This is a genomic window from Eubacterium sp. MSJ-33, assembly GCF_022174665.1.
Taxonomy (GTDB): domain Bacteria; phylum Bacillota; class Clostridia; order Lachnospirales; family Lachnospiraceae; genus Coprococcus_C.
Genome location: NZ_CP076562.1, coordinates 57,672 through 115,342 on the forward strand (window position 1 = coordinate 57,672; position 57,671 = coordinate 115,342).

52 protein-coding genes (2 of these 52 cut by a window edge) are annotated in these 57,671 nt (G+C 42.2%); 49 read left to right on the forward strand and 3 right to left on the reverse strand.

Annotation, left to right across the window (positions count from 1 at the left end):
• The 24 genes from KP625_RS00235 to KP625_RS00350 all read left to right on the forward strand — a co-directional run.
• Window positions 1–222: the end of a zinc ribbon domain-containing protein gene (locus KP625_RS00235; RefSeq protein WP_238298535.1), read on the forward strand. The gene continues 543 nt to the left of window position 1, outside the view; 222 of the gene's 765 nt are visible here — the last part of the coding sequence; the start codon falls outside the window, past its left edge; it ends in the stop codon at window positions 220–222.
• Window positions 223–427: 205 nt separating this feature from the next.
• The gene (locus KP625_RS00240) at window positions 428–1,669 is read left to right on the forward strand and encodes a BMP family ABC transporter substrate-binding protein (RefSeq protein ID WP_238298537.1); all 1,242 of its coding nucleotides are present in this window, start codon (window positions 428–430) and stop codon (window positions 1,667–1,669) included.
• 11 nt (window positions 1,670–1,680) lie between these two features.
• The gene (locus KP625_RS00245; protein WP_238298539.1) at window positions 1,681–3,396 is read left to right on the forward strand and encodes a methyl-accepting chemotaxis protein; all 1,716 of its coding nucleotides are present in this window, start codon (window positions 1,681–1,683) and stop codon (window positions 3,394–3,396) included.
• 334 nt (window positions 3,397–3,730) lie between these two features.
• Window positions 3,731–4,543, forward strand: a complete 813-nt coding sequence (locus tag KP625_RS00250) for a zinc dependent phospholipase C family protein (RefSeq protein WP_238298540.1) — start codon at window positions 3,731–3,733, stop codon at window positions 4,541–4,543.
• Between the two features lies 1 nt (window position 4,544).
• Window positions 4,545–5,828, forward strand: a complete 1,284-nt coding sequence (locus KP625_RS00255) for an MFS transporter (protein WP_370641378.1) — start codon at window positions 4,545–4,547, stop codon at window positions 5,826–5,828.
• Window positions 5,829–5,979: 151 nt separating this feature from the next.
• Window positions 5,980–6,261 carry a type II toxin-antitoxin system RelB/DinJ family antitoxin gene (locus tag KP625_RS00260; protein ID WP_238298545.1) on the forward strand — a complete coding sequence of 94 codons (282 nt, stop codon included), beginning with the start codon at window positions 5,980–5,982 and terminating at the stop codon, window positions 6,259–6,261.
• Window positions 6,251–6,565, forward strand: a complete 315-nt coding sequence (locus tag KP625_RS00265; protein ID WP_238298547.1) for a type II toxin-antitoxin system RelE/ParE family toxin — start codon at window positions 6,251–6,253, stop codon at window positions 6,563–6,565. Before KP625_RS00260 ends, KP625_RS00265 begins: the two co-directional genes overlap by 11 nt.
• A gap of 17 nt (window positions 6,566–6,582) precedes the next feature.
• Window positions 6,583–6,750, forward strand: coding sequence for a hypothetical protein (locus tag KP625_RS00270; protein ID WP_238298549.1), 168 nt, complete (start codon window positions 6,583–6,585; stop codon window positions 6,748–6,750).
• 10 nt (window positions 6,751–6,760) lie between these two features.
• Window positions 6,761–7,657, forward strand: a complete 897-nt coding sequence (locus KP625_RS00275) for a hypothetical protein (protein ID WP_238298550.1) — start codon at window positions 6,761–6,763, stop codon at window positions 7,655–7,657.
• 674 nt (window positions 7,658–8,331) lie between these two features.
• On the forward strand, window positions 8,332–8,826 hold the full coding sequence (gene cptIN, locus KP625_RS00280; protein ID WP_238298553.1) for a type III toxin-antitoxin system CptIN family toxin: 495 nt from the start codon (window positions 8,332–8,334) through the stop codon (window positions 8,824–8,826).
• Window positions 8,827–8,838: 12 nt separating this feature from the next.
• Window positions 8,839–9,009, forward strand: coding sequence for an integrase (locus tag KP625_RS00285; protein ID WP_238298555.1), 171 nt, complete (start codon window positions 8,839–8,841; stop codon window positions 9,007–9,009).
• Window positions 9,010–9,199: 190 nt separating this feature from the next.
• Window positions 9,200–10,120, forward strand: a complete 921-nt coding sequence (locus KP625_RS00290) for a DUF4268 domain-containing protein (RefSeq protein WP_238298557.1) — start codon at window positions 9,200–9,202, stop codon at window positions 10,118–10,120.
• Between the two features lie 13 nt (window positions 10,121–10,133).
• Entirely contained in the window at window positions 10,134–10,838 is a 705-nt protein-coding gene (locus KP625_RS00295) for a hypothetical protein (RefSeq protein WP_238298559.1), read from the forward strand.
• A 224-nt stretch (window positions 10,839–11,062) separates the two neighbouring features.
• Window positions 11,063–11,560 carry a low molecular weight protein-tyrosine-phosphatase gene (locus tag KP625_RS00300; RefSeq protein WP_238298561.1) on the forward strand — a complete coding sequence of 166 codons (498 nt, stop codon included), beginning with the start codon at window positions 11,063–11,065 and terminating at the stop codon, window positions 11,558–11,560.
• A 377-nt stretch (window positions 11,561–11,937) separates the two neighbouring features.
• Window positions 11,938–13,317: a PhoH family protein gene (locus KP625_RS00305; protein WP_238298563.1), complete on the forward strand. Its 1,380-nt coding sequence runs from the start codon at window positions 11,938–11,940 to the stop codon at window positions 13,315–13,317.
• Between the two features lie 18 nt (window positions 13,318–13,335).
• On the forward strand, window positions 13,336–14,001 hold the full coding sequence (locus KP625_RS00310) for an HD domain-containing protein (protein WP_238298566.1): 666 nt from the start codon (window positions 13,336–13,338) through the stop codon (window positions 13,999–14,001).
• A gap of 103 nt (window positions 14,002–14,104) precedes the next feature.
• The gene (locus tag KP625_RS00315; protein WP_238298567.1) at window positions 14,105–15,676 is read left to right on the forward strand and encodes a WYL domain-containing protein; all 1,572 of its coding nucleotides are present in this window, start codon (window positions 14,105–14,107) and stop codon (window positions 15,674–15,676) included.
• Window positions 15,677–15,760: 84 nt separating this feature from the next.
• A complete protein-coding gene (locus tag KP625_RS00320; protein ID WP_238298569.1) occupies window positions 15,761–16,600 on the forward strand; it encodes a hypothetical protein in 840 nt (279 codons plus the stop codon).
• 3 nt (window positions 16,601–16,603) lie between these two features.
• Complete coding sequence (locus tag KP625_RS00325) at window positions 16,604–17,281, forward strand: metallophosphoesterase family protein (protein ID WP_238298570.1); 678 nt, start codon at window positions 16,604–16,606, stop codon at window positions 17,279–17,281.
• Between the two features lie 206 nt (window positions 17,282–17,487).
• Window positions 17,488–17,985, forward strand: coding sequence for a hypothetical protein (locus tag KP625_RS00330; protein WP_238298572.1), 498 nt, complete (start codon window positions 17,488–17,490; stop codon window positions 17,983–17,985).
• Window positions 17,986–18,031: 46 nt separating this feature from the next.
• Window positions 18,032–18,925: a deoxyribonuclease IV gene (locus KP625_RS00335; RefSeq protein ID WP_238298574.1), complete on the forward strand. Its 894-nt coding sequence runs from the start codon at window positions 18,032–18,034 to the stop codon at window positions 18,923–18,925.
• Between the two features lie 56 nt (window positions 18,926–18,981).
• Entirely contained in the window at window positions 18,982–19,977 is a 996-nt protein-coding gene (locus KP625_RS00340) for a biotin--[acetyl-CoA-carboxylase] ligase (RefSeq protein ID WP_238298576.1), read from the forward strand.
• Window positions 19,978–20,300: 323 nt separating this feature from the next.
• On the forward strand, window positions 20,301–21,290 hold the full coding sequence (locus KP625_RS00345; protein ID WP_238298578.1) for a 2-hydroxyacid dehydrogenase: 990 nt from the start codon (window positions 20,301–20,303) through the stop codon (window positions 21,288–21,290).
• A 249-nt stretch (window positions 21,291–21,539) separates the two neighbouring features.
• On the forward strand, window positions 21,540–22,937 hold the full coding sequence (locus KP625_RS00350; protein ID WP_238298580.1) for a sodium-dependent transporter: 1,398 nt from the start codon (window positions 21,540–21,542) through the stop codon (window positions 22,935–22,937).
• 52 nt (window positions 22,938–22,989) lie between these two features.
• On the opposite strand, the gene KP625_RS00355 is transcribed toward KP625_RS00350, so the two are convergent.
• The 3 genes from KP625_RS00355 to KP625_RS00365 all read right to left on the reverse strand — a co-directional run bounded on the left by KP625_RS00355 (window position 22,990) and on the right by KP625_RS00365 (window position 25,674).
• Complete coding sequence (locus KP625_RS00355; protein ID WP_238298582.1) at window positions 22,990–23,826, reverse strand: PHP domain-containing protein; 837 nt, start codon at window positions 23,824–23,826, stop codon at window positions 22,990–22,992.
• A 101-nt stretch (window positions 23,827–23,927) separates the two neighbouring features.
• On the reverse strand, window positions 23,928–24,785 hold the full coding sequence (gene hslO / locus KP625_RS00360; RefSeq protein ID WP_238298583.1) for an Hsp33 family molecular chaperone HslO: 858 nt from the start codon (window positions 24,783–24,785) through the stop codon (window positions 23,928–23,930).
• A gap of 88 nt (window positions 24,786–24,873) precedes the next feature.
• Window positions 24,874–25,674, reverse strand: a complete 801-nt coding sequence (locus KP625_RS00365; protein WP_238298584.1) for a class I SAM-dependent DNA methyltransferase — start codon at window positions 25,672–25,674, stop codon at window positions 24,874–24,876.
• 243 nt (window positions 25,675–25,917) lie between these two features.
• Here KP625_RS00365 and KP625_RS00370 point away from each other — a divergent pair, with 243 nt between their 5' ends.
• The 25 genes from KP625_RS00370 to KP625_RS00490 form a co-directional block, all read left to right on the forward strand.
• A complete protein-coding gene (locus tag KP625_RS00370; protein ID WP_238298585.1) occupies window positions 25,918–28,035 on the forward strand; it encodes an LTA synthase family protein in 2,118 nt (705 codons plus the stop codon).
• A 424-nt stretch (window positions 28,036–28,459) separates the two neighbouring features.
• Window positions 28,460–29,443 carry a diaminopimelate dehydrogenase gene (locus KP625_RS00375; protein ID WP_238298586.1) on the forward strand — a complete coding sequence of 328 codons (984 nt, stop codon included), beginning with the start codon at window positions 28,460–28,462 and terminating at the stop codon, window positions 29,441–29,443.
• A gap of 77 nt (window positions 29,444–29,520) precedes the next feature.
• Window positions 29,521–31,098 (forward strand): Na+/H+ antiporter NhaC family protein, encoded by a 1,578-nt coding sequence (locus KP625_RS00380; RefSeq protein ID WP_238298587.1) that lies wholly within the window; start codon window positions 29,521–29,523, stop codon window positions 31,096–31,098.
• Window positions 31,099–31,108: 10 nt separating this feature from the next.
• Window positions 31,109–32,020, forward strand: coding sequence for a DMT family transporter (locus KP625_RS00385; protein WP_238298588.1), 912 nt, complete (start codon window positions 31,109–31,111; stop codon window positions 32,018–32,020).
• 924 nt (window positions 32,021–32,944) lie between these two features.
• Complete coding sequence (gene bsh, locus KP625_RS00390) at window positions 32,945–33,922, forward strand: choloylglycine hydrolase (RefSeq protein ID WP_238298589.1); 978 nt, start codon at window positions 32,945–32,947, stop codon at window positions 33,920–33,922.
• Between the two features lie 38 nt (window positions 33,923–33,960).
• Window positions 33,961–34,641 carry a GTP pyrophosphokinase gene (locus KP625_RS00395; protein ID WP_238298590.1) on the forward strand — a complete coding sequence of 227 codons (681 nt, stop codon included), beginning with the start codon at window positions 33,961–33,963 and terminating at the stop codon, window positions 34,639–34,641.
• A 35-nt stretch (window positions 34,642–34,676) separates the two neighbouring features.
• Window positions 34,677–36,236, forward strand: a complete 1,560-nt coding sequence (gene cls / locus KP625_RS00400; RefSeq protein WP_117781080.1) for a cardiolipin synthase — start codon at window positions 34,677–34,679, stop codon at window positions 36,234–36,236.
• Between the two features lie 196 nt (window positions 36,237–36,432).
• Complete coding sequence (locus KP625_RS00405; RefSeq protein ID WP_238298591.1) at window positions 36,433–37,866, forward strand: phospholipase D family protein; 1,434 nt, start codon at window positions 36,433–36,435, stop codon at window positions 37,864–37,866.
• Window positions 37,845–38,555: a response regulator transcription factor gene (locus tag KP625_RS00410; RefSeq protein ID WP_005421560.1), complete on the forward strand. Its 711-nt coding sequence runs from the start codon at window positions 37,845–37,847 to the stop codon at window positions 38,553–38,555. The genes KP625_RS00405 and KP625_RS00410 overlap by 22 nt, the downstream gene beginning before the upstream one ends.
• Window positions 38,555–39,598, forward strand: a complete 1,044-nt coding sequence (locus KP625_RS00415) for a HAMP domain-containing sensor histidine kinase (RefSeq protein ID WP_238298592.1) — start codon at window positions 38,555–38,557, stop codon at window positions 39,596–39,598. Before KP625_RS00410 ends, KP625_RS00415 begins: the two co-directional genes overlap by 1 nt.
• 33 nt (window positions 39,599–39,631) lie before the next feature.
• The gene (locus KP625_RS00420; protein ID WP_238298593.1) at window positions 39,632–40,696 is read left to right on the forward strand and encodes an FUSC family protein; all 1,065 of its coding nucleotides are present in this window, start codon (window positions 39,632–39,634) and stop codon (window positions 40,694–40,696) included.
• Window positions 40,686–41,258: a CDP-alcohol phosphatidyltransferase family protein gene (locus KP625_RS00425; RefSeq protein WP_238298594.1), complete on the forward strand. Its 573-nt coding sequence runs from the start codon at window positions 40,686–40,688 to the stop codon at window positions 41,256–41,258. Before KP625_RS00420 ends, KP625_RS00425 begins: the two co-directional genes overlap by 11 nt.
• A gap of 258 nt (window positions 41,259–41,516) precedes the next feature.
• A complete protein-coding gene (ychF, locus tag KP625_RS00430; RefSeq protein WP_238298595.1) occupies window positions 41,517–42,614 on the forward strand; it encodes a redox-regulated ATPase YchF in 1,098 nt (365 codons plus the stop codon).
• Window positions 42,615–42,676: 62 nt separating this feature from the next.
• Window positions 42,677–43,621 carry a prolipoprotein diacylglyceryl transferase gene (gene lgt, locus KP625_RS00435; protein ID WP_238298596.1) on the forward strand — a complete coding sequence of 315 codons (945 nt, stop codon included), beginning with the start codon at window positions 42,677–42,679 and terminating at the stop codon, window positions 43,619–43,621.
• A gap of 192 nt (window positions 43,622–43,813) precedes the next feature.
• On the forward strand, window positions 43,814–44,248 hold the full coding sequence (gene mraZ / locus KP625_RS00440; protein WP_177982953.1) for a division/cell wall cluster transcriptional repressor MraZ: 435 nt from the start codon (window positions 43,814–43,816) through the stop codon (window positions 44,246–44,248).
• A gap of 11 nt (window positions 44,249–44,259) precedes the next feature.
• A complete protein-coding gene (gene rsmH, locus KP625_RS00445) occupies window positions 44,260–45,198 on the forward strand; it encodes a 16S rRNA (cytosine(1402)-N(4))-methyltransferase RsmH (protein WP_177969307.1) in 939 nt (312 codons plus the stop codon).
• A 2-nt stretch (window positions 45,199–45,200) separates the two neighbouring features.
• The gene (locus KP625_RS00450; protein ID WP_238298598.1) at window positions 45,201–45,716 is read left to right on the forward strand and encodes a hypothetical protein; all 516 of its coding nucleotides are present in this window, start codon (window positions 45,201–45,203) and stop codon (window positions 45,714–45,716) included.
• Window positions 45,717–45,774: 58 nt separating this feature from the next.
• Complete coding sequence (locus KP625_RS00455; RefSeq protein ID WP_238298600.1) at window positions 45,775–47,865, forward strand: peptidoglycan D,D-transpeptidase FtsI family protein; 2,091 nt, start codon at window positions 45,775–45,777, stop codon at window positions 47,863–47,865.
• A gap of 87 nt (window positions 47,866–47,952) precedes the next feature.
• Window positions 47,953–49,722, forward strand: coding sequence for a peptidoglycan D,D-transpeptidase FtsI family protein (locus KP625_RS00460; RefSeq protein WP_238298601.1), 1,770 nt, complete (start codon window positions 47,953–47,955; stop codon window positions 49,720–49,722).
• A 41-nt stretch (window positions 49,723–49,763) separates the two neighbouring features.
• On the forward strand, window positions 49,764–50,714 hold the full coding sequence (mraY, locus tag KP625_RS00465) for a phospho-N-acetylmuramoyl-pentapeptide-transferase (protein ID WP_238298603.1): 951 nt from the start codon (window positions 49,764–49,766) through the stop codon (window positions 50,712–50,714).
• A 37-nt stretch (window positions 50,715–50,751) separates the two neighbouring features.
• Window positions 50,752–52,119: a UDP-N-acetylmuramoyl-L-alanine--D-glutamate ligase gene (gene murD, locus KP625_RS00470; RefSeq protein ID WP_238298605.1), complete on the forward strand. Its 1,368-nt coding sequence runs from the start codon at window positions 50,752–50,754 to the stop codon at window positions 52,117–52,119.
• 38 nt (window positions 52,120–52,157) lie between these two features.
• Complete coding sequence (locus KP625_RS00475; protein WP_177969301.1) at window positions 52,158–53,327, forward strand: FtsW/RodA/SpoVE family cell cycle protein; 1,170 nt, start codon at window positions 52,158–52,160, stop codon at window positions 53,325–53,327.
• 27 nt (window positions 53,328–53,354) lie between these two features.
• On the forward strand, window positions 53,355–54,056 hold the full coding sequence (locus KP625_RS00480; RefSeq protein WP_238298608.1) for a cell division protein FtsQ/DivIB: 702 nt from the start codon (window positions 53,355–53,357) through the stop codon (window positions 54,054–54,056).
• Between the two features lie 91 nt (window positions 54,057–54,147).
• A complete protein-coding gene (ftsZ, locus tag KP625_RS00485; RefSeq protein WP_238298610.1) occupies window positions 54,148–55,368 on the forward strand; it encodes a cell division protein FtsZ in 1,221 nt (406 codons plus the stop codon).
• Window positions 55,369–55,435: 67 nt separating this feature from the next.
• Window positions 55,436–57,671: the 5' portion of an FHA domain-containing protein gene (locus KP625_RS00490; protein ID WP_238298612.1), read on the forward strand. It continues 332 nt past the right edge of the window; only the first 2,236 of its 2,568 coding nucleotides appear in the window; its start codon is at window positions 55,436–55,438; its stop codon lies off the right edge, out of view.

Consider the following 57,671-nt stretch of genomic DNA (forward strand, 5'->3'; position numbering starts at 1 on the left):
AATGCACTCGTCGGTCAGTATGTGAATCTGGCATATCCACTACCGAGTGGGGAGACAGTAAAATTCTTAGATGACAAAAAAACCTATCTTGGCAATCAGTTGGAATGTGAGTTTGGTGGAGACCGGTATTTCGGTGTGCTTGCAGGCATGGATTTCATTTTGGTGAGTACCTATGATGCGAGTGGTGAGAATCCGGAACTGGTCGTATATAAGAAACGGTAATGATGAATAGAAGCGTTAGTGAAGAGCCGAGTGATCGGCTCTTTTTTGCATTTCGTCTGAAAAAGATAGAATTACGATTCAATCCGGTGTATAATTTAAAGATAAATAAAATGCAGGAATATGTATGAACATGATACGGGGTAAAAGGCAGATTTCATGCATCCGATATCAGAGAAGCGAATGAAGAATCAGGGAGGGATTACAGATGAAGAAGAAATTACTGACTGTAATGATGGCTGTGATGATGGCATTTTCGTTATCCGGCTGTGGCAATGACGTCATCGTGGATGTCGTGACGAACGATGTAGAAAACGGAAGCAATCAGGCAGATACTTCTAACGCAGGAACAGCGCAGGGAGAGCAGACAGCATCGGCACAAGTGGCAGAGACCAATCCGGCAGGGCTTAAGACGATTCCGTTAGAGGATGTCAAGATCGGTGTGTTGTATATCGGCAGTGCATCAGATACATCGGGATATACGTATGCACACGAGCTTGGAATTCAGGGTATGGTTTCAAATCTCGGACTTAAGGAAGATCAGGTTGTACGCAAGGAATCGATAGACGATGGCGATGATGTGGCAATCAAAAAAGCATTGGATGAATGTATGGATGAAGGCTGCAACATTGTATTTACAACGAGCTGGGGTTACATGGAGGAGACCGCGGCATATGCGGAGAAATATCCGGATGTTTATTTTGCACACGGAACCGGATATATGAGCAATGGAAGCAATTTTACAAACTATTTCGGAAGAATCTATCAGGCGAGATATCTGTCCGGTCTGGTAGCAGGCATGAAGACAAAAAGTAATTTGATCGGGTATGTATCTGCGATGGGCAGCGACAACAGTGAGTGTACCGGTGGTATTGATGCATTTGCGATGGGTGTTGAGGAAGTCAATCCGGATGCGAAGGTGCTGGTGGCAGTGACGAACTCCTGGTTTTCTCCGGAAGACGAGCAGGAGGCTTCCGATGCATTGATTGGCAAGGGCTGCGATGTGCTGGCACAGCATGTAGATACGACAGCTCCCCAGACTGCATCCGAGGAAAACGGAACATGGGCGATCGGATATAATTCTGATATGAGTAAAGAAACACCGGATGCGACGCTGACATCGGTTATCTGGAACTGGAGTGCGTATTACACTTCCTATGTAAACAGTATCGTCAATGCGACATATGACGGTTCGAATTATTATGGTGGTATGGACGAAAGTCTGGTCGGACTGACAGGATTATCTTCTCTGTGTGAGGATGGAACACAGGAGAAAGTAAATGAGATGCAACAGAAGATTTTGTCCGGCGAATTCGGCGTGTTTGACGGAGAAATCCTTACCAACGATGGAACTGTGATCGGAGAAGAGGGCAAGACATTGGACGATGCGACGATTACCGGTAAGATCAACTGGTATTATCACAATGTGGAAGTCGTAGACTGGAAATAGGGGGGATAGCCGTGAAAATATTTCGCAATTTGAAGCTGCAGTACAAGATGCTTATACTGGCTATCATTCCGGTACTCGTCATGGGTATTGTAGCGATTCTCATTAGTAATACCGTTGTTAAAAATAAATTGCTGGATGATGCGAAGCAGAAACTGAAAGCGACATCCAACGCGGTGCTTGCGGCGTATGATCAGAATGCCGGAGATTATTTTGTGAATGCGACCGGGGATGTGTGGAAGGGTGCTTACAACGTATCGCTGTCTACGCCTTTTATCGATGATATTGCTGCAAAAACCGGGATTGCGGTTACATTCTTTTACAACGACACGCGACTTGTGACATCGTTAAAGGATGCGGACGGGAAGCGGATCCTTGGTTCCAAGGCAGGCGATTTCCTGGTGGAAAATGTCCTGCAGGATGGCAATGAGGTGTTTACCAATCGTGTGCTGGTAGATGGTACTTTCTATTTTGGATATTATGTGCCGGTGCACCAGAATAACAGTGATGAGATCATCGGTATGGTTTTCGCCGGAATGCCGGTCAAGGAGATATATGCGAGCCTGAATTTGATTACCATGATTTTTACAGTTGCGATTGTTGTTATACTGGTAATCGCGGTCATCGGATGTCTGCTTGTTTCCAGGGGAATCGCAAAGAGTATCCGGAGCAGTATGGACGTGGTAAAACAGATTTCGGAAGGCAATCTGAATGTTGAGATCGAGCAGAGTATGTTGGATAGAAAAGATGAGGCGGGAGCTTTGTCATGTAATACGCAGACACTTATCGACAACTTATCTGCGATGATTGGCAAGATCAGCAACAATACCATGACCTTGAATGCATCTTCCGAGGAGATGAATGCGGCTGCCGGACAGGCAGGCAATGCGGTTGGAAATATCAACGATGATCTGCACAATATGCTGACCGGAGCTGTCGAGCAGACCGGCAACGCACAGAATATCAAGAACAGCATTCACAATATGAATATCCATCTGGAAAAGACGCTCGGGGAAGTGGATCACCTTTCCGATGAGACAAAAGCGATGCTTGACGCCAGAAATGATGTGGATAAATCGTTGAACCAGCTTGATGCTTCGAACCAGGATGTTATGACTGAAGTTGAGAACATCCAGAAGCAGACGCAGCAGAATAATGAATCTGTGGAAAAGATCATTGCTGCAGTCACTTATATTTCCGACATTGCGGCTCAGACAAATCTCTTATCCCTGAATGCGTCGATTGAAGCAGCCAGAGCAGGGGAAAGCGGCAGAGGTTTTGCTGTAGTAGCGGAAGAAATCGGTAAGCTTGCTAATCAGAGTAACGAAGCATCTACAGAAATATCCGGTCTGGTGAATCTGTTAAGTTATAATTCCAGTCAGACGATGGAGATTATGGACAGTGTACAGGATGCGATGAATGACCAGACGAAGAAATTAGTTGACACTGCCCAAATTTTCAAGCAGTTACAGGAGCATGTATCCCATGTTGCAGATGGTGTGGATATCATTCGTGATGCAACGGTACAGTTAGGCAAAGAGACGGACGAGATCGGAAAAGATATCAAGAACTTAAGTGATATCGCACAGAGAAATGAGGATACGGTTAAGGGAACGATTTCCTTTAGTGATGAGGTGCTTGGCACAGTAAACAGCGTGACCGAGATGTCGACGGAAGTCAGCTCATCCGCCAATGATATGGCAGGCGTGGTTTCACATTTCCGTATGTAGGATTTATATAATAGAAAAAATGAAGAAGCGTTGGTTCAAAATGATGAACCAGCGCTTTTTTGTGTGTTGAGCTGGAATGCAGAAATTGTGCTTGCACAGATTTGTATATGATGGCTGATATTCATTGAGATCATAAGTGAGATGCCGTAATGAGCTGGAAGAAATTTGACTTAGATTTTACATGGTTTCCACAGAAACATGATAGTAGGGTGTTGTATTCCAATTTTATAATAGAGCAGAAATTAGAGGGAGCATCAGGAACAATGTGAATGATCCCAAATGCGACCGACACTCTGCCACCGAGTGGCAATATATTCAAAGTGAGGGAAAGAATATGCCATCTACGTATGCACATTACCGTATGGGGCAGGAAGTGATGGAACAGGTTTCCAGCCCTGCCCGCAACATCATTATGAAACATAAACAGCTCTATGATATAGGTCTGCATGGACCAGATATTCTGTTTTACTATCATCCGTTAGTAACGAATCCAGTCAATGCAATCGGGTATGGGCTGCACGATCATTCTGGAAAATATTTCTTTGCCAAGGCGGCTGAGATCATAGAGATGGTATCGAATAAGGAAGCAGCACTTGCCTATATCTATGGATTCATCTGTCATTTTGCCTTGGATTCCACCTGTCATGGATACATCGACGAGAAGATTGCGCAGAGCGGTGTATCCCATACAGAGATTGAAGTGGAATTTGACCGGAGTCTGATGATTGAAGATGGGAAAGATCCGGTTCGTCAGGATCTGACAAAGCACATCATCCCATCCCTAGAAAATGCAGAAGTGATTGCTCCATTCTTTCAAGGAGCCAGTCCCAAACAGGTAAAGAAAGCGTTGAAAGGAATGATCTGGTACAATCATTTGCTGCTCGCACCTTCCAAATTAAAAAGATCGCTGATTTATACCATACTTCGGCTGTCTGGAAATTATAAAGAAATGCATGGATTGCTGGTGAATTTTAAAGCAAATCCGGCATGTGAGGACAGCACAGTGAAGCTGCATCAGTTGTACGCTGTGGCCAAGAGCCGGGCAGTTACGTTGATTGATGAGTACGTAAAGCATCTGTCGGAGAAAGAGGCGTTGAATGCACTCTATAATTATACATTCAGCGGCAAAGAGAAGGAGGCACAGTAACGTGAAGACGAAAATGTCAAAGGCTGAGAGAAACTGGGTGTTGTACGACGTGGGAAATTCTGCATTTGTATTGCTTGTGTCAACGATCATGCCAATCTATTTTAATTACCTGGCTGGAAATGCAGGACTCTCATCGGTCGATTATCTTGCGTATTGGGGATATGCGACATCGGCGGCAACGATCATTGTAGCATTGCTCGGACCGGTATTTGGAACATTAGCAGACACAAAAGGCTTGAAGAAACCAATCTTTACCGCAACGATGCTGATTGGTGGAATCGGATGTCTGGCACTTGGATTCGCAAGACAGTGGATGGTCTTTCTGCTCATCTATATTATTGCGAAGACTGGATTCTCCGGCAGCCTGATCTTCTATGATTCGATGCTTGGCGATATCACGACCGAAGACCGGATGGATAATGTATCTTCACAGGGCTATGCCTGGGGCTATATTGGAAGCTGTGTGCCGTTTGTCTTATGTCTGGGAATTGTGCTCGGTGCAGGGAAGATTGGAATCAGTATGGAGCTTGCGATGATGATTTCATTTGCAATCGTTGCGGTCTGGTGGATCGGCGCGACAATTCCGCTTCTTAAGATCTATAAGCAGAAACATTATGTGGAACGGCAGCCGAGGGCAATTCGGAACAGCTTCAAGCGCCTCGGTGTCACTCTGAAAAATGTAAGAAACGAGAAGAAAATATTTCTGTTCCTGCTGGCATTTTTCTTTTACATTGATGGTGTCTACACGATCATTGATATGGCAACCGCCTATGGAACTGCGCTCGGATTTGACAGTACGAAACTGCTTCTGGCACTGCTTGTCACACAGATCGTAGCATTTCCTTTTGCAATCATATTCGGCAGATTATCTACCCGCTATAAAACAGAACGACTCATTACGATCTGTATTGCCGCGTATCTAGGCATCGCTGTATTCGCAATCTTCCTGAAGGAGCAGTGGCAGTTTTGGATTCTGGCGATTCTGGTTGGCATGTTCCAGGGCGGAATTCAGGCGTTGTCCAGATCGTATTTCGCCAAGGTCATCCCACCAGAAAAATCGGGCGAATATTTCGGATTGATGGACATATGCGGAAAAGGCGCATCCTTCCTTGGAACAACCGTGATCAGCCTGATCTCACAGGTTACCGGCAAGGTAAATATCGGCGTAGGCGCGATTTCCGTGTTCTTTGTCCTTGGAATGATCGTGTTCCGAATGGCAACCGCGGAGGAGAAGGGAGAAGTAAGGAACGTGGAGATGAGATTGGGGGAAGATGGGGTGTCTTGAGGGGGGAGGGGAAGAGAATATTTTGTAGGGATGGTTACAGGGAGTCGAGAAATCTCACATTATCTAACTTTTTATAATCAATACAAACGTATTGAAACAGTAATGACATAGCATTATAATAAAGAAAATAAATGGAAGTGAGGTGCGGAATATGGCTAGTATAATTCAGGTTAGAGTAGAAGACGAGTTAAAAAGCAAATCAGATGCTTTGTTTAAAGATTTGGGTACAGATACTACAACAGCAATCAGAATGTTTTTAACACAGGCTGTTGCAACAAACGGATTTCCTTTTGAAATAAAAAGGCAAACAAATCCATATGCACCGATGACCGAGAAAGAGATGCTTGCAAAGTTGGAAAAGTCAAGAGAGCAGGGAATGTTCAGGGATGCAGATTGTGTGATTTCTGATATGAGGGCAAAGTATGGATTATAAGATAGTTTTGATGCGGGATGCAGAGGAAGATCTTGATAGATTCATCACATATCTTTTGTTTGAAAAGAAAAGTGAGCAGGCTGCAAGAAATTTATTAAATGACTTTGAAATAACAAAAACAAGTTTGTCCAAAGTTGCCGGGAGTCTGAAATTTTGTGATAATCCCAAATTAAGAGAATTAGGATACCGAAGAATCAATTTTTTAACTCATCGATATTTTATGATATATCGTATTGAAAACAATACAGTTTATGTGGATAATATTTTTCATGAATTGCAAGATTACGAAAATAAAATGAATTAATTAAATGAGTAGGTAGAATGAATAGATTATCAGCAGATAAGATGGTTCAGTATTTCTGGTTTGCTTTTGCTAAGGATAATGCAATTACATTTTCAAAGAAGATGAAAGCAGAAGGGCTGCCTAGATTTAAGGACGTGTTTGAGGAATTCAAAGATAGATTTAATAATGAGTGGTTAAGAAGATAAGGAGGAGGCTATGGAGATTAGTATTAAGGAATGGAATGTGAACTTTGGTTCTGATAAAGATGTAGAAATATGTGCATTTGCAAAGGAGTATATTAAAGGTACTGATATTATTGTTTTTACAGAAGTTGTTGATAATGAAAGTATCAAGGATTTGTTAGATACACTAGATTCAAGCTATAAAAAATATACGTCAGCAATTCGTAATGTTGAATTGTATAATCAGGTAATAATTGCTGTGAAAACAGGTTTAGAAGGATGTTTGAGAACACAACAGGTTATTATTGATGAGGAGAAATGGGATTTAAATTGTTTGCCTGATATATGTCATATAGAAATAACAACTAGCGAAGATGAATTAATAAATGTTATTGGAACTCGTGTGAGAATTGATGGCGGCTCTGATGTAGATTATAAAAACCGCTGCGAACAGTTTAGAAATTTGGTTAAGTATATTGAAGCGTTAGAAAATGTAATTGTGCTTGGGGATTTCAATAATGGAATGATTAAAGCAGATTCAGATAAAGAATATAATGTTGTTAAAGACAAATATGAATTAAGATGGGATTATGGTAAAAAGAAATATGTGAAAAACCCATTGAGGTTTTACAATTTTCATTTAATGAAACACATATTAGGAGAGAAGTATTCTTTGAAGGAAATCATGGGAGAAGAAAGCTCTTGGGGATTATCTTTATATAAAGAAATTCTAACATATGGTCAATTAAAGAATGACCAAATAATTACAAAAAATATTAGCTTAAAAGATGCATATTATGATTGGGGATATGTTCGTGATAATGAATGGTTGTATGAAGATATGCTTTATAAAAATCGTTTTAATAGAGGAAACAAAATAAGTCATGGATATCCAGATCATGCAATACTAAACGCAACAATAGAGTCATGACAAAATTCTTAGTAGTAAACATTTTCCTTTTACTACTAACAGGCAGTAACAACATGCTCAATTCTGCTCTGATTTGCCACAATTTGTAATTTCGGAGCAAATTATGTAAATCCCAGAAACCCCTTGCAAAACAGGGCATTCTGGGGCAAATCAAGGAGAAATAAAACAATGATAAAAATACTTTTCATCTGCCACGGCAGGACTGTGAAAAGCCTTATAAATCAAGGAATAATAGGGCAAAACGGGGCATAGTCTGGTAGTCAGAGCATTTGGGGACTACGGTAATACTACGAATGAGGGAATGCAAATGAGCCGATGTAGAAATGCAGATTTTAACGGTAGTAGCAATCGTTAAATTGTAAGGGCTATCGTTATATAGTGTGCAATCGTTGAATAGTCTAGCAGTATCGTGTAAAATGAATATCTAGTTGGATACGGACATATAATATTAATGCAGCCGCAAGCTGTGATTTGAACTTATATTTGACCTTGACAGGCGGCACATTTGAATGTATACTTTAAGTACAGTAAGAGATTACTGCAAATGTTTGTTGCTACTCGATATGCAACTCAAATAAGGTCGAGTTCAAATGTTTGTCGCTACTCGATATGCGACTTAGAAAAGGTCGAGTTCAAATGTTTTGAGGTTCTGTTCGAGAGGACGGAGCCTCTTTTTGACGGTTGGAGAAGAAATGGAAATAGGACATTTTTATTATATTAATGATCAATACTTTAAGGATTTTCCAGATTCTTATTTGATGCAGAATAAGGAAAAGGTAAATGGACAGTTACATGATAGACCATGTTTTTATGCATTCCAGGATAGTAATACGCAGCTGTTTTGGATGATACCATTTTCATCACAGACTTCTAAATTTAAAGGAATCTATAATAAGAAAATGCAAAAGTATCATAGGTGCGATACAATTGTTTTTGGAGAAGTGCTTGGTCATGAGAAGGCATTTTTGATTCAAAATATGTGTCCGATTACAGAAAAATATATGAAAAATGAGTATCTGGACTCTGTTGCCAACATACCAGTTCGTGTTGATGGTAGATTAGAAAAGGAGTTAAAGGATAAAGCAGGAAAAGTTTTAGCATTGCAGAGAAAGGGAGCGAAGTTGATTTTTCCAGATGTTCTTAGTATAGAACAGGAATTATTAAAATAGATGTAAATATCTATGGGGCATTCGGATATAGCAGTAACACTTAATGTTTACACCCATGTTGGACTTGAGGATGCGGAGAAAGAACTTCAGAAGATGCAGGAATTGGAAAATGCAAGGAAAGAGATGGGGATTTCGGATGAGGATGATAAGTCTTTGAAACAGAATATGTTCAAGGTGGTTTAAAAATAGAATATTGATGGAAACTGGTGGCACTCAGGCTTATAGCTTGGGTGTCTTTTTGACTGGTAAAAATATGCCTTGGCTGATATAATGTAAATTGAAAACAAAGTAAAAACATTTTGTTATACATAGTTGGCTGTTAATGGCATCTGAGATATCGTAGGATGCTTTTATGATTGGAGGATAAGGCATAATGATAAACTTGGGTACATTAAAGGAAATAACTGATTTAAGAAGTGTGTGGCCACATGAGGCTTTGAACTTTACCCCTTGGGTAGCGGAGAATGTTGACCTGCTTGCAGATGCTGTTGGTCTTGATATTACAGTTGATGAGACAGAATCATCTGTTGGAGATTTCAATGTTGATATTTATGCATCTGAAACAGGCACCGACAGAAAGATTATCATTGAAAATCAATTAGAAGACACGGATCATGACCATCTTGGCAAATTGATTACTTATGCATCCGGGAAAGACGCAGACGTGGTTATTTGGGTAGTAAAACACGCACGAGAGGAACACAAGGCAGCAGTTGAGTGGCTTAATAACCATACGGATGACAAGATTGGATTCTTCTTGTGTGAAATAAAGCTGTTCCAGATAGGAGATTCTGATATTGCTCCATCATTTACAGTAGTGGAAAGACCAAATGATTGGACGAAGGAGATTAAGAAGACAACTGCTACAAATCCAACACAGCAGCAGAGACTGGAATATTGGCAGGCGTTCAATGATTATGCCTTTCAGAATGCAGAATTTAACAAAGCATTTAATAAGAGAAAACCAACAACAGACCACTGGATGGATTTTAGTATTGGTTCATCAGCTTGTCATATCGCAGTATCTCAAATCCAAAAAAGAAATGCGATTGATGTTGAATTGTACATAAATGATGATAAGGAACTTTTCAGAAATTTGTTTTTACATAAAGATGAGATTGAATTAGTAATGGGCGTTACTCTTGACTGGAGAGAACTACCTGAAAGAAAAGCAAGCCGTATTATTATTGAAAAAGAAGTGACATTTGATGATCATGCCACATGGCCACAGCAGTTTGATTATATTATGGATATTTGCATGAAGATGAAGAAGGCATTTAAGAAGTACTTATAAGAAGGTGATGTCAATGGATACAGTAGATATGATGATATCTTCAACCATGAGTTATTATAATAATTTGAAGAAGGATCCTAATGGACGTTATCGCTCATGGGAGCATTGCTATTCAAATTTTTATCATGCTAGAGAAAAAGATAATGCAGATGTAGATTACTTAAGTTTACAATTAGCTTTTTACTTGGCGAGTTGGGGAATGTATAGAGGGTCTTCGTTTCTTTTGCAGAAAGACTATAGGATACATGTACCTGTTGTTAAAGAACTGTTGGATAAAAAATATGATTTATTGATGGGAATAAATTGTTCAGAATTGAAGAACGAAGTGAATCAGAAAAAATTCATAGAATTGAACGCATTTATGAGTGAGTATTATGATGGTATTCGCAAGAATGTAAAAGAGAAGGATTTGAAGAATAACTTATCATATACTCTGATTACGAAAATTTTAATGGGAACTATGGGATGTGTTCCGGCATATGATAGATATTTTATTGCGGGCATCAAGAATCAAAAGGTTGCTACAGGAAGTTACAATATTAAGTCTATTTTACAGCTTGTAGATTTTTATGAAAGAAATGAATCTCGTTTAGAACCTGTCAGAGAGAATATGAGAGTGTATGATTTACCATACCCACAGATGAAAATGATTGATATGGGATTCTGGGGAATTGGGTTTGATTTGGATACTAACAAAGAAATAAACGTAGCATATTAGTAATGGCTTATTCTGCACACCCTTTTGTTAAATAATGCACCCCTATCCGTAGTCTGCCCCCTTAACTGACTACGATTTGACTACTACACAAGGCAGTGATTTGCTCCGTTTTGCATTATTTTACAAAAAGTGTAGTTTTAGAGAAGAAAAATACGATGCCCGGAAAAGTCGATAAAACCTTGCAAAATAGGGCAATACAGGGCATTTTAGAACAGGAGAAATTTATGATTAGAGTTTTATTCATCTGCCACGGCAACATCTGTCGCTCCACGATGGCTCAGAGCGTATTCACTCACCTCGTCCGCCAGTCCAATCTCGATTCCTATTTCGAAATCGATTCGGCAGCGACGAGTACAGAGGAGATCGGGAATCCGCCACATCATGGGACAAAGCGAAAATTACAACAGGAGCAGATTCCGATGATTCCACATCGGGCGAGACAGATGACACGCGCGGATTATACATACTATGATTATCTGATCGGTATGGATGGCGCGAATATTCGGAACATGACGCGGATTGCCGGTGGCAGTGATGTGGAAGGGAAGATTTACAAGATGCTGGCGTTTGCGGACTATGAGAAGACGCATAAACTGAGCGAAGCACGTGATGTGGCTGATCCGTGGTATACCGGTGATTTTGACCAGACATTTGAAGATGTTATGGAAGGCTGTCAGGGCTTGCTCGCTTATATAAAGGATAAAGAAAAACTGAATAAGTAAAATAATAGCATTTACGCGTATTTAACATATGCGTGATAACGTATTTAACACCCCCTGTTTATTATGAAGATAAGTAGAAGGGAATTTTCGTTGTCAAATAGAAGTGTATAAAGTATTCATGAAGTATATGATATGTTTGCAACTTAGAAGGACTTGTGTTCTTTGAGAAATAGGAGCAATGCTTGAACACGATGTTCAAGCAAGCTGCCTCTGAGACATGGATGTCGAATAGGCAGTGGTTGCGTATGTGGGTATGAATCGAATAAGAACACATAGTCCTTGTTAGTTGCGATACATTATATACGAATGAATACTTTGTGTACGATATTGGCAACGTAAATTCCCTCCCGTAAATCATAATAAATGGGGGTTTTTACATGAAGAAAACATATGTGATAGATACCAATATCCTGATTCAGGCACCACATGCATTCTTATGCTTTGAAGAGAATGATGTGGTGCTTCCGCTTGTTGTGGTAGAAGAACTCGATGGATTGAAGAAAGCGGAGGGCGAGAAAGGTTCTAATGCAAGAAAAGTCGTGCGTATGCTGGAGCAGTACCGGAATCAGGGAGATCTGTTGCAGGGTGTGACGCTGCCGGATGGAGGAACGCTTCGTATCGAGAAGAATTACAAGGCAGTGGAACTCCCGGAGGATATGCCGGAAGATAAAGCGGATAATCGAATCCTAAAGGTCTGCAAGGGTTTGTCACAGGATTTGGGTGAGAAGTCACAGGTGATTCTGGTTACGAAGGATCTGGTGCTCCGGATCAAGGCGCAGATGCTTGGCGTGCGGGCAGAAGATTTCACGACGGAGCAGATTACGGTGGATGACCGGCAATATACAGGCAGGACAGATGCGTATATCCCGGAGGACAAGGTAAAGGAATTCAAGAAGCATGGAATCCCATGCAAAGAGGTGTATCAGACAGACGCGGGAGGGAATCGCACACAGCCGGAATTTATCGAGCATGAATTTGTGATCTTAACGCCGGATCAGTCGAATAAGAAAACGATTCTTGGTAAGGTGCAAAAAGGTAAGATCTCCCCGCTATCCTATAAGAAATCATACCCGTATGGCATCAAGCCGAGAAATGTCGGGCAGTATTTTATGCAGGAAGCATTGATGGCATCAGCAGATGAAATACCGCTTGTGATCATCAAGGGAATGGCAGGCACGGCGAAGACATTTTACTCGCTGGCGGTTGGGCTAGAAAAGGTGTTCAACAATCCGACCGGAGAATATCGGAGGATCATCGTCTGCCGACCGAATGCGCAGTTTGACGATGAGATTGGATTTCTGCCGGGAAGCGAGCAGGAGAAGATTGCGCCGTTGATGCGACCGGTCATTGACAATTTGGAACAGATTCTTGATTCAGATGAAGAAGAACGGTATGCGGACGAGAAAGCATTGGCGGATAAGATCCAAGAGATCTTCGAGCGCGGAATTATTCAGACGGAGGCGCTGAATTATATTCGTGGGCGTTCGATTGCAAAGACGTATCTGATTATTGATGAGGCGCAGAATATGACTCCGAATCAGGTTCGGGGAATTATCACGCGGGCAGGAAAGGGTACGAAGATCATATTGCTTGGAGATCCATGTCAGATAGACCGGCCATTTCTGGATGAACGGACGAATGGACTGAGCTATGCGGCAAAATACATGCAGGGAAGTCCGTATTGCGCGCAGCTCACATTATCGGCAGAGGAATGTGAACGGTCGGTACTCGCGATGGATGCAGTAAAACGCTTATAGGAAGAAAGGTTTGGAAAAATGGCACAGATATTATACAAAGACATCATCAAGAACAAAGAGATTAACGAATTTATCAAAAAGGGCGATGCTAATTTAGCCACACTTGGCTATACGGAGCATTCCAAGACACATTGTACGCTGGTGGCAGAACGGGCGGCATATCTGCTGGAGAAGTTCGGACATGCTGACGCGGAGATCGAACTTGCGAGGATTGCCGGATATATGCATGATATTGGAAATGCAGTCAATCGTGAACACCATGCCGAGTATGGCGCGCTCCTTGCAAATGACATCCTGCGACGGATGGATATGCCGTTTACAGATCGTGCAACCATCGTTTCAGCCATTGGGCATCACGACGAGTCTACCGGAGGAGCGGTGGATATTGTGTCTGCCGCGATGATTATTGCGGATAAGACGGATGTCCGCAGAAGCCGTGTGCGCTCACGGGATAAGTCAACCTACGATATTCATGATTGGGTGAATTACGCAGTCACGGAAGCGAATCTGAAGATTAACCGGGAGAAACGCCAGATTGCATTGGAACTCAAAATCGACGAGAAGATCTGTACGATGTATGAGTATTTCGATATTTTCCTTGGACGGATGCAGATGTGCCGGCACGGGGCGGAGTTGTTCGGAGCGAAATTTAAGCTGACCGCCAATGGCAGCAAGGTTCTGTAGGGATAAGACACAGAACCACTCTTCGAGACAAAAGAAGCGTCCCCGCTTTCCTTGCATTTATGGTAAAATAGATAGTATCATTTTACTGTAACGGAGGAAGCATATGTCGGGAGAAAAAGGACTTGGCAAGGAAGCGATGGATTCGATCTTTAAGAAGGTCAAGGATGGAAATGAACGCGCCTGGGAACAGCTGATAGAGTCGTGCGATAAATATGTGCATAAGTGTGCATGGAATATGTTGAATAGAATGAATCTGCCGGAAGATAGAAAGGCAGAATGGGAACAGGAGCTGTATGCGGCAGGCATGATGGGTGTTGTGGATGCTGTCAAAGGGTTTGATGTGGACAAAGGCTATACATTTCTTACCTATGCAGGTACATTTATTATAAATGAGATGCGTGCGGAACTGAAAATACTCATGTCCGATGGAAGAACCGGCGGAACAGAGTATTTTGAACTTCTGTCGGAGGAAGATATTGAAGCAATGGATGATCTGACAGATGTACATCATTTTGATGCAGGTGAAAGAACGGTGCAGCTGCTTGATATCTTGAAGCTGCAGACCGATGAGAATCACACGTTATCCTATGAAGAGATAAAAAAATGGCTGAAAATCTACCGGACGATGGTGATGAAAGTACGCGTGGAGAAGACGGAAAGTGATAATACCATGCGGGATCATTTGTACTCCATGATTGAGGCAATGAACTGGAATCGGGACCGGGATAAAGCGAGAATTCGGTATAAAGGGTATGAGGAAGATTTATTGGAGAAGCGCAGAGCCGGGAAATCAGGAAATAATCTGAGAATCACGGATTTTTCCTATGTGCATTTGTTTGACAACCAAATGCTGGATCAGCTGATTCAGACCATTGTATTATCCGATATGCTTACGAAAGAAGATAAGGAACAACTGATCCGGAGAATCCTGACGACAACCAGCAAGTATTATAAGAACCCATATTGGTCTTATGCGATGGATCATCTGACATTTGTTTCGGGAAAGATTGGCGAGAAGGTTGATTACAGCCAGACAAATGTAGCACGTAATCTCCAATTGCTTCAACAGGCGATGAATCAGATGGTTCAGGTAAGCTTTACATTTAACGGATATACTGCCAAGGGAGAATTAAATCAGGGGAAGAAGCGGCATCTGTTAAGTCCGTATCAGATTGTGAAATATCATGACCGGTATTATTGCATAGGATTGAAAATGGATGGCGATCCAAGAATATGGCAGTACCGCGTGGACATGATGGATGATATTCGGATCCGCGTGGACGATGCGGGCAAGCCGGTGCCTGTTGTGATTGCAAAGCATGAGAGCAATCCGCTCCGCGCTGAAAATTGGAATGCCAATCGTTATATGGCGGAGCACCTGTATATGGGATATGACGAACCGCGGAATATGAAAGTAAAAGTCCGGATCAAGGATAACAACTATTCGATCCTGTATGACTGGTTCGGGAAATACTATATTGTGACCAGCGAAGCGTGTGAAGACGGCTATGTAATTGTGCGTGTGAAGACTTCACCGAAGATGATTGTGCCATGGGCAATGCAGTATGCCGATGTGGTGGAAGTGCTCGACGAGGAAGTCCGGAACGAAATTCGCCAAAAATTGGATAAAATGAGAGAAAAATATATAAACCCTCAAAATATTGAATCTAAATAACAACATAATATAAATGAAGCTAGTTGACCGGGACTGTGGATGGAACTCATCTGCAGTCTTTTTTATTTAGAACGGAGGATGAGAATGGAGCATGTAAATTTCACAACAGAGTTGTCTGAGAAGCTTGCAAAAGACATTATCACTTTTTGCAAAGAATGGGGCATGTGGGAGGATGTTCAGATATTCACAGGTGGGAAATGCTACACGGATTTGCCCTTTGAGGATAAAGAGAACTTTGTAGAAACGGAGCCGGATGTATATGTAAGGACGGAAACAGAGCCGGATCGGTATTTAACGGGAGTAACTGTTACTTCTAATCCATGTGCGGATGAATGCGAATATAGCTGTTATGCGAATCCGGAGCATCTTCTGGATATGACATATGAAGGACCATTGTATATGCTTATCCACAATCTGGAATATGAAGTTAATCCGTATAATCTCTCAGACACGGCAAAAGAATATATTTGCAGTCACGATGAAAGAATACAGGATGCCATCGAGGATGAGTGTATAGAAAGAGCTGATGATTATATGGAAAATCATAGCGGGTGGGATCCTGCCGAGTTTGATTCCTATGAAGCGTATCTCGAACTTGAAGATCCCCCGGAATTTAATGCAGAAATTTTCAACCATGAACCAGAGGAGTTTTCTTCCAGAGAGGAATATCATGAATTCCTGCTGAAGGCGGAATGTTGCAAAGATGCTTCCCTTGAGGAATATTTCGGTGAACAGGTGAAACTGGAAAAGTACCAGGAACTTGCCGAAAGCGAGCATTATTACAATGGAGGAACTATTGCGAACCATGTGTTACATGAATTTGGCAAGATATTTGAACGATACGGACTTTGGTATGAACCGGGTTTTAGCTGGTCGCTTACGACATACAGGCAAACCTATGGGAAGAAGCGGAGGGAGGAGTAATTCATGAGTATTTTTGTATGTGGTGATATCCATTCTACACTTGATATTAACAAATTAGATCCATTTATAGACCGGGAGGATCTCGATGAAAATGATTATCTGATTATCTGCGGAGATACCGGTATCTGTGGATTTTCCAGAGAACAGGAACGCGCGACAAGAGAATATCTCCGAGAACTGCCAATGACGATTTTGTTCGTCGACGGCAACCATGAGGGATTCGATGAATTACTTTCTTATCGCGAGGATGAATGGCATGGTGGGAAGGTACATATCATAGAACCGGGAATGATTCATCTGATGCGGGGACAGGTATATGACATAGATGGTAAGACGTTCTTTGCGTTTGGTGGTGCGTATTCTGTTGACCGGGAATACCGGGAATTAGGACGGACATGGTTTGAAGAAGAGCTGCCTTCGGAGGATGAATATGAGGAAGCGAGGAGAAACCTTAGAATATATGATTATAAGGTGGATTATATCGTCACGCATACCGGACCATATGAAGTCGTTTCGGAGCTTGGATATGAATGTCATGAAGAGGGACTTGAACAGTTGCGATTCTTTCAGGAACTTGCGGATACGGTTGATTTTCAGGATTGGTATTTCGGACACCTGCATGAAGATACCGACATTGAGAACTTTCATTGCCGGATAGATGAAGTGACGCAGATTGGGTAAATAATGAATATGGGAGAAAAATGTAGTAAAAACAATGGAGATTACGATGAACCGGTAGGGGGAGTGTGTATTTTCTGTATGATGTATAGATATTTCTTCTGAAAAATGCTATAATCACAATAATTGTAAACTGATTCCGGAGTGATTGTTTGACAATGCTCCGGTTATTTGGTTAGCAAACTATAATATAAATACGGGGGAAACGTATGAAACTAAAATGCACAAATGTGTTGGTTACAATCGCAATGATCTGGAGTGTGCTGGCAATGATTATGAACTGGATTATTTACTTTGGACCGCAGGATAAATATATTCAATCTTTTGGCGTGGATGTAAACACCGAACGAATCTTTGATGTCCGCTGCATTATATGTCCTATCCTGACTGTGGTCTTGTATATTCTTGCATGCGCCATCACATGGAAATCGCAGAAGAAAAGAACCGGATTGGCGATTTCAGTCATTGTTCTTGTGAGCCATATTATTTTAAATGTATTAAATGCTATATGGGTGGTTGCAGTAAACCGGAAATATTCTTTCTTTTATGGGGCGTCAATGTTGGCGAAAGCTTCGATTCTGAATAATATGAGGAATTTTATGGAAAGACCATTTCATATATTGGCTATGATATTTCTGGCAATCACGATTGGAACGTTGTGCGGAAAGGATAATAACGTGCAGCCCCAATCCGGACAATCGTTGTAAGGCATAAGATCATATACAGACATTTCATAAAAGGAGTTTATATAGTATGAAAATCGGAAGTCATGTTGGAATGAGCGGCAAAGAGATGATGCTTGGCTCGGTGAAGGAAGCGCTCTCTTATGACGCAAATACATTTATGTTATATACAGGAGCGCCGCAGAATACGCGCAGAAAGGACGTGTCGGAGCTGCGCGTGGAAGAAGCGTGGGAACTGATGCGGGCAAATGATATCACAGAGTTTGTGGTACATGCGCCGTATATCATCAATCTGGCAAATACAGTGAAGCCGGAGATTTACCAGCTGGCGGTTGATTTCTTAAAGACAGAGATCGAGCGGACCGCGGCAATGGGAAGCAAGACGCTTGTCCTGCATCCGGGTTCCCATGTGAATGCCGGTGCCGATGCAGGCATCGATAGCATTATTAAAGGGTTAAATGAAGTGCTTACCCAAGATACGCCGGTGTATATCGCGCTTGAGACAATGGCAGGAAAGGGCAGCGAGATTGGCAGAAGCTTCGAGGAGCTGGCGTGTATCTATGATGGTGTCATTTACAATGACAAGCTGCGTGTCTGCTTTGATACGTGTCACACGAACGATGCTGGATATGATGTGGCAAATGAGTTCGACAGCGTGATAGAAGAATTCGACAAGATCATCGGCAAGGACCAGATTGCGGTATTCCATATCAACGACAGCAAGAATCCGCGCGGAGCGGCGAAGGATCGCCATGAGAATATCGGACTTGGTTCGATTGGGTTTGATGCGTTGTATAAGATCGTATGGCATAAGGATTTCTTAGAGGTGCCGAAGATTCTGGAGACACCATATGTGAAATCACTTGCAGATGCGAAGAAAGCATTTCCACCATACAAGGAAGAGATTGACATGCTCCGGAGTGGCGCGTATGATGCGGCAAGAATTACAAAGCTTGCGGAGTAAGTTGTCCGAAGAAACTTAGACATATTGCGAAAACACACATGGAGCCGTCAGGCGACATGAAAAACAAAGAATCGAGAGTAGGAAATATGGCAGTCAGAGATGAAATCATAAAGACACTGGAAGAAAACAGAGGCACCTATCTGTCTGGCGAGCAGCTTGCGAAGAAACTATCTGTCAGCCGGGCAGCAGTGTGGAAAGCCATCCGCAAATTGCAGGAGGATGGATTTGCAATCGAGGGCGTGAACAACAAAGGCTACAAGCTGGCGGAGGACACAGATGTGTTGTCCGTACAGGGAACGGCAAAATATCTGGATGTTGAATGTCCGGTGCGGTTGGAAGTGTTCCGCTGTATCAACTCCACGAACCTTGCACTCCGTGAGCGGACGCAGGAGGAAGAAGGCCTGGTGCTTGCTGCGATGGAGCAGACGAACGGACTCGGAAGACTGGGACGGTCGTTTATGTCGCCGGCAAATACAGGAATCTATTTCAGTATCCTGTTGAAGCCACAGATTGCGAATCAGGAAGTGACGCTGCTTACGACAATCGCTGCTGTGGCAGTGTGCGAAGCAATCGAGAAATACACGGACAAGAAACCACAGATCAAGTGGGTCAACGATATCTTTATCGATTCGCACAAGGTATGCGGCATCCTGACACAGGCAGCATTCCAGATGGAAAACTTAGACCCGGAATACGTGATCGTTGGAATCGGAATCAATCTGTATATGCCGACGGAAGGATTCGGTAAGGAACTGGAGAATATTGCCGGTTCTGTCTTGCAGGAGCAAAGCGGTGACATCAAGAATAAGATTCTGGCAGAGACACTGAACCGCTATTTCTATTACTACAAAAACTTTGCGAAGAAAGAATTCGTCGCGGAATACAAGAAGCGCAGCCTGGTTCTTGGAAAAGGTATCCGTGTTGTGACAAAGGATGGTGAGCGCAAGGCAACCGCACTTGATATCGACGACATGTGCCATCTCCTTGTCGAGTACGAGGATGGCACCCGCGAAAACCTTTCAACCGGCGAAATCAGTATCCGGTTGCAGTAATACGTGATAACCAAGGAAAAATTGGATATAATATGTGTGTACGATTCATTGTTACAATTAAATAATTACAAATGAAACAATATGTAGATTCGAGTTGCACAGAATACTTATTATTAAGCAGACCATTGGAACACGCTGGTACTTAATGAGCAGGGCAATAAGAAATAAATAATTGATGTATGATATTCCTGCGAATTTAGTACCACTGCGTGTGGAAGTGAGCGAGAGCGTGTCTGCGAAGAATAAGTATTCTGTGTAACTCGGTCAGTATAGTAGGATTCGTAACTGTTTGATTTGTAAAACAACGAAAGGAGACACATATTATGAAGATACTATTTTACGATGCAGCAGCCTACGACGTGGAATCCTTCGAGAAAGAACTCCTCCATTTTCCGGACATCGAAATCATCTATCACGAAGTTGATATCTCTCCGAAGACTGTATCCCTCGCGCAGGGCTGTGACGCAATCTGTGCATTTGTAAACTCGGATTTAAGTGCGCCGGTGCTGGAGAAACTGACAGAGATAAACATCAAACTAGTGCTGCTTCGCTGTGCCGGGTTTAATAACATAGATTTGAAAAAGGCAAATGAACTTGGCATTACGGTGCTTCGTGTGCCGGGATATTCTCCGGAAGCCGTTGCGGAGCTTGCGATTACACTGGCGCTTGCGGTCAACCGTCACGTGCATAAAAGCTACATCAAGGTGCGGGAGAATAATTTCAGCTTAGTTGGATTAACCGGAGTGAATTTCCATGGGAAGACTGCAGGTATCATCGGAACCGGAAAGATCGGTGCGGCAATGTGCCGGATCTGCCGAGGATTTGGTATGCGCGTGATCGCCTACGATATGTACCCGAATAAAAATCTGGACTTTGTAGAATATATGTCACTCGAAGACGTGCTGAAGCAGAGTGACTTGATTTCCCTGCATTGCCCGCTCACAGACGAGACTTATCACATGATTAACAAGGATACGATTACACAGATGAAGGATGATGTGATCTTAGTCAATACATCCCGTGGCGCGCTTGTTGATTCGGAAGAATTGATTCAGGGCATCCGTCAGGGTAAATTCTTCGGTGTGGGTCTGGATGTATACGAAGAAGAGGGAGACAATGTATTTGAAAACCGGGAAGACGAGCTGTTACAGCATTCTATCACAGCCAGATTACTGTCATTCCCAAATGTTATCATTACGTCTCATCAGGGATTTCTGACGCGGGAGGCACTTGAAGCGATCAGCCGGACAACTTTGCAGAATGCGGTGGATTATGAAAATAGAACTATCCATGAAATCAATCAGGTAAAATAGATTGGAGGATTATAACAATCATAAGTACGGGCAGATGTATGTATCACACATATATCTGCCCATTTTTGCTATTTTTATCAAATAGATGTGGATTTAAAAATGAATCTATGATAAAATGGCTCTTATCTGCTGTTTATAGAGCAACAAAATGAAATCAGACAGCAAATAACGGACAAGATGCATGATACAGAATCCTTTATAAGATAGTATGTGTTGTGAATCGAGTACAAAAAAAGAGAGGGAAAAAGGATGGAAGAAAAGAAACGACACTCATTTGGTGGATCAATCGGATTCGTACTTGCGGCGGCAGGTAGTGCGGTTGGTCTTGGAAATATCTGGCGGTTTCCGTATCTGGCAGCCAAGGATGGAGGCGGATTATTCTTAGTCGTCTATATCATTCTGGCATTGACATTTGGCTACACGCTGCTGACTACGGAGATTGCGATCGGTCGAAAGACGAAACAGAGCCCGCTCACGGCATATACGAAGCTTCGTGATAAATGGGGATTCTTAGGTGTTATTGCGAGTATTATACCGGTTATCATCATGCCGTATTACTGCACAATCGGCGGCTGGGTAGTAAAATATTTCTTCGTATTTTTGACAGGGCATGGAGCCGATGCTGCACAGGATGGATTCTTTACCGGATTCATCACATCACAGTGGGAACCGATTATTACATTTGTGATTTTCCTTGCGGTATCTGCATTTATCGTATTCCGCGGTGTCAATAAGGGAATTGAGTCTACATCGAAGATTATCATGCCGATCCTGCTTGTTATGATTTTGGGAATTGCAATATTCTCATTAACATTAAAAAATACAAATGATGCAGGTGAAGTAGTAACCGGTCTGCAGGGATTTAAGGTATATATTGTTCCTAATTTTGAGGGACTGACAATCGGAAAGTTATTTACGGTTTTGATCGATGCACTCGGACAGTTGTTCTTCAGCTTGTCTGTGGCAATGGGTATCATGATTACATATGGTTCGTATGTGAAGGATGATGCAAATCTTGGAAAATCAATTAATCAGATTGAGATATTTGATACGGTTGTTGCGTTCCTTGCAGGTGCGATGATCATTCCGGCTGTGTATGCATTTATGGGAACAGAGGGTATGTCATCCGGACCTAGTCTGATGTTTGTATCTTTGCCAAAGGTATTTGCTGCAATGGGTGCTGCCGGAAATATAATCGGTACAATCTTTTTTGCAATGGTATTGTTCGCTGCAATTACAAGTGCGGTATCCGTCATGGAGGCAGTTGTATCATGTATTATGGATGCATTCCATACAAGCAGAACAAAGGCCGGCACAATCGAGGGAATCTTCGCACTGATCGTTGGTATCATTGTCTGCCTCGGATACAACAAGCTGTACTTTGAGTTTAAGCTTCCAAACGGCTCAACGGCGCAGATCTTAGATATCATGGATTACATCAGTAACAATCTGCTGATGCCGATCGTAGCACTTGCAACCTGTATTCTCGTCGGATGGGTCATCAAACCGAAGACTGTGGTCGAAGAAGTAGAAAAAAGTGGTTGCAAAATGGGAAGAAAGCGGCTTTACACTGCTATGGTAAAGGTGATCGCTCCAATCTTCCTGATTCTGCTTTTGCTGCAGACACTCGGAATTATGAAACTGTAAACATATAGAAAAAGGAACCCGGTTTGGGTTCCTTTTTTTCGCGGAGATACAATTATAAAGTTTTAATTATATCCAACAGTTCTTTTGGAATACTCATATTCCCCCGTCCGATTCCCATTTGTATATTCGGTTTCACAACCCCATGGAAATCCGAGCCGCCGGAGATTGCCAGCCCGTATTTGGCAGCCAGCGAGCGGAGCTTCTCACTTTCAAAGCGGTTGTTCGAAGAGTGGAATGCCTCAAGTCCTTTTAATCCGAGTGTTTTCAGATATGCTAACAGCTCATCAATCTGTGCATAACCAAGATGATAGAGCAGAGGATGTGCCAGAAATGCTGCTTTGCTATAAGTCGTTAAGATACGCATGGCAGTCTCGCAGGTAACCTGTGGTTTTGGCAGGTAATATTTGCAGCCGATGCCGATGTATTTGCGGAAAGCGGTATCCTTGTCTTTGCAGACACCTTCCTCAACGAGAACTCTTGCGAAATGCGCACGTGTGATGACGCTGTCCGGGTTGCCGTGAAGCAGCTTCTCCATCGTGACAGGGAGACCATCTGCCTGCATCATCGCTACCATTTTCTCGTTTCTTCCCTCGCGTGATTCCTTTAATACGGCAAGCTCTTTTTGAAGCTTTGGGTTTTCATAGTCCATATAGAAGCCGAGAATATGAATCTCACGATTGTTATAGTAGCAGGACAGTTCGATGCCCGGCACTACCTCCAAAGGCTTGTCCTTTGTATAGTCTAAGATTTCTGCCACGCCATCGACCGTGTCGTGATCGGTCAGGGCAATCGCGGAAAGTCCCATCCGCATCGCTTCGTCGGCGACCTCTGTCGGTGTCAGAGAACCGTCGGACGCATTGGAATGTACATGTAAATCGATTCGTTCCATATTGCCAACCTCCTTGTGATAGTGTTTGCTGTATTATTTTATATCATAGCTTGTACCAGCTGTTTTGTTTATGTGATGCAAATCTATATCGGATAAGCCGATTATTTATTCTTCAGAATATTCAGCAGCTCATCCGGTGAGAATGTATATTTCGTGTGACAGAAGTCGCACACAACTTCAATCGGCTTGTTGTCGGCAATCATAGCGCCAAGCTCTTTTCTGCCAAGGCTGATAACTGCCTGCTCGACACGCTCCTTGCTGCAATCACAGACATATGCACATGGCATGGAATCGGTCAGCTCGACATCATAGCCTTCAAACAATTTCCGTACGATAGCTTCCACAGACATGCCCTGCTTGAGAAGTGTGGTGAAAGAAAATCCTTTCAGACGTTTTTCAAGCTCGTCAATCAATGCGTCCTCAGCAAATGGCATCAGCTGGATGATAAATCCACCGGCGTTTGCTACGGATGTATCGTCGTTGAACAGTACGCCCAGAGCCACAGAGCTTGGAATCTGGTCACTTGTTGCAAAATAGTAGGTCAGATCCTCTGCAATCTCGCCGCTTACCAGATGGGTGTCGCCGACATATGGCTCCTTCAGACCGATATCTTTGATGACGCTTAAGACACCGAGGTCTACTGCTTTTGCGACATCATTTGCCGGAAGCATAACCTCCGGTTCGCTGACGTATCCCTTGACATGTCCGTTTGCATCGGCAGTGACAAGCATACCGGAGATCGGCCCCTGGCACTGGATACGGAGTGTTAATTTGTCGGTATCATTTTTACACATGGCACCCATCAGCACGCCTCCGGTCAACAGTCTGCCGAGTGCGTTCGTAACAACCGGGCTGGTATGATGTGTAATTCTTGCTTTTTCCACAGTATCGGTAGAGTTGCAGGCGAAGAAACGAACCTGCTTGTTCGCTGCCATGCCACGAATCATTGTATCTGCCATAAATGTATCCTCCTTAAAATGAGTGCTTGGATTTTGTATATATACTTGCATGTGTTGTTATTTATGATTGATGCAGTGGTATACAAAATTACTGTATATATTGTTTCTTTGAATTCTTGTTTCGTGTTTCTTTCGCGATGATATAAATACGTTCACATTCCTCATCCGCCGGTTTATGTGTAAATGCATCATAGGCCGCAAGCAGGGTAAGACCGGAATCGGTTACCATCTGTTTCATCTGCTTTAGTGTGTACCCTTTTTGTACATGCAATTCCTCATATTTGCGGAACAGGTCATCATCGGCATCGGAATCCGAAGGCTCCTTTACGAACAGACTTAAAGCAAGCTCGTTAATTGCGTCCTCTTCATCATAATAATTATCCCAGATAAAGCTGATATCATCCCGATCCTCGGCAATTGTCGCTTCGGCTACGACATCGCGGTAATAATGCTCGGTATGGAAGTCGAAGATGAAAAGTCCGTCCGGATCAAGGTAGTTATTGACGAGCGAGAATACATGCGTAAGCTCTTCCGGTTCGGTAATATAATTGACGCTGTCGCAGAGACTTACAATGGCTGCAACGGTTCCGTATAGCTCAAACTCACGCATATCCTGACACAGGTAGAGCGATGAAGAATGATTTTGTTCCCGCTTTTCATTTGCAATATCCAGCATGGCAGGGGAGTTGTCGATACCGATCATATCGTATCCGAAATCTGCCATACGCTCGGTTATATTTCCGGTTCCACAGCCAAGCTCTGCCAGAATGCCACTTGAAATATCATATTCCACAAGCAGGCTGTGCAGATAGTCCGCCCATGCGTCATAGGGAATGTTGTCCATGAGCGCATCGTAGACAGCAGCAAAATTTGAATATGCTTCAGCCATAGGTTACCTCCTTATTTTTCGTAAACACTAAAAGTAAATTATAATCTGTCACCACGCGATAGCGTGATGACCTACGCACGCATCAGCGTGCTTCATTATAATTTGTCACCACGCGATAGCGTGATGACCTACGCACGCATCAGCGTGCTTCATTATAGAATAAAAAATAGTGAAAAACAAGGTAAAATCATATATAATAAAATGCGCGATTGAAAGAGCGTATGTGAGGTTTGGAGGATTACAATGAAGGATCAGATACAGACAATAAAATTAAAGAAGGAGAAGCATGCATTTTCGTATTGGCGCATCCCATTTTTTGCGGGCGCGGGCATCTATCTGGAAGTGCTGTTTCATCTGGCGATTTATCAGAAACTGGAGAGCACGAGCATCTATCCGGTTTTGTTTGGTGCCACGTTGGGGCTTTTCTTAGCGGCACTCACTGTATGGCTGCCGCGCATCGGAAATGAGATCATTGCATATGTCGGTCTTACCGTGTTCTGCGTGTATGATATCGTGCAGCTCATCTATTTTCGGATATTTGGAACATTCTTAAGTCTGGTGTCTGTTGGCGGCGCCGGAAACGCGATGGATTTCAAGGTTGTGATGTTTGAGAAGATCCGCCAGAATGTTGGCTGGATTTTGCTGTTTTTATTTCCGGTGATCGCGCTTGTGTTGCTGCGTGTATTTCTGATAAAGTTTGACAAGCCGAAGATGAAAATACGGCTTATAAGTGTGGCAAGTGCGATTTGCCTGTGCGCCATTTCCATCCTTCTGCTGAATGTGCAGGGACGCGCGATGTATTCGCCGTATCAGTTGTTCCACAACCAGTATGTGTTAGAGCTTTCGATGAACAAGCTTGGCGTATGTGTGACGACCGTGCGGGATGCGCAGACGATGCTCACGGGTGGAAAGAAAGATGTGACATTCACTTTGGATGATTCAGATATAGACAATGTGGAAGCACTATCGGATGCTGCATTGGAAAGTGGCGCAACGAGTACAGATGCATCCTCCGTGGCAACCGATACGGATGCGGCACCTGTGTATGTGGAACAGGTTGATCCGACGGTCGATTTTAAGAAGTTATATCAGGCGGCCGAGGATGAGCAGTTGAAGAGTCTGTCCGCGTATTGCGCGCAGCAGACACCGACCATGCAGAACGAATATACGGGCATGTTTGAAGGGTATAATGTTGTATGCATTACCGCGGAGAGTCTGTGCAAATACGGTATCTACGAGAACTGCACACCGACGCTTTATAAGATCATGAATGACGGATTCGTATTTGAAAATTACTACAATCCGATCTGGTATCACAGCACGATTGATGGAGAGTTTGTGGATTGCCTGGGACAGTATCCTTGTTCGTCAGAATGGAGCTTTTATAAGTCGGCAGATACATATCAGCCATATGCACTTGGCAATGCATTGAATGAGAAAGGTTACACAAGCAAAGCATATCATGATTTTGACTTCTATTATTATAACCGGAGTGAGACACATGCGAATATGGGATATGATTTCAAGGCAATTGATTATGGTCTGGATATCCCGAGCTATGTGACATATTCCGATTATGATACGATCGAGGCAGTATACAAGGAGTTTATTGACGAAGAACCGTTTCTGATGTATTTTATGACATTCAGTGGGCATCTTCCATATAATTACGATTACAATGCCATGTGCCTGAAGAACCGTGAGGAAGCAGAAAAATGCACAGAAGGAATGGACTTGCCGGAAGACGCGGTGGCGTATATTGCGGCACAGATGGAGCTTGATAAAGCATTAGAGGATCTGATCAACAAGCTGGATGAAGCCGGAAAGCTGGAGAAGACCGTGTTCATCGTGACACCGGACCATTATCCATATGGACTGACAGACAGCGGCTACGATGCGCTTGCAGGCAAGAATGTATCCGATGATGCATTTGAAAAACATCATTCCTGCCTTGGCATCTGGTCTGCATCGATGGAAGAACCGGTTCATGTCAAGAAGCTCTGTGCGAGCGTGGATGTCCTTCCAACCGTTCTGAATCTGCTTGGCGTGACATATGATTCGCGCATCCTTGCAGGACACGATATCTTATCCGATTCGGAAGAACTTGTCATCTTTGCCGACCATAGCTTCAAGACAGACAAGATCGGCTATAACACGAAGACCGGAGAAGTGACCTACTATGTGGACGAAAAAACAGTTTCACAATCCTACATCGACGATAAGATCAAGGAAGTCGAAACGAAACTTTACATGTCCGATGAAGTCATCAATACCGATTTCTACGGCTACGTGTATGGAAGGAAAACAGCAAACTCCACAACAAGCTCCGACGCATCAACCGAACAACAAAACAAAGAATAACCCTGTAAAACATACGAAAAGGTACAAAAAGATACGATTTAGCGGAATTTTGTTGTGAAAAGCAACAAAGTATGCTAAAGTAAATTGGATTATGTAATTTATCTTGCTATTGCAAAATGCGTATGAAATAAAATATGTATGTATTGCAATTACAATTCATGAACTATGTATATGTTTGGAACTTAGAAGCACTTAATGTTCTGTCAAAAAATTAGAAATGATTGAACACGATGTTCAATCAAGTCGCCACTGAGCCATGGATGGCGAATTGGCGACGGTTTCGTCCGGGTAAGATACATATATCAGAACATTTAGTGCTTCTTAGTTTCAATACATCGCATAGGAATGAATTCTAATTGCAATACATACACAGTGGAATTACATGCATTTTGCAGCAACAAGATAGAATAAGGAGGAAAACAAAATGACAAGAATCGGAATTTACGGATATGGCAACCTTGGCCGCGGCGTAGAAGCAGCCATCAACCAGAACGATGATATGGAATTAGTTGCCGTATTTACAAGAAGAAATCCTGATGAATTGGTTATTAAGAACCAGACAGCCAAGGTGTGCAACGTAAAGGACATGGCAGACTGGAAAGATAAAATCGATGTTATGATTCTGTGTGGCGGAAGCGCAACCGATCTTCCGGAGCAGACACCGGAATGTGCAAAATATTTCAACGTGATCGACAGCTTCGATACACATGCAAGAATCCCGGAGCATTTTGCAAATGTGGACGCAAGTGCAAAAGCAAGCGGACATATCGGAATTATCTCCGTTGGCTGGGACCCGGGCATGTTCTCACTGAACCGCCTGTACGGAAATGCATTGCTTCCAGAGGGAAATGATTATACATTCTGGGGCAAGGGTGTCAGTCAGGGACATTCCGATGCCATCCGTCGTATCGCAGGTGTCAAGGATGCCAAGCAGTATACGATTCCGGTAGAGTCCGCACTTGAGGCAGTTCGTAACGGCGAGAATCCAGAGCTTACAACAAGACAGAAGCATACAAGAGAGTGCTTCGTAGTGCTTGAAGAGGGCGCAGATGCGGCAAAGGTTGAGGAAGAAATCAAGACAATGCCGAACTATTTCGCAGATTACGATACAACGGTTCATTTTATTTCGGAAGATGAGCTGAAGGCAAATCACAGCGGAATTCCACACGGCGGATTTGTACTCCGCAGTGGCGTGACCGGCTGGAACAAGGAGAACAAGCATATCATCGAGTACAGCCTGAAGCTTGATTCAAACCCTGAGTTTACATCCAGTGTACTGATCGCTTATGCAAGAGCGGCTCACCGACTTGCAAATGAGGGAGCAAGCGGCTGCAAGACCGTATTTGATATTGCACCGGCTTACCTTGTGAATAAAACAGGGGAAGAGCTTCGTGCATCCATGCTGTAAGATGCACCAGATACTATGTCGCCAACTGAATATGGGCGGCAGACAATAAGAAAGAAAACGAGGAGAGAAGAGAGAAGATGGAAGAAATCGCAAATTACGTGCCACAGATGTACGCAACATTCTGGGCATTAATTCCGCCGGTCGTGGCAATCGTGCTGGCACTCATCACAAAGGAGGTTTACAGTTCACTCTTTTTAGGAATTGTGATCGGTGGACTGTTCTGGTCCAACTTCAGATTTGAAGCAACCGTAAACCATGTATTCAAAGACGGAATCGTCGGCGTGCTGACCGATTCGTATAACATGGGTATTCTGGTATTTCTTGTAATACTCGGTGTTATGGTCTGTATGATGAACAAAGCCGGTGGTTCGGCAGCGTTCGGACGATGGGCGAGCGCACATATCAAGACGCGGATTGGCGCACAGTTAGCGTCAGTTGCGCTCGGTGTTTTGATATTTATTGATGATTATTTTAACTGTCTGACAGTTGGAAGCGTGATGCGTCCTGTGACAGACAAGCATCAGGTATCGCGTGCGAAGCTTTCGTATATCATTGATGCGACAGCAGCTCCGGTCTGTATCATTGCCCCGATTTCATCATGGGCAGCAGCGGTAGCCGGATTCGTAGAGGGAGAGGACGGATTCTCCATCTTTATCCGTGCAATCCCGTATAACTATTATGCGCTTTTCACGATTATATTTATGATTGTTTTGATCGTTAGAAAGATTGATTATGGTCCGATGCGGACGCATGAAAAGAACGCTTTGAAGGGCGATATCTACACGACACCGGACCGTCCATATGCAAACGCGGAAAATGAAGTCGTTGAGACAAAGGGTAAAGTGATTGACCTTGTATTCCCAATGATCGTTCTGATTACAGCCTGTGTCATCGGCATGATTTACAGTGGTGGATTTTTCTCAGGCGTTGGATTTGTAGAAGCATTTTCGGGCAGTGATGCATCGGTTGGATTGATGTATGGCAGCTTCTTTGCACTTGTGATTACGATTATCTATTATATGTTCCGCCGCGTATTGAAATTCAGCGAATCCATGTCTTGTATTCCGGAAGGATTTAAAGCGATGGTTCCTGCGATTTTAATTCTGACATTTGCCTGGACATTGAAGGCGATGACAGACAGCCTTGGCGCAAAAGAATTTGTGGCAGAGCTCGTGAAGAGTACGCCGGATGCGTTGCTTAGTTTCCTGCCGGCACTTGTATTTATCATTGCATGCTTCCTTGCGTTTGCAACCGGAACATCGTGGGGAACCTTCGGTATGCTGATTCCAATCGTTGTAAATGCATTCGAGGGAACAAACGCAACGATGATGATCATTTCCATCTCTGCATGTATGGCAGGTGCCGTCTGTGGTGACCATTGCTCACCGATTTCGGATACAACAATTATGGCATCCGCAGGTGCACAGTGTAATCACATCAATCATGTAAGCACACAGCTTCCATATGCGATTACAGTTGCACTTGTATCGTTCGTCACTTACATTATTGCCGGATTCTTTGGTAATAGCAAGGGAATTCCGGGAGTAATGAAGAGTCCTGTGATTCCGCTGGTAATCGGTCTGATTTTACTGTATGTTGTGTTGCAGGTGATCAAGGCAGTTGAGAAAAAGAAAGATCCGATTGATGCAGAATAAGAGGCTTGAAATGAAAAAGACAAAAGGAAGTATTATGTTGCTGTTTGCCGCGTTTTTCTGGGGAACGACGTTCGTAGCACAGACAACAGCATCTGATCAGATTGGAACATTTACATTTAACGGAAGCCGCTCCATAGTTGGAGCGGCATTTCTTGCGATTTTGATTCTCGCTCGTACGGGAATGAAGGAGCAGAAAGCAAAGGTAAGTGGAGAACCGGTCGAAAAAGAAAATATAAAACGGACCGTGATCGGTGGTATCCTCTGTGGCTGTGTGCTGTTTTTTGCAACGAATCTGCAGCAGAGTGGTATCGCGGCATATCCGAAAGGTGTGGCCAGCTCCGGCAGATCGGGGTTTCTTACCGCAACGTATGTGGTTATGGTTGCAATCGTATCCGGGCTACTCGGGAAGAAATTACATAAGATCGTATATGTGGCAGTTTTTGTCTGCCTTGGTGGTATGTACATGCTGTGCATGTCAGGCGGTATCGACAATCTGTATTTTGGAGATCTGCTTGGGCTTCTGTGTGCAGTCTGCTTCACCGGACATATCCTGACGGTCGATCATTTTAACGACTGTGACAGTGTGAAGATCTCGTGCATCCAGTTTATTACGAACGGTGTGTTATCCCTGATCTGCATGGCAATCTTCGAACAGCCGGCATGGAGTGATCTTGCCGCCGCATGGTTCCCAATCCTATATGCGGGTATCTTCTCGAGCGGTATCGCGTATACGCTTCAGATCGCAGGACAGAAATATGCAGATCCGGCAGTTGCATCCATCGTGATGAGTCTGGAATCTGTATTTGCAGTGCTCGGTGGATTCGTCGTATTGCATGAGGTGTTAGCACCGCGGGAAATCGTCGGCTGCGTGCTTGTGTTCACCGCAGTGATCTTGGCACAGGTGCCGCAGATGCGAAAGTAGAGGCTATTATTTGATTGTGCTTGCATTTTTATAATAATCTTGTATATTATCTGTATTGAATGAGGTGTATGTTTCCGGACTGCACTGGGGGAGTCACTCTGTGGCTCTCTTTTTTGTTATCAAATAAAAGTGAATAGTCACGCAGTTTCGTGATAATCGGAATCGCAATTGCTTCGAACAACAAAGATCTACTTTAATTCGATATGAACAAATTGCAAATGAACTATTTTCATGTATAATGTAATTAGCAAGCAACGGGGGATAAGTATGAGAAGCATGGTCTCTGTTTCGTTACCACCGTGTTTGAGATATGCCTTGCATATGTTTACTGCGATGGTGTATTTGAGTTCACGGAAGCTTGTTTTCTCGCTCCAGCGCATCCGGTAAAGTTTATTGATTTCTTCCAGAGGAAATTCTTCTTCTGAAAGATTGGTGGCAATACAGATCTAGGTTCCATTATCAAGGCGAATACGTACTATACGGAATTCAATATCGTAATACATGCAGTTTTCATCAAGAAAATCAAAATCGGTAGAAGGCTGAAGTATGGTATAGGTGTTAGGATTCCCCCAGTGTTTCTTTCGTATGGCGTCTGGTAAGTGTTGTTCTTATATGAGTATCGAATTCGCTGTCAGGCAAATTCATCGAGTTCTGTGATGCAGCTGTCGAGTGTGGATTTTAAATTAGATAAGAAAAAATCAGCCATAACGAGCCTCCTTGAAATATGTTTATAATCAAGGCTTGCGCAACATATATTGGCTTACTTGTCAACTGCTTTTTGTAATATTTTTAAAGTTTTTAGGCATAAAAACAGTGGCTTTCTATGACAGAAAACCACTGAAATGATGCGTAACTGAATGGCATTGATTGTTCAAGAAAAAAACTCATTGACATATTTCAATCTATTTAGGAGGATAAACGATCATGTGTACAGCAGCAACTTATAAAACAAAAGATTTTTACTTTGGACGAACCCTCGATTATGAATGCTCTTATGGTGAGCAGATAGTAATTACACCACGTAATTATGCGTTTAATTTTCGCCATGTTGGCGATATGAACAATCATTATGCAATTATTGGAATGGCTCATGTTGCAGAGGATTATCCTTTGTATTATGATGCTATGAATGAAAAAGGAGTGGCAATGGCAGGACTGAATTTTGTCGGAAATGCTGTTTATGCCGAGATTAAGCCAGATGTGGAAAATATTGCACAGTTTGAATTTATTCCGTGGATTTTAAGTCAGTGTTCTTCTTTAGTTGAAGTTCGCGAGCTTCTTGAACGAATTAATATTGTTAATACTCCTTTCAGCGAGCAATTACCATTAGCACAATTACACTGGATCATTTCTGATGAGAATGAGTCAATTACGGTAGAATCTATGGCAGATGGTTTGCATATTTATGACAATCCAGTAGGAGTGCTTACGAATAATCCGCCATTTCCACAGCAGATGTTTCAACTAAATAATTATATGTATTTATCTCCTAAACAGCCCAGAAATACTTTCAGCGAAACTTTGACTCTTGATGCATATAGTAGAGGTATGGGAGGATTAGGTCTTCCGGGAGATCTCTCATCTTCCTCACGTTTTGTACGTGTAGCTTTTACAAAGGTAAATGCAATTTCAGGTGAATCAGAGGAAGAAAGCGTTAGCCAATTCTTCCACATTCTCGGATCTGTGGATCAGCAACGAGGATGTTGCGAAGTAGCGGATGGAAAATATGAAATCACATTGTATACGTCGTGTTGTAATGTTACAAAAGGTATTTATTATTACAATACTTATGAAAACCATCAGATCAGTGCAGTAGATATGCATGTAGAAAATCTGGATAGTGATAAAATGATTTGTTATCCAGTAATTCAAGGAGAACGAATCAACTATCAAAATAAATAATGTTTTGAAATCAGGGATGAGGTAGAAAGGAAAGTTCCATGACAAAAGATGAAGTAAAAAAAATCAGGATGGACAGTCCGGAATCACTACAGTTTTTAAATAATGCTACAAAATTTTATAATTTAATGATGATGTATCGTTGTGCTATTCGAGAGATACAAACTAAACTTGAGGTTTTGGATGATGAATTTTCAGTTGAGAATAATCGAAATCCTATTTCTTTTATAAAAACAAGAATTAAGAAGCCCAATAGTATTTACGATAAACTGCAGAAGATGGGATATGAATTTACAACAGAAAATATACAGACATATCTCAATGATGTAGCAGGCGTTCGAATAGTTTGTGCGTTTATTGACGATATTTATATGATATCAGATTTGATTACCCAACAGGATGATATTAAAGTTATTGAAATAAAAGATTATATAAAAAATCCAAAATCGAATGGTTATCGAAGCTATCATATGATTGTTGAAATACCAGTATTTTTTGCTAAGGGTAAAACACCTATGCGTGTAGAATTACAGATTCGAACCAATGGTATGGATTTCTGGGCAACATTGGAACATCAACTTCGCTATAAAAAAGGAATTGAAGAAATGCCTGGCTATGATGAGATAAGTGAAGAATTACTTCATTCTGCAAGAGCTATCATTGAAGCAGATAATGAAATGCAGAGAATAAAAGACAAAATTGGCATGTTCCACGAAATTTAGGGAGAAAACTGAGCAAGTAGGAAGGTGGAATATATATGAAACAAGATACTTTAGAGGGCAAAGCAAAAACAAAAAATGGGGTAAAACGGCTGTGTTTTTCCATAATCTGCATTCTTCTGGAAGTGATTTTTATTATTGCTATCGTAACACGCTTGAATGAATATGCAGAAATCATAAATTTATTTACAAGGATTTTGAGTGGGATCTTGGTTTTGGGATTGTACGCATCAAATAAGACATCCTCTATGAAAATGCCTTGGGTCATCTTAATTCTAATTTTCCCAATTATGGGTGTAGGCCTGTATTTGTTGATTGGTTTGAATGGTGGCACGCATAAAATGCGTGAGCGATATGCAGAAATTGATAGCAAATTGTTACCAATGCTTCCGGACAGTCAGGAGTGTTTGAGCAGAATAAAAGAAACAATTCCGAAAGCAGGAAATATAGCAAGTTACATACAAAGAAATTCGCAGTATCCAATCTATCAGAATACGGATATTGTGTATTTTGATGAAGCAGTGAAAGGATTAGAGGCACAGCTTAAGGATTTGGAGAAAGCACAGAAGTTTATCTTTATGGAATATCATGCGATAGAAGACGCTGAAGCATGGCATAAGATTCAAGATGTTCTGGAAGAGCGAGTAAAAGCAGGTGTGGAAGTTAGAGTATTCTACGATGATATGGGTTCTATAGGCTTTATTAACACAGATTTTGTGAAAAAGATGGAGGCAATAGGAATTCATTGCCGTGTATTCAATCCGTTTATGCCAGGTTTAAATCTGTTTTTGAACAATCGTGATCATAGAAAAATAACAGTTATTGATGGAAAAGTCGGATTTACAGGTGGATATAATCTAGCAAACGAATATTTTAATTACACACACCCGTATGGACAGTGGAAAGATACAGGTATTCGTTTAGAAGGGGATGCTGTTCAGTCGCTTACGGTGACATTTTTGGAAATGTGGAATGCAGTAAGTGATAAGGATGCTAATGATTCTGATTTTAGTAAATACCTTTTCCACTATGATTATACGGCACAGCAAACTGGGTTTGTTCAACCTTATGCAGACAGCCCTATGGATAATGAGCAAGTAGGAGAAGAAGTTTATATCAGTATGATAAATAAAGCTGAAAAATATTGTTGGTTTATGACTCCATATCTAATCATAACAGATGAAATGACGCATGCGTTATGTCTGGCTGCTAAGCGAGGGGTAGACGTAAGAATTATCACACCTGGTATCCCTGATAAAAAATTCATCTATAATATAACTCGTTCTTTTTATCATGGATTAGTTAAACATGGTGTTCGTGTTTATGAGTGGACTCCTGGTTTCTGTCATGCAAAAATGAGTGTGGCAGATGACTGTATGGCAACTTGTGGAACAATTAATCTGGATTATCGAAGTTTATATCACCATTTTGAAAACGGCTGTTTTATGGCAGATTGTCAGGCAGTTGTGGAAATAAAAAATGATCTGATAAGAACGATGGGAGAATGTCGAGATGTGACAGACCAATATCAAACCGGACGAAGTGCACATTTGCGACTGGGACAATTATTTATGAGATTATTTGCTGGATTGCTATAAGAATCTGATGAAACGACCTTTCAAAAAACAGTTGATTTAGAAGTTAACTGTTTTTGAAAGGTCGTTTTTGCTATATCTAACAGTCTGTTGTACAAAGAAGATTTTGCATGGATGAAAAATAAATTTTGTTGAGGTTAAATTGAGATTGACTTTGTATTGTATAAGTATGAAATAAAAAGGAATCAGGTGATGTACAATGATAAAGCATAAAATATGTAAAATCCTTCTTGTTATACTGGCAATTTTTTTATGTGTGGCTTTTTATGAATTGCTCGGAATCTGCGTTGCATATAAAAAGCAGCCGGAAGTGTCCAATACAACCAAAAAAGAAACAAAAAATGGGTTATGGAACGAATGCAGTGAAAATACAGAACGGGCAGTAATCATAGAAAAGAATCCAGAAGCGCTTTTACAAAGAGTGCGTTTGATCAAGAATGCAAAAAAGGAAATTATTCTTTCTACTTTTGCATTTCAATCCGATGAAAGTGGAAAATTGATTTTAGGAGCACTGCATGATGCGGCAGACAGAGGTGTACATATTCGTCTGTTAGTAGATGGAATGGAGAGCTGGATTGATATGGAAGGAAATCCGTATTTCTATGCATTATCTTCCCATGAGAATGTTGAAATTAAACTGTATAATAAGGCCAATCCGTTGAAACCGTGGGAAATGATGGGTAGAATGCATGATAAATATTTGATTGCAGATGGAAAGAGATATATTCTTGGGGGAAGAAATACACACAATTATTTCCTGGGTGATTTTCCGGGACATAAGAACTATGACAGAGACGTGTTAGTGGTTTGCGATGAACCTGAGAAAGAAAATTCAGTTAACCAGTTGTTAGAGTATTTTGAAACCATATGGAATCAGGAAGACAGTGGTTATTTTCATAACAATAAAAAACTGGCAAATAGAAAATCTGTAAAGAACGCAGTTTTAGAGCTGCAGAACAGCTATCAGAAATATTTTGAAGAGAATAAGGAAAGAATCTGCGAGACCGATTATACGAACGAAACTTTTGAGACAGAAAAGATTACATTAGTGTCAAATCCTATTCACACAGGTTCCAAAGAACCAGTAGTGTGGTATCAGTTGGGAGAATTGATGAAAAATGCAAAAAATCGTGTAAAGATCCACACGCCATATATTATCTGTAATGATATGATGTATAATACATGGGAGGAGATTGCAGAGAACGTTTCAGATTTTTCTATCATGACAAATTCAGTTGCGAATAATGGGAATCCATTTGGGTCTGCTGATTATGCGAAAAACAGAAATAGAATCTTAAGTACAGGAATTAATATCTGGGAATATGAAGGCGGTTATTCATACCACGGAAAAAGTATTCTGATTGACGATGATCTGTCTGTAATCGGTTCCTTTAATATGGACATGAGAAGTGCATATCTGGATACGGAACTGATGCTTGTAATACGAAGTAAAGATATTAATAAACAGTTGGAAGAGGGCATGATGGAATATGAAAAAGTGTCCCGCCAGATATTAGAAGGGGGAACTTATAATGATCCATATCATGTAGAGCCAATCGAATTAACAAAGAAACGTCAGGGAAAAATATTTTTGGTACAGCATCTGCTTGGATGGGCAAGGTATCTGTTTTAATAAGGAGGAAGGAAAACGTGTTTCAAATATTGATTGTAGAAGATGATAAAGAATTAAGCCAGCTATTCCAAAAAGTGCTTGAGAAGAATGGATATCAAGTCAAAAGTGCATCGGATGGAGCACAGGCATTAGAAGTATTGGATAAGGAATATATTGATCTGATCATTTCTGATATTATGATGCCGGTTATGGATGGCTATGAACTGGTGTCAGAACTTCGTTCAGCAGGATATCAGATACCAGTGCTTATGATCACTGCGAAAGGTTCCTTTGATGATATGCGTCAGGGATTTTTTTCGGGAAGTGATGATTATATGGTAAAACCGGTAAATGTGAATGAAATGGTTTTAAGAGTCGGAGCACTGCTTCGCCGTGCACAGATATTGAATGAACACAAAATTGTGATCGGTTCAACAGAGTTTGATTATGATGCAATGACGGTTACAACTGATAAGGAAAGTCTTGTTTTACCTAAAAAACAATTCCTGCTTTTATATAAGCTTGCAGCTTCGCCAGGCAGAACATTTACAAAACAACAGTTGATGGATGAAGTATGGGGATACGAGACGGAGGCAGACCCACATACAATAGAGGTACATATAGGAAGACTCAGAGAGCGTTTTAAAGATAACCCGGATTTTGAAATCGTAACAATGCGTGGAATTGGATACAAGGTGGTGAAAAAATAATGGAACAAAAGAAAAAAAAAGGATTGCGGATCCGATCCTGTCTGACTGGTGCAATCTGGCTGGCACTTGTATTTTCAACAGTCATATCTGCTTTATTATTTGCTTTTTTGAATCATTTTTTTAATCTGCCGGGCAGCATACCTGTGCTTGGCTGGCTTTTGATTTTCAATACATTGATTGCAGGGCTGATTACTTCCTTTATCAATGCAAAGTTACTGGAACCAATTACCAGACTTAGTAAAGCAATGAAGGAAGTTTCTCAGGGAGATTTTGAACAGCATTTGGGAACGAACAGCCGTATAGCAGAAGTTGGAGAATCTTATCATAGTTTTAACGTTATGACAAAAGAACTTCGTGCAACAGAGATGCTGCAGATGGATTTTGTATCTAATGTTTCTCATGAGTTTAAGACCCCGATTAATGCCATTGAAGGATATACAATGCTGCTTCAGGGAGAAGAACTGTCTCCGGATCAAGAGGAATATGTAGAAAAAATCTTATTTAACACCCAAAGACTTTCCGGATTGGTTGGTAATATTTTGCTGTTATCCAAGTTGGAGAATCAGAATATACCAATGAAAAAAACAGAATATCGTCTGGATGAACAGATCCGCCAGGCATTTCTTTCATTGGAAACAAAATGGACAGAAAAAGAAATTGGTTTTCAGGTAGAATTGGAGGAAGTTAAATATACTGGGAATGAAGGACTTTTTATGCATATCTGGATAAATCTTTTGGATAATGCGATTAAGTTCAGCCCTTCAAAGGGGACAATTACGATGTTTCTGAAACAAGAACAGGATTCTGTTAAGTTCGTTCTGGAAGATGAAGGACCAGGAATAGAGGATGATGTAAAATCCAGAATATTTGACAAGTTCTATCAGGTAGATGGATCTCATAAAGCAGAAGGAAATGGCCTGGGTCTTGCACTTGTAAAACGGATTGTAGATAGTGCCGGAGGAACAATCAAAGCAGAAAACCGTGAATATGGTGGATGCAGATTTGTTATAGAGCTGCCAAAGCAGAAAGATGAGATTATATAGTTTTAAGATAAATTAGAAGATAGGAGGATTTATATGACATTTTATCAGGAGTTGCAGTTAAATCAGGCAGGTTCTAAAAACCTGTTGAAAAAGAGTGAAACACTAAAAGAAAAATTATATCATATGTGGGTATATCTGGTGAAGATAGCTGTTACAATGGCATTTTGTTTTTTCTTTGTTAGTATTTTCAGCATCCTATTTGGAAATGAGAACAGCATTGTAGGTGTAGTAGTCTTATTATGTCTCATGGTGTTTAGAAATGCGGATCTGGGGATCCACACCGGACAATCTACGATGCTTTTGGCTTTGTTCTTTGTAATTATGACTGTATGTCCGCATTTAGCAAATCAGTTTTCACCGGTATTGGGAATGCTGTTAAATATTGCGGCACTGGCTGTGTTGATTCTGTTCGGATGCCATAATCCATTCATGTTTAATCAATCTACATTGGTTCTTGGGTATCTGCTGCTATATGGTTATGATGTTACGGGAAAAAGCTATCAGATGCGATTAGTCGGAATGGCTTTAGGTGCAGCACTTACCTGCTTCGTATTTTATCGAAATCATAAAAACAGAACTTATAAAAGAAATCTGAAAGATCTGATACATGAATTTGATATCACTTCTTCCAGAACAAAATGGCAGATATGTCAGATTTTATGCGTACCGATTGTCCTTTGCATTGCAGAACTTTGTAATATGCCACGTGCAATGTGGGCTGGTATTGCGGCCATGTCCGTGATTTTGCCGTTTATGGAAGATATGCACTACAGAGTCCGTAAAAGGATTGTTGGAAATATTGTAGGTGTTATATGTTTTACAGTATTATATTTTCTGCTTCCTTCGTCAATCTATGCATATATAGGAATTCTTGGTGGAATCGGTGTAGGATTTTCAGCACAATATGGCTGGCAGGCAGTATTTAACACATTTGGTGCTTTAGCCATTGCTACAGAGACTTATGGACTACAGGGAGCGGTTAGTCTTAGAGTGATTCAAAATGTTTTTGGTGTTGTGTTTGCTTTAGCATTTTGTGTTATATTTTATTGGTTTATGTCTAAAAAAAAGGAAAGTGAGGTGACCGTACATGCAGAGTGAAGTGAATCAGGAAGAAAATTTGAATAGAATTATTACGGTTCCTAATCTTCTTTCTTTTTTTCGGCTTTGTCTGATTCCGGTAATTATATGGAGTTATTGTGTAAAGAAAAATCCTCTGTTAGCTGGTGAAATCTTATTGCTGTCTGGTCTTACGGATCTTGCTGATGGATATATCGCAAGAAGATTCCATAGGATTAGTAATTTAGGAAAAATTCTTGATCCGGTGGCCGATAAGCTGACACAGGCAGCGATGTTAATCTGTCTGTTTACTCGTTTTCCGCATGTGCTTCTTTTAATCGTAATAATGGCAGGTAAGGAGCTGTATATGGTAGTCAGTGGATGTCTTGTGATACGAAAGACAGGAAAAGTACATGGTGCAGACTGGCATGGAAAGATAGTAACCTTTTTATTATATGGAACTGCAGCGGTGCATATTATATGGTTCCACATTACACCGATGGTATCAGATCTGTTGATTGGTTTGTGCGCTATAATGATGGTCATATCGGTCGCTCTGTATATTATCCAGAATATCAGGACTCTTAAGGGAGAGATTGTATAAGCAATTTTATATTGCAATGACTAGAAAAATATTTAGGAGAAGATAGATATAAACAGTAAGTCAAACACACAAACTATGGAGTCTTTAGTCGGTTTAATAAAATTTTTGATAGAAAATAAATCATTCAATGTCATTTAGAATTTACAATTAGGCCACGTTATAGTATAGTATATGCTGAATGCGTGGCTTCTTTAGTTACGAAAGAAGCGCGGTATGTTCACACAACAGCTGAACAAAAAACAAAGGAGATAACATAAAATGAAACTAGGAATCGTCGGACTTCCGAATGTCGGAAAGTCCACATTATTTAATTCTTTGACAAAGGCGGGCGCGGAAAGCGCGAACTATCCGTTCTGTACGATTGATCCGAATGTCGGTGTCGTACCGGTACCGGACAAGCGTCTTGACAAGCTGACTGAGATGTATCATTCAGCGAAGACAACACCGGCCGTGATTGAGTTCGTTGATATTGCAGGACTTGTAAAGGGTGCATCTAAGGGAGAAGGACTTGGAAACCAGTTCTTATCTAACATTCGTGAGACAGATGCGATTGTGCATGTTGTACGTTGCTTTGAAGATCCAAATGTCATTCATGTCGATGGTTCGGTTGATCCGATCCGCGATATCGAGACAATCAATTATGAGCTGATCTTCGCAGATATCGAGGTACTTGATCGTCGAATCGCGAAGGGACAGCGTGGTGCAGCCAATAACAAGGAACTTGCAAAGGAAGTTGATCTGCAGAAGCGGATCAAGGAGCATCTGGAATCAGGCAAGCTTGCAATCTCCTTTGAGACAGACGATGAGGACGAGATCAAGTGGATGAAGGAATATAACCTGTTGACAGGCAAGCCGGTAATCTATGCTGCAAACGTATCCGAGGATGATCTGGCAGATGACGGAGCGGGTAATCCATATGTGCAGAAGGTGCGTGAATATGCGAAGGAATTCGGCAGTGAAGTATTTGCTGTATGTGCACAGATCGAGCAGGAAATCTCGGAGTTAGATGATGACGAGAAGCAGATGTTCTTAGAGGAACTTGGTGTATCAGAGTCCGGTCTGGATAAGCTCATCAAGGCAAGCTATTCTCTGCTTGGACTCATCAGTTACCTGACAAGCGGTCCGGATGAGACACGTGCATGGACAATCACGAAGGGCACGAAGGCACCACAGGCAGCAGGTAAGATTCATACGGATTTTGAACGTGGATTCATCAAGGCTGAGGTTGTTGCTTACGATGATCTGATGGAGAGTGGCACAATGCTTGCAGCGAAGGAAAAAGGTCTTGTACGTCAGGAAGGAAAGGAATATGTCGTGCAGGATGGCGATGTGATCTTATTCAAGTTTAATGTATAGAAACTATCGTTTCTAAAAAACTTATCAATAAATTCTATAGACGAAAATAAAAAGGAAAAACTATGTATGATATTAGGTTCCCAAATCTTGGGATTGTACTAAAAAATCTCAAAGACGGATTTACGATCTTTGGATTTGAAATCAAATTTTATGGTGTGATTATAGCCCTTGGATTTGTGCTGGCGTTCCTTGTGATCGGCAAGGAAGCAAAAAGGACCGGACAGAGCGAAGACACATATCTGGACTTCATGCTCTGGCTGATTATCCCGGCAATCTTAGGTGCGCGGCTCTATTATATTATATTCAGCTGGGATTCGTATTTCCAGAAGGGCAAAGACTTCGGTAAAACGCTGTTTGATCTGATCGATATTCGGAGTGGCGGACTTGCAATCTACGGAGGTGTGATTGCGGGTGTGATTGTTGCAATTGTATTTGCGAAGAAACGGAATATGAAGTTTTCTGTACTTGCGGATACCGTTACGATGGGACTTCTGATTGGACAGATCATGGGACGCTGGGGTAATTTCTTCAATCGGGAAGCGTTTGGTGATTACACGAATTCACTTTTTGCGATGGCAATTCCAACCGATTACTACGTTGGAAAAGGCACATTGACCGGTATGGTGAATTCCGGCATCATCACATCGGAGATGGCAAATCATATGCAGGTCTACGATGGCATGCAGTGGATTACCGTGCATCCGACGTTTCTGTATGAATCAGTTTGGAATCTGATTCTGCTGATTGTCATCATCATTTACCGGAAACACAAGAAGTTCGATGGAGAAATCTTCCTCATGTATCTGTGGGGTTATGGAATGGGACGTGTATGGATTGAGGGACTTCGTTCGGACTCCCTGATGCTTCCGTTTATAAACATGAAAGTGTCCCAGCTGCTTGCAGCTATCTGTGTGCTTGTCTGCTCGGTAATCATTGTGAAAAAACGTCTCGAAGTAGTGAAAGCACCGGTTAAAACACTGGATTCCGAAGAAAAAGATAAACAATAACAAATGTGAAAATTGTAAGAATTAGACAAGGGAAATGCAAATTGGTATTGCATTTCCCTTTTTTTTGCTGTACAATGAAACCCAAGTGGAAGCTGAGTGGCAGTGAAATGGATGTCAAGTGGTGCTCGGTGGATGTTGTTCCCAGGAAGGGAAGAACGTTGCATGCAATACGAAAGGTGAAGTTATATGTCAATGGGTATGATAGGAGAATCGAATCATGGCCTCGATGCAAAGGGCAGATTGATTATTCCCATAAGATTCCGTCAGGAACTTGGGGATAAATTCGTGCTGTGCAACGGTATGGATCATAACATTGACGTATATCCGGAAGCAGAGTGGACAAAATTCGCAGAGAAGCTTGCTGCATTGCCAAAGAGTAATTTCCAGGCAAGACGTCTTCGTGATTTCTACGAAGGATCTGCGGTTGTCTGTGAGATGGATAGTCAGTATCGTATTGTGATTCCACAAAAATTACGTGAATACGCGGGCATTGATCGGGAAGTTGTCATGATTGGCCATACGGACACTGTGGCAATCTGGGATAAGGCAGCCTGGGATAAGATCAACAGCCCAGAAGAAATTGATCTGAAAGAAATCGCCGAGATTGGTGAATTGTTCAACATCTAAGGGAGGATACGATGGAATTTAAACATAAATCGGTACTTTTAGATGAGACAATTGACAGTCTGAATATAAAACCGGATGGTATCTATGTGGATGGAACCCTCGGTGGGGGTGGACATTCTCTGGAGATTTGCAAGCGGCTGTCAGACAAAGGCAGACTGATCGGGATAGATCAGGATCTGGATGCGATTGCTGCTGCGACTGAACGGTTGAAGGATTACAAGGATCGGGTTACGATCGTTCATTCCAATTATCAGGATATCGATGCAGTATTAAAAAACTGTTCCGTGAGCGGTGTTGACGGAATTGTTCTGGATCTCGGTGTTTCGTCCTATCAGCTTGATAATGCGGAGCGCGGTTTTACATATCGGGAAGATACACCACTCGATATGCGGATGAACCAGGAAAGCACGATGACTGCGAAGGATATTGTGAATGAGTATTCCGAGATGGAACTCTATCATGTAATCCGCGATTATGGAGAAGATAACTTCGCAAAGAATATTGCGAAGCATATCGTAAAAGCAAGACAGGAACAGGTGATTGAAACAACCGGACAGCTCAATGAGATTATCAAAGCTGCAATTCCGGCAAAGGTACGACAGGGGCAGGGACACCCATCGAAGAAAACATTTCAGGCAATTCGGATTGAACTGAATCACGAACTGGATGTGCTGGAGAATTCACTGGATACTATGATTTCGTGGTTAAATCCGGGTGGAAGACTCAGCGTGATTACGTTTCATTCCCTTGAGGACAGAATAGTAAAGACAATATTTAAAAGAAATATGAATCCTTGTACATGCCCACCGGAATTCCCGGTTTGTGTATGTGGCAAGAAACCGACGGGTAAGGTGATTACCCGTAAACCGATTGTTCCGAGTGAACAGGAGCTTATGGAGAACAGTCGGGCAAAAAGCTCCAAACTGCGTGTGTTTGAAAAGGAGAGATAGATATGGCACAGCAAACAAGAAGACAAGTTTATTATACAGATGGTACAGCGGCAAGGCAGATGTATACTTCACCGGCACGTCGTGTGTATGAGCCGGAAAGACCGGCGCCAAGCCGTAGAGTTTCTCCGCAGCAGCGTCCACAGGAACGTCAGAAGGTAAAGCGTAGAGTCACTGCACAGACAAAGAAAACATTGGCTTTCTCAGCGGGCTATATGATGTTTATGGTATGTATGGTAGGTCTGGTTGTAGGGTCTTGTGTACTTATGCTTTATATGAATACAAAGATCAGTACACAGCAGAATAATATCAGTGCATTGGAGTCAGAACTGGAGAAAATTCAGGATGATAACGCAGCACATAAACTTCGTTTGAATAATATGTATACATTGGATGATATATATAATGTAGCAACCAATGAGCTTGGCATGGTCTATGCAAAGAAGGGACAGATTATCTACTATGACAGTGCCGATGAAGATTATGTAAAACAATATCAGAATGTTCCAGGTTCGAATTAGGATGTAAATCAAAGGTCGAGCAGTTTCACTGCTCGATTTTTGCGGTTGAGGTAGAGATATGACAAAGAGACCACAAAATAGAAAAACAAATAGGGCAAGAAAGAAAAGAAAAGTATTTACAAACCGGATGCGTGGAAGGCTGAAGTTTGTATTTTGCTGTGTTATGATTGGATTTGGCATATTGGGTGGAAAAATCATATGGATCAATGCCAACAAAGGAAGCAAATACAAACAGCAGGTTCTGACACAGCAGGGGTATACCAGCAAGGTAATTCCATACAAGCGTGGAGACATCGTGGATGCAAATGGAACAGTGCTTGCAACAGATAAAAAAGTATATGACCTGATTCTGGAACCAAAGAACATTGTGGAATTTGATGATAAAAAAGAGGCGACGGTTTCTGCACTCAAAGAGTTTTTTGGATTTACAGATGAAGAGATTGCAGGATTTCTTGCAAACGAGAATTCATACTATGTAGTAGCAAAAAAAGGTGTTGAATACGAAGAAGTTCAGAAATTTAAAGAATACCGTGCGACAGATGCTGGGAAGAATGTAAGAGGAATCTACTACGAAGAACGGTATGTGCGTGTATATCCAAACAATGAACTAGCGTGCCATCTGCTTGGTTTCACAGTCAGTGGTAACGTCGGCATGTACGGTGTAGAAGAGTATTACAACAGTGAGTTAAATGGAATTAACGGACGTGAGTATTCATATCTGAATGAAGATTATGGTGTTACCAACACGATCGAAGCACCGACAAATGGAAACACACTGGTAACAAGCATTGATGCCAATATTCAGAAAATAGTAGAAGAAAAAGTAAAGGCAAAGCTCGAGGAAGAGGATGCCAAGAATATATCGGTATTGGTAATGAATCCGAAAAACTGTCAGATTATGGCACTGTACAACTCTCATACATTTGACCCAAATGAGGCGTATGATTTGGATGCGACACAGTACCAGTTTGATACAGAAGAGGAACTTGAGGAATCTGGATATTCCAGCTTTGAAGATTTCAAAGAAAATGGTACGGATGAAGAACATGTCAATGCGCTGTATAAAGTATGGAGAAACTTCCCGGTTTCGGATGTATTTGAACCTGGTTCGACGTATAAGACATTTACGATCTCTGGTGCCCTGGAAGAAGGTGCCATCAGTGCATCGGATGAATTCTTCTGTGATGGTGGTGAGCAGGTAGAAGATTATTATATCAAATGTCATTCCTATAATTCCGGTGGACATGGCATGGTAGATCTGTCAGGTGCGCTTGAGAAATCCTGCAATGATGCTTTGATGCAGATTGCAGATAGAGAAGGTGTTGCCATGTTTGATAAGTATCAGGTATTGTTTGGATTCGGTCAGTCAACCAATGTGGATCTTCCGGGCGAGCCGAGTGATGCGTCCCTGAGTACATTGGTATATCACGCGGATAATATGCATGCGGTTGAACTTGCAACTTCATCATTTGGACAGGGTGTGACAACATCCATGATGCAGATTGCAACAGCGTTTTGTTCTGCTATCAATGGTGGATATTATTATGAGCCGAGCGTGGTACAGCGGATTGAAGATGAAAATGGAAATATCGTGCGGAATCTGGACCCGGTATTGGTACGCCGGACGATCTCCGAAGATGTATCAGCACAGATGCGTCAGTTCCTGAAAAGTGTAGTAACAGAAGGTACAGGTCAGAAAGCGGCAGTAGAAGGCTACGAAGTCGGTGGTAAGACAGGTACAGCCGAGAAGCTTCCACGAGGAAATGGGAAGTATATCCTCTCCTTTATCGGATTTGCACCGGTTGATGATCCACAGGTTGTTATCTATGTGGTTGCAGATGAGCCGGAATTACAGTCAGGTAGTGGAGAGGCAGCGCATTTGTTCTCGGATATTGCAGCTGCAATTTTCCCGTATTTGAATATTTACAAGACGGATGAGACATACAATATTGATGAGGCAACAGCAGAAGATGAGCCTGCAACCCCAATCTATGAGGGCAATGCACCGACAAATGATGTAGCTGGCGGAAATGATAATCCATATGTGGAAGAGTCTCAGGGAGAAGCAACAACGGAAGCAACTACAGAGGCTTCTACGGAATCAACTGAGACGACAACCGAGACGACAACAGAAGCACCTGCACAATGATCTGGCATTGTTAAAGATAGAAAAAAGGTATAGATTCTGACGCCTATGAATACATTTTTATAAAATGAAAATTGGGCAAAGACGCGTATGCAGCTTATTTTTACGAGTTCCCATCGCAAACGATTATTGGTCGTAGAGATTGCATTTTTCACATTATTGACTATAATAACGGTGAAGCTTGTCTGCATTATGACAGTGCAGGCGGAGGATTATGGATATCGGGCGCGGGCGGTGCAGGAGCGCGAGCGAAGCATCAAGGCAAAACGCGGGAATATCTATGATCGAAATGGTGTAATACTTGCCGGGAATCAAGCGGTATGTTCCATATCGGTAATTTATAATCAGATCGAAGATCCTGAAACGGTAATACAGATCTTAAGTGAAAAGCTGGATCTGCCGGAAGAAGATGTTCGAAAACGTGTGGAAAAACGATCCGTGCGTGAAAAAATCAAAAGCAATGTGGACAAGGAACTGGCGGATGAAATCCGGGAGATGAATCTGGCAGGGGTGATGATCGATGAGGATTACAAACGGTATTATCCATATAGTACACTGGCTTCTCATGTGTTGGGATTTACCGGAAGCGACAATCAGGGGATTGTCGGGTTGGAAGTATCCTATGATGATCTGCTGATGGGCGAAGCGGGCAGTATCAATACTGTAACGAATGCCCGGGGCATTGAAGTAGAAAATATGGCGGAGAGAAGAGTGGAAGGCACAGCCGGAGAAAATCTTGTCACGTCCATAGATATAAATATCCAGCAATATATTACGCAGAAAGCGATGGAAGTGCTGGAGAAAAAACAGGCAAAACGCGTGTGTATTATTGTGATGAATCCGCAAAACGGAGAGATCTATGCACTCGCAGATGTGCCGGAATATAACTTGAATGAGCCGTTTACATTGAATTATGAAACGGACGAAGAGGTAACGCAGGATATGCGGAACCAGATGTGGAGAAACTATTGTATCAGCGATACGTATGAACCGGGTTCAACTTTTAAGATCGTGACTGCAACAACTGCTTTTGAGAAGGGAGTACTGCAGGTCGATGACCAGTTTTACTGCCCGGGCTATCATATCGTGGAGGATCGAAGAATCAAGTGTCACAAAGTAGCCGGACATGGTGCAGAAACCTTCCGGGATGGAATCATGAATTCCTGCAATCCGGTCTTTATGCAGGTAGGAGAACGTATCGGTGTTGAGGGTTTCTATCAGGGATTACAGGCGCTTGGATTGTTTGAAAAGACCGGAGTGGATCTGCCGGGTGAAGCAAATTCTATCTTTCATAAGAAGGAAAATGTTGGCCCGGTCGAGCTTGCAACGATGTCATTTGGTCAAACGTTTCAGATTACACCATTGCAGTTGATGCGGGCAGCATCCGCGGTTGTAAATGGAGGAAATCTTGTCACACCTCATTTTGGTGTGTATACGACAGATGAAAATAATAACATAACCGAGGTCTTGAAATATGAGACGAAAACAGGGGCAGTCAGTGAGACAACAAGTGAAACAATGAAAGATCTGCTTGAAGCAGTTGTTGCGGAAGGCACCGGACACCGTGCATATATCGCCGGATACTCGATTGGTGGCAAGACAGCAACCAGTGAGAAATTTCCGAGAAGTGAGAAGCGATATATATCTTCCTTCCTTGGCTTTTCACCTGCTGACGATCCTCAGGTTATGACTTTGATATTGATTGACGAACCGCAGGGTATCTACTATGGTGGAACGATTGCGGCACCGGTCGTAGGTGAGATATACGACAACATTCTGCCATATCTCGGCATTTACAAGGACGAGAACGCAGAGGAGGAGACAACGCAGACATTCAGCATCGACGATGCTGTGTTTTAAATATTACAATACAAGCGATGGCTTGATAAAGGAGAGAAGTTATGAAGTACGACATAATTGTTCCAGCATTGATAGCATTTGGTGTGAGTGTGATCTTAAGTCCGATCATTATTCCATTCTTGAAGAAATTAAAATTCGGACAGTTTGTGCGTGACGATGGACCGGAATCGCATCTGAAAAAGTCGGGAACTCCGACTATGGGTGGTTTGATCATCCTGTTCAGTATCGTGATCACGTCGCTCTTTTACATCAAGGATCATAAGGAGATTGTGCCGATTCTTTTTGCAACCCTGGGATTCGGATTGGTTGGTTTTCTGGATGATTTTATCAAAGTTGTTATGAAGCGGTCGCTTGGACTTCGTGCATGGCAGAAGATGCTGGGACAGTTTCTCGTAACTGGAGTTTTTGCTTATTATATTCATGCATATACCGATCTTGGCACAACGATGATTATTCCGTTTACACATAAGGTCGTTGATCTTGGATGGGTTTACTATCCATTGATGTTCTTTGTTATGCTTGGTACAGCGAACGGAGCGAACTTCACAGATGGTCTGGATGGTCTGGCATCATCTGTTACCGTATTGATCGCAACCTTTTTTGCAATTGCAGCTATCGCAGCAGGCTCTGGTGTAACACCGATTGCCTGTGCAGTTGTTGGTAGTCTGCTTGGATTTTTGGTATACAATGTCTACCCGGCGCGTGTGTTCATGGGAGATACCGGATCACTTGCGTTAGGCGGATTTGTCGCGTCGACAGCATATATGCTGCAGATGCCGCTCATTATATTGATTGTTGCGTTTATTTATCTGGCAGAAGTGCTTTCTGTTATCATTCAGGTTGTAAGCTTCAAGACAACCGGAAAGCGTGTATTTAAGATGGCACCGATCCATCATCATTTTGAACTTTGCGGATGGCCGGAGACAAAGGTTGTAGCAATCTTCTCGATTGTGACAACGATTTTATGTCTGATCGGTATTCTGGCAATTTAGGAATGTTAGACGTTAGATAGAGAAAAGAGGGAAAACGATGTTCGATAAGAAAGTATTAGTTGCAGGAGCAGGAAAAAGTGGAATCTGTGCAAGTGAGCAGCTTCTTCGAAATGGAGAGCAGGTTGTACTGTTTGATGAGAACCCGAAGGGAACACTCACAGAAACAGTAATCCTTGAAAAACTTGGGTTTGATAAGAAACCGGAGGCTTTGACAATCTGGCTTGGCGCATTGACTGACGAATTGCTTGCAGATATTTCCTGTATGGTTATAAGTCCGGGCATCCCGGTTGATGCACCATTTGCACTCAAAGTAAAAGAGGCAGGAATTCCGGTATGGAGTGAGATCGAGCTTGCATATACTTACGAGAAGGGTACAGTGGCAGCTATTACAGGTACAAACGGAAAGACAACAACGACAACACTCGTTGGCGAGATCATGAAAGCTTATAACGAGAAAACATTTGTCGTAGGAAATATCGGAATCCCATACACAAGTCTGTCTGACAAAAGCAGTGCGGATTCGGTTACGGTCGCCGAGATCAGCAGCTTCCAGTTAGAGACGATTCATACATTCCGCCCACATGTGAGCGCAATACTGAATATTACACCGGATCATTTGAACCGGCATTATACATTTGAAAATTATGCAAACTGTAAGCTCGATATCACGAAGAACCAGACAAAAGAGGATTACGCTGTGATGAATTACGATGATCCTGAGACGGTGAAGCGTATCGACAAAGTTCCGGCAACGGTAATCTTGTTCAGCCATAAAAAGGAATTAGAGTCCGGCGTGATTGTCAAGGACGGTGCAGTTGTAATCCGGGAAGATGGCAAGGAGATCTATGTGATGCCGCTTTCCGAGTTCCGGCTTCTGGGTGATCACAATGTGGAAAATCTTCTTGCGGCAGTTGCTATTTCCTATTATATGGGTGCGGATATCACAACAATCCGTAAGACCTGTGGTGCATTTAAGGGTGTAGCACATCGAATCGAATATGTGCGTACGGTAAATGATGTAAATTATTACAATGATTCAAAGGGAACAAATCCGGATGCGGCAATCAAGGCAATCCAGTCGATGGTTCGTCCGACTTATCTGATCGGTGGTGGTTATGATAAGAAGTCCACTTATGACGAGTGGATTGAAAGTTTTGACGGTAAAGTGAAATGTCTGCTTCTGATCGGACAGACGGCACAGGATATTGCGGACTGTGCAAGAAAGCATGGATTTGAGAGTATTGTCATGATGGATGATTTGAAACAGGTTGTGGAATATTGTCATGCACATGCTGAACCGGGGGATGCGGTACTTCTTTCACCGGCATGCGCAAGCTGGGGGATGTTTGATAATTACGAACAGCGCGGAGATATGTTCAAGGAATATGTAAATGCGCTTTCATAAGATCGTGCAATGGAATAAAAGGCAGGAGAGTCTTGGCTATGGCATATGGCAGAAGAAAATTGAAAAAGAATAAAATATTCGCGACAGGCGGATATATCGACTATCAGACAATTTTCCTGATTGTTGTGCTGCTGGCATTCGGTGTCATGATGGTGTACAGTGCGAGCGCGTATCGTGCGACACTTTCCGGACTTTCCAGCGGATATTTTGCGATGCGTCAGGGCGCGATTGGATTGGCGGGCATCATTGTAATGATGCTGATATCCTGTTTAAATTATCAGTTTTATAAAAAGCCGATGATGCAGCGGCTGATCGTAACAGCGATGATCGTCTGTGCGGGTATTGCTCTGGTGCTTGGTGTATCTTCACATGGCTCCCAGCGTTGGATTGAAGTTGCGGGCGTCCAGTTACAGCCATCCGAGATTGTAAAACTGTTGATTATTCTGTATCTGCCAAGTGCATGTGTGAAGCATCCGAATTACCTGAAATCTTATCAGGGAATTCTGAGATTGATCGCACCATGTATCATCAGTGCAGGCCTGATTGCAAAAGAGAATTTAAGTACGGCGGTTGTCTGTGTGGCAATCATGCTGGTAATTATATTTGTGGCATGTCCGGATTACAAGATTCTGGTTATGCCGGTTGTGGCATTGGCAGCTGCCGGTGTACTTCTTATCACAACGGTCGGTTATCGTGGGGATCGAATTGATGCATGGATGCATCCGGAAACGAGCGATTCCGGATACCAGACAATGCAGTCTTTGTATGCAATTGGTTCCGGAGGACTGTTTGGGAAAGGTCTAGGGCAGAGTATTCAGAAACTTGGTTTCCTGCCGGAGTCACACAATGATATGATTTTCGCTATTATCTGTGAGGAGCTTGGTTTGTTTGGGGCACTTTGTGTCATTGCGTTATTTGTAATGCTGATCGTACAGCTTCGATACATTGCAAACCATGCCAGAGACCGGTATGGCGCACTTGTTGTAACGGGTGTTATGACGCATATCGCTGTGCAGATGATTATTAACATAGGTGTTGTTACGAATGTAATCCCGAATACCGGTGTTCCGCTTCCGTTTATCAGTTATGGTGGTACATCACTGGCGTTCCTGATGGTTGAGATGGGATTTGTTCTGAGTGTATCAAGACAGATGCTTCCATATGAAGCACCGACCCGGGAGGAAATACAGATGCAGCGGCAGAGATAAGTACATAGCTGCAGAAGGAGAATCGTTTTGAAGAAACATTGGATTATATTATTCATACTTGTGTTGATAGCAGGAACACTTCTGTATCTGTCTACCTGGACCGTGGACAAGGTACAGGTGGAGGGCTGTGAAGTTGTAAATACACAGTCGGTCAGTGATGCGATGAAGGCAGAAGCTCCGCTTGACAATACATTGTTGTTATACATGAAGAATAAATTGAATAAGATCGGGGATATTCAGTTTGTAAGTAAAATGGATCTCGAGATTACAGATAAAAACACGGTTACCGTGACAGTGTACGAAAAATCCATAGCCGGCTGCGTATTATACAAAGGCGACTATGTGTATTTTGATAAAGATGGTATAGTATTGGACGCATCAAAAAAACGGGTTGGCAGTGTACCGCTCATCAAAGGTCTTAGCTTTACAGAGTGGAATATAGGGAAGAAACTGCCGAGCGATGATGATAAGAAATTCCAGACAATACTGACTATCACGCAGTTGGTGGAAAAATACGGCTTAGAGATTGACGGTATCAAGTTCACCGCTGAAAATGAAATTGTTCTCCAACATGGAGGCATCACAATCGAACTGGGAGAGGGGGAATATCTGGCGGTTCAGATGATGAATCTGGGCAACATACTGAAAAATCTGGAAGGTATGTCCGGAACATTGTATATGAAAGACTTTGATTCCGAAAATGCAACTGCGAGCTTTAGCAAAAAATAAGTAAATTTTACGTAAACCTATTGATTATTTCAACAAAAACCTATATTATATAGGATAATAATGCGCAAAAAGAATAAAGGAGGAAAAGACCTTGCTTGAAATAAAATCGAATGACGAGAAAACCCCTGCAAGAATCCTTGTGATTGGTGTAGGTGGAGCTGGTAACAATGCAGTAAACAGAATGATTGATGAGAATGTGGAAGGTGTTGAGCTGATTGCAATCAACACAGACAAGCAGATCCTGTCACAGAATCGTGCAACAACAAAGATTCAGATTGGTGAGAAGCTGACAAAAGGACTCGGTGCAGGTGCAAAGCCTGAGATCGGAGCCAATGCAGTGGAGGAGAACAGAGAAGAGATTACCGATATCATGAAGGATGCCAATATGGTATTCGTTACATGCGGTATGGGTGGTGGTACCGGTACAGGTGCTGCTCCGGTTGTTGCAGAGATCGCAAGAAATCTTGGAATCCTGACAGTCGGTGTTGTAACAAAGCCATTCTCTTTCGAGGGTAAGCCTCGTATGAACAATGCCATCAATGGTATTGCAAAGTTAAAAGAAAACGTTGATACATTGATCGTTATTCCAAATGACAAGCTGTTACAGATCTGCGATAAGCGTACAAGTATTCCGGAAGCTTTGAAGAAAGCAGACGAGGTATTACAGCAGGGTGTACAGGGCGTAACGGATCTGATCAACAAGCCGGGTCTTATCAACCTTGACTTTGCAGATATTCAGACTGTTATGCGTGACAAGGGTGTCGCTCATATCGGTATCGGTCGTGCAAGTGGTGATAACAAGGCTGTAGATGCAATCAAGTCTGCTATGGACAGCCCATTGCTGGAGACAACAGTCAGTGGCGCAAGCGATATTATTGTAAACTTCTCAGGAAATATCGGTATCGTAGAAGCATACGATGCAATCACATACCTGACAGAGGTTGCCGGTGATGGCGCAAATATTATATTTGGTACTGTAGATAATGATGTGATGGGTGAAGATGTATGTATCACAATCATCGCAACAGGTATTGAGGACAATGCGGCAACACAGCCGGTTATGCAGAATCCTGCAAAGCCTTCTGCTGTAAAGCCGACGGTTGCACCGGTTGGTAAGACTCCTACATATGCGAGTCAGCCAATCACAAGTGTGAAGCCTATGGGAACGGCAACAAAGCCATCCTTTATGTCAACTCCATCAGTAAAGCCGACAGTAAGTGCTGATATTTCAAGTGCAGCAAAGCCGGCTCCTGCAAAGAGAGAGACAGCGGGCGGTGGGATTAAAATTCCGGATTTCCTCAAGCGTGGATAGTTAACAGGAACAAGAGGGACTGTTGTATAGACAACAGTCCTTTTTCTTATAGTGTCGGGGAGGATATATGGGAGACAGAGACGAGAGAACGGTATTGTTTGACGAATCAATGCTGCAGCAATACCAGAAAAATACAACAGATAAAAGCTCACTTGTAATAGTGGATGGAAATGGAATCAAAGAGTATGATCTTACGAAGTTTCAGGATGGTTCTTATACATTTGGAAGAAGCGAGAACAACAGTATTCGTTTAAATTCCGGCATTGTGTCCGGAAATCATGGAGACATCTATCTGCAGCAGGGCAGATTCTATGTGCGGGATAATCATAGCTCAAATGGTTCCTATATTGCATATGGTACGCAGTTCATACAGATGACACCGGAACAGTATTATGGTGGAGATGGCAGGGATATGATCATCCGCCTCGGAACGAATCACTCAATGGATGGGATTGATCCGGTTTTATTTCTGTACAATGGCAGACAGAAAGATGGACGTTGGAAGACGTATTCTCTGCATGATGGTGATAACAGTATTGGCCGTGCCGCAGATTGTGATATCCGTATAAAGAACGTTGCGGTTTCCAGATATCATGCAGGTATTCGTAAGGTTCAAAATCAATATTATGTATTTGATAACGGCTCAACAAATGGTGTATTTGTGAATGGCAGCCGGATTGTAAAGCCTTACTGTCTGTCTAATAAAGATATCTTTACAATATTGAATACCACATTTATTTATGATGGGGATGTTCTGTATTATAAGGTGAATCCGGAAGGTATTGCGCTGGAAATTCATGACCTGAACAAGGATGTTCCGGCAAAGGGCGGTAAAAAGACGATACTTGATAAGGTCAGTCTGAGTATACAGCCGAATGAATTTGTCGCAATTATCGGTGGATCCGGTGCCGGAAAGACAACACTTATGACGGCAATGAGTGGATTTGATTCGAAGGTCACCGGACAGGTATATTGCAATGGAACGAATTTGCGGGAGAATTTCCAGACACTCAAAAATATCATAGGATTTGTGCCACAGCAGGATATCATTTATGAGAATATCACGCTGAAGAAGATGCTTTACTATACAGCGAAGATGAAGATGCCGCAGGATACAAGCAATGCAGAAATCGATGAACGGATTGAAGAAGTGCTTGGGATGGTGGAGCTGTCTGAACACAAGGATACTTATATCCGCCGTTTGTCCGGAGGTCAGAAAAAACGTGCGAGTATTGCAGTAGAACTTCTGGCAAACCCGGGACTTTTCTTCCTGGACGAGCCAACATCCGGACTTGATCCGGGAACAGAAGAACATTTGATGCGGACGCTTTCCAAGCTTTCCAAGGAACAGGAGAAGACAATCGTTATGGTTACCCATACGATCAATAATCTTGACCTGTGTGATAAAGTCATCATTATGGGATATGGTGGAAGACTTTGCTATTGTGGCAGTCCGGCGGGAATTAAAGATTTCTTCCGGACGGATGATCTGGTAAAGGTCTATGATATTATTACGGCAGATCCAAAGGGCTGGGAAACAAAATTCAGAATGTCTGGTATCAATCCGGTGAATGTACATGCTTCGCAGGAAGGTGGAGAGCCAATCAAACCGAGAAAGGTGAATGGATTTGCACAGCTTGGAATTCTGACTCGCCGATATACAACCCTGATCATGAATGATATGCAGAGACTGGCACTTATTTTTGGACAGCCGCTCATTATCGGATTGCTTTTGACTTTGGTTGCGGGTACCGGCATCTATGAGAAATTCACAGAGACACAGTCGATTCTTTTCACTTTGATGAGTGGAGGTATCTGGATGGGGCTTCTGAATACAATTCAGGAGGTCAATAAAGAACGTGTTATTCTGAAACGAGAGTATATGGGAAATCTGAAACTGCCGATATATATGCTTTCCAAGTATATTGTGCAGGGCGTGATCTCTCTGATTCAGGCTGTGATACTGGTTGTAACATTTGTACTGGTAAAGGGAACACCAAGCTGCAAGGGTGTAATTATATCTAATGCGACAGTAGAGATGATTGTGCTTATTTTCCTCACAATCTATGCATCGGCAGGCATGGGTTTGCTGCTTTCGTCGATTACGAAGAGTGCAGACCGTGCGATGGCGATTGCTCCATTTGTGCTTATCATCCAGCTTATATTCTCGGGTATATTGTTTGAATTGACAGGTGCAACGGACAAGATTTCCTACGTGACATTCTCACGCTGGGCGATGGAATCCATTGGAAGCACTTGCAATCTGAACGAATTAGAGCCACCCGGACAGGAAGAGAGTGACA

Coding starts and splice junctions, on each gene's coding strand:
- KP625_RS00425 (WP_238298594.1), top strand. CDS start 40,686: ATGCAGAGTGAAGTGAATCAGGAAGAAAATTTGAATAGAATTATTACG.
- rsmH (WP_177969307.1), top strand. CDS start 44,260: ATGGAATTTAAACATAAATCGGTACTTTTAGATGAGACAATTGACAGT.
- KP625_RS00260 (WP_238298545.1), top strand. CDS start 5,980: ATGGCTAGTATAATTCAGGTTAGAGTAGAAGACGAGTTAAAAAGCAAA.
- KP625_RS00290 (WP_238298557.1), top strand. CDS start 9,200: ATGATAAACTTGGGTACATTAAAGGAAATAACTGATTTAAGAAGTGTG.
- KP625_RS00250 (WP_238298540.1), top strand. CDS start 3,731: ATGCCATCTACGTATGCACATTACCGTATGGGGCAGGAAGTGATGGAA.
- KP625_RS00405 (WP_238298591.1), top strand. CDS start 36,433: ATGATAAAGCATAAAATATGTAAAATCCTTCTTGTTATACTGGCAATT.
- KP625_RS00275 (WP_238298550.1), top strand. CDS start 6,761: ATGGAGATTAGTATTAAGGAATGGAATGTGAACTTTGGTTCTGATAAA.
- KP625_RS00315 (WP_238298567.1), top strand. CDS start 14,105: ATGTCGGGAGAAAAAGGACTTGGCAAGGAAGCGATGGATTCGATCTTT.
- KP625_RS00415 (WP_238298592.1), top strand. CDS start 38,555: ATGGAACAAAAGAAAAAAAAAGGATTGCGGATCCGATCCTGTCTGACT.
- hslO (WP_238298583.1), bottom strand. CDS start 24,785: ATGGCAGATACAATGATTCGTGGCATGGCAGCGAACAAGCAGGTTCGT.
- ychF (WP_238298595.1), top strand. CDS start 41,517: ATGAAACTAGGAATCGTCGGACTTCCGAATGTCGGAAAGTCCACATTA.
- KP625_RS00355 (WP_238298582.1), bottom strand. CDS start 23,826: ATGGAACGAATCGATTTACATGTACATTCCAATGCGTCCGACGGTTCT.
- KP625_RS00270 (WP_238298549.1), top strand. CDS start 6,583: ATGAATAGATTATCAGCAGATAAGATGGTTCAGTATTTCTGGTTTGCT.
- lgt (WP_238298596.1), top strand. CDS start 42,677: ATGTATGATATTAGGTTCCCAAATCTTGGGATTGTACTAAAAAATCTC.
- KP625_RS00450 (WP_238298598.1), top strand. CDS start 45,201: ATGGCACAGCAAACAAGAAGACAAGTTTATTATACAGATGGTACAGCG.
- KP625_RS00305 (WP_238298563.1), top strand. CDS start 11,938: ATGAAGAAAACATATGTGATAGATACCAATATCCTGATTCAGGCACCA.
- mraZ (WP_177982953.1), top strand. CDS start 43,814: ATGGGTATGATAGGAGAATCGAATCATGGCCTCGATGCAAAGGGCAGA.
- KP625_RS00365 (WP_238298584.1), bottom strand. CDS start 25,674: ATGGCTGAAGCATATTCAAATTTTGCTGCTGTCTACGATGCGCTCATG.
- KP625_RS00370 (WP_238298585.1), top strand. CDS start 25,918: ATGAAGGATCAGATACAGACAATAAAATTAAAGAAGGAGAAGCATGCA.
- KP625_RS00240 (WP_238298537.1), top strand. CDS start 428: ATGAAGAAGAAATTACTGACTGTAATGATGGCTGTGATGATGGCATTT.
- KP625_RS00410 (WP_005421560.1), top strand. CDS start 37,845: ATGGGCAAGGTATCTGTTTTAATAAGGAGGAAGGAAAACGTGTTTCAA.
- bsh (WP_238298589.1), top strand. CDS start 32,945: ATGTGTACAGCAGCAACTTATAAAACAAAAGATTTTTACTTTGGACGA.
- KP625_RS00475 (WP_177969301.1), top strand. CDS start 52,158: ATGGCATATGGCAGAAGAAAATTGAAAAAGAATAAAATATTCGCGACA.
- KP625_RS00385 (WP_238298588.1), top strand. CDS start 31,109: ATGAAAAAGACAAAAGGAAGTATTATGTTGCTGTTTGCCGCGTTTTTC.
- KP625_RS00285 (WP_238298555.1), top strand. CDS start 8,839: ATGGGGCATTCGGATATAGCAGTAACACTTAATGTTTACACCCATGTT.
- KP625_RS00420 (WP_238298593.1), top strand. CDS start 39,632: ATGACATTTTATCAGGAGTTGCAGTTAAATCAGGCAGGTTCTAAAAAC.
- cls (WP_117781080.1), top strand. CDS start 34,677: ATGAAACAAGATACTTTAGAGGGCAAAGCAAAAACAAAAAATGGGGTA.
- murD (WP_238298605.1), top strand. CDS start 50,752: ATGTTCGATAAGAAAGTATTAGTTGCAGGAGCAGGAAAAAGTGGAATC.
- KP625_RS00455 (WP_238298600.1), top strand. CDS start 45,775: ATGACAAAGAGACCACAAAATAGAAAAACAAATAGGGCAAGAAAGAAA.
- KP625_RS00265 (WP_238298547.1), top strand. CDS start 6,251: ATGGATTATAAGATAGTTTTGATGCGGGATGCAGAGGAAGATCTTGAT.
- KP625_RS00340 (WP_238298576.1), top strand. CDS start 18,982: ATGAAAAACAAAGAATCGAGAGTAGGAAATATGGCAGTCAGAGATGAA.
- KP625_RS00380 (WP_238298587.1), top strand. CDS start 29,521: ATGGAAGAAATCGCAAATTACGTGCCACAGATGTACGCAACATTCTGG.
- KP625_RS00310 (WP_238298566.1), top strand. CDS start 13,336: ATGGCACAGATATTATACAAAGACATCATCAAGAACAAAGAGATTAAC.
- KP625_RS00345 (WP_238298578.1), top strand. CDS start 20,301: ATGAAGATACTATTTTACGATGCAGCAGCCTACGACGTGGAATCCTTC.
- KP625_RS00300 (WP_238298561.1), top strand. CDS start 11,063: ATGATTAGAGTTTTATTCATCTGCCACGGCAACATCTGTCGCTCCACG.
- KP625_RS00350 (WP_238298580.1), top strand. CDS start 21,540: ATGGAAGAAAAGAAACGACACTCATTTGGTGGATCAATCGGATTCGTA.
- KP625_RS00320 (WP_238298569.1), top strand. CDS start 15,761: ATGGAGCATGTAAATTTCACAACAGAGTTGTCTGAGAAGCTTGCAAAA.
- KP625_RS00330 (WP_238298572.1), top strand. CDS start 17,488: ATGAAACTAAAATGCACAAATGTGTTGGTTACAATCGCAATGATCTGG.
- KP625_RS00295 (WP_238298559.1), top strand. CDS start 10,134: ATGGATACAGTAGATATGATGATATCTTCAACCATGAGTTATTATAAT.
- KP625_RS00395 (WP_238298590.1), top strand. CDS start 33,961: ATGACAAAAGATGAAGTAAAAAAAATCAGGATGGACAGTCCGGAATCA.
- KP625_RS00375 (WP_238298586.1), top strand. CDS start 28,460: ATGACAAGAATCGGAATTTACGGATATGGCAACCTTGGCCGCGGCGTA.
- KP625_RS00335 (WP_238298574.1), top strand. CDS start 18,032: ATGAAAATCGGAAGTCATGTTGGAATGAGCGGCAAAGAGATGATGCTT.
- KP625_RS00325 (WP_238298570.1), top strand. CDS start 16,604: ATGAGTATTTTTGTATGTGGTGATATCCATTCTACACTTGATATTAAC.
- KP625_RS00460 (WP_238298601.1), top strand. CDS start 47,953: ATGCAGCTTATTTTTACGAGTTCCCATCGCAAACGATTATTGGTCGTA.
- mraY (WP_238298603.1), top strand. CDS start 49,764: ATGAAGTACGACATAATTGTTCCAGCATTGATAGCATTTGGTGTGAGT.